At 59.0% G+C, this 47,106-nt stretch carries 51 protein-coding genes; 31 read left to right on the forward strand and 20 right to left on the reverse strand.

Translation table 11 applies throughout. The annotated features are described in order from the left end of the window. From RT582_RS18735 to RT582_RS18750, 4 genes are all read left to right on the forward strand, one after another. A partial coding sequence (locus tag RT582_RS18735) for a hypothetical protein (protein ID WP_313479181.1) occupies positions 1–222 on the forward strand: 222 nt, incomplete at its 5' end. Next, on the forward strand, positions 222–668 hold the full coding sequence (locus RT582_RS18740; RefSeq protein ID WP_313479184.1) for a hypothetical protein: 447 nt from the start codon (positions 222–224) through the stop codon (positions 666–668). The genes RT582_RS18735 and RT582_RS18740, both read left to right, overlap by 1 nt. Before the next feature lie 97 nt (positions 669–765). Beyond that, positions 766–2,436 (forward strand): DNA cytosine methyltransferase, encoded by a 1,671-nt coding sequence (locus RT582_RS18745; RefSeq protein WP_313479188.1) that lies wholly within the window; start codon positions 766–768, stop codon positions 2,434–2,436. A gap of 313 nt (positions 2,437–2,749) precedes the next feature. Next, positions 2,750–3,091, forward strand: coding sequence for a hypothetical protein (locus RT582_RS18750; protein ID WP_313479191.1), 342 nt, complete (start codon positions 2,750–2,752; stop codon positions 3,089–3,091). A gap of 229 nt (positions 3,092–3,320) precedes the next feature. Here RT582_RS18750 and umuC read toward each other — a convergent pair whose 3' ends face one another. The 4 genes from umuC to RT582_RS18770 all read right to left on the reverse strand — a co-directional run bounded on the left by umuC (position 3,321) and on the right by RT582_RS18770 (position 6,247). Further along, a complete protein-coding gene (gene umuC / locus RT582_RS18755; protein ID WP_313479194.1) occupies positions 3,321–4,580 on the reverse strand; it encodes a translesion error-prone DNA polymerase V subunit UmuC in 1,260 nt (419 codons plus the stop codon). After that, positions 4,565–5,017: a LexA family protein gene (locus RT582_RS18760; RefSeq protein WP_313479197.1), complete on the reverse strand. Its 453-nt coding sequence runs from the start codon at positions 5,015–5,017 to the stop codon at positions 4,565–4,567. The genes umuC and RT582_RS18760 overlap by 16 nt, the downstream gene beginning before the upstream one ends. A 228-nt stretch (positions 5,018–5,245) precedes the next feature. After that, the gene (locus RT582_RS18765) at positions 5,246–5,821 is read right to left on the reverse strand and encodes a recombinase family protein (RefSeq protein WP_001173919.1); all 576 of its coding nucleotides are present in this window, start codon (positions 5,819–5,821) and stop codon (positions 5,246–5,248) included. A gap of 126 nt (positions 5,822–5,947) precedes the next feature. After that, positions 5,948–6,247 carry a type II toxin-antitoxin system YafQ family toxin gene (locus tag RT582_RS18770; protein WP_446750907.1) on the reverse strand — a complete coding sequence of 100 codons (300 nt, stop codon included), beginning with the start codon at positions 6,245–6,247 and terminating at the stop codon, positions 5,948–5,950. 85 nt (positions 6,248–6,332) lie between these two features. On the opposite strand from RT582_RS18770, the gene RT582_RS18775 reads away from it, so the two are divergent. The 5 genes from RT582_RS18775 to RT582_RS18795 all read left to right on the forward strand — a co-directional run bounded on the left by RT582_RS18775 (position 6,333) and on the right by RT582_RS18795 (position 10,330). Further along, positions 6,333–6,545: a hypothetical protein gene (locus RT582_RS18775; protein WP_077563839.1), complete on the forward strand. Its 213-nt coding sequence runs from the start codon at positions 6,333–6,335 to the stop codon at positions 6,543–6,545. Beyond that, positions 6,538–7,686, forward strand: coding sequence for a DNA cytosine methyltransferase (locus RT582_RS18780; RefSeq protein ID WP_313479203.1), 1,149 nt, complete (start codon positions 6,538–6,540; stop codon positions 7,684–7,686). The genes RT582_RS18775 and RT582_RS18780 overlap by 8 nt, the downstream gene beginning before the upstream one ends. After that, positions 7,686–8,615, forward strand: coding sequence for a DUF4928 family protein (locus RT582_RS18785; RefSeq protein ID WP_077563843.1), 930 nt, complete (start codon positions 7,686–7,688; stop codon positions 8,613–8,615). Before RT582_RS18780 ends, RT582_RS18785 begins: the two co-directional genes overlap by 1 nt. Positions 8,616–8,758: 143 nt before the next feature. Next, positions 8,759–9,007 carry a hypothetical protein gene (locus RT582_RS18790; protein WP_313479208.1) on the forward strand — a complete coding sequence of 83 codons (249 nt, stop codon included), beginning with the start codon at positions 8,759–8,761 and terminating at the stop codon, positions 9,005–9,007. 270 nt (positions 9,008–9,277) lie between these two features. Next, positions 9,278–10,330: a purine-cytosine permease family protein gene (locus tag RT582_RS18795; RefSeq protein ID WP_313479212.1), complete on the forward strand. Its 1,053-nt coding sequence runs from the start codon at positions 9,278–9,280 to the stop codon at positions 10,328–10,330. A 20-nt stretch (positions 10,331–10,350) separates the two neighbouring features. Here the strand turns inward: RT582_RS18795 and RT582_RS18800 are convergent, their stop codons facing one another. Further along, positions 10,351–11,256 (reverse strand): LysR family transcriptional regulator, encoded by a 906-nt coding sequence (locus RT582_RS18800; RefSeq protein ID WP_102886313.1) that lies wholly within the window; start codon positions 11,254–11,256, stop codon positions 10,351–10,353. A gap of 121 nt (positions 11,257–11,377) precedes the next feature. Between RT582_RS18800 and salA the strand changes: the two genes are divergently transcribed. Further along, the gene (gene salA, locus RT582_RS18805; protein ID WP_102886312.1) at positions 11,378–12,664 is read left to right on the forward strand and encodes a salicylate 1-monooxygenase; all 1,287 of its coding nucleotides are present in this window, start codon (positions 11,378–11,380) and stop codon (positions 12,662–12,664) included. 275 nt (positions 12,665–12,939) lie between these two features. Next, a complete protein-coding gene (locus tag RT582_RS18810) occupies positions 12,940–13,290 on the forward strand; it encodes a cupin domain-containing protein (protein ID WP_102886311.1) in 351 nt (116 codons plus the stop codon). Positions 13,291–13,337: 47 nt separating this feature from the next. Here the strand turns inward: RT582_RS18810 and RT582_RS18815 are convergent, their stop codons facing one another. The 3 genes from RT582_RS18815 to RT582_RS18825 form a co-directional block, all read right to left on the reverse strand. Next, positions 13,338–14,507, reverse strand: coding sequence for a porin (locus RT582_RS18815; protein ID WP_225231717.1), 1,170 nt, complete (start codon positions 14,505–14,507; stop codon positions 13,338–13,340). Between the two features lie 162 nt (positions 14,508–14,669). Beyond that, positions 14,670–16,445 (reverse strand): hydantoinase B/oxoprolinase family protein, encoded by a 1,776-nt coding sequence (locus tag RT582_RS18820; RefSeq protein ID WP_102886310.1) that lies wholly within the window; start codon positions 16,443–16,445, stop codon positions 14,670–14,672. Between the two features lie 16 nt (positions 16,446–16,461). Next, positions 16,462–18,489 carry a hydantoinase/oxoprolinase family protein gene (locus tag RT582_RS18825; protein WP_102886309.1) on the reverse strand — a complete coding sequence of 676 codons (2,028 nt, stop codon included), beginning with the start codon at positions 18,487–18,489 and terminating at the stop codon, positions 16,462–16,464. 361 nt (positions 18,490–18,850) lie between these two features. Between RT582_RS18825 and RT582_RS18830 the strand changes: the two genes are divergently transcribed. After that, positions 18,851–20,257: an NAD(P)/FAD-dependent oxidoreductase gene (locus RT582_RS18830; protein WP_102886308.1), complete on the forward strand. Its 1,407-nt coding sequence runs from the start codon at positions 18,851–18,853 to the stop codon at positions 20,255–20,257. Between the two features lie 31 nt (positions 20,258–20,288). Here the strand turns inward: RT582_RS18830 and RT582_RS18835 are convergent, their stop codons facing one another. Then, positions 20,289–21,782, reverse strand: a complete 1,494-nt coding sequence (locus tag RT582_RS18835; RefSeq protein ID WP_102886357.1) for a PucR family transcriptional regulator — start codon at positions 21,780–21,782, stop codon at positions 20,289–20,291. A gap of 254 nt (positions 21,783–22,036) precedes the next feature. Here RT582_RS18835 and RT582_RS18840 point away from each other — a divergent pair, with 254 nt between their 5' ends. From RT582_RS18840 to RT582_RS18865, 6 genes are read left to right on the forward strand one after another with little or no spacing between them, the layout of a single operon-like run. Continuing rightward, a complete protein-coding gene (locus tag RT582_RS18840) occupies positions 22,037–22,939 on the forward strand; it encodes a TauD/TfdA dioxygenase family protein (protein WP_102886307.1) in 903 nt (300 codons plus the stop codon). Positions 22,940–22,973: 34 nt separating this feature from the next. After that, on the forward strand, positions 22,974–24,086 hold the full coding sequence (locus RT582_RS18845; RefSeq protein WP_102886306.1) for an ABC transporter substrate-binding protein: 1,113 nt from the start codon (positions 22,974–22,976) through the stop codon (positions 24,084–24,086). 4 nt (positions 24,087–24,090) lie between these two features. Then, a complete protein-coding gene (locus tag RT582_RS18850; RefSeq protein ID WP_102886305.1) occupies positions 24,091–24,996 on the forward strand; it encodes an ABC transporter permease in 906 nt (301 codons plus the stop codon). Next, on the forward strand, positions 24,993–25,781 hold the full coding sequence (locus RT582_RS18855; protein WP_102886304.1) for an ABC transporter permease: 789 nt from the start codon (positions 24,993–24,995) through the stop codon (positions 25,779–25,781). Before RT582_RS18850 ends, RT582_RS18855 begins: the two co-directional genes overlap by 4 nt. Positions 25,782–25,805: 24 nt before the next feature. Then, on the forward strand, positions 25,806–26,570 hold the full coding sequence (locus tag RT582_RS18860) for an ABC transporter ATP-binding protein (protein WP_102886303.1): 765 nt from the start codon (positions 25,806–25,808) through the stop codon (positions 26,568–26,570). Between the two features lie 33 nt (positions 26,571–26,603). Further along, the gene (locus RT582_RS18865; RefSeq protein WP_313479241.1) at positions 26,604–27,242 is read left to right on the forward strand and encodes an NtaA/DmoA family FMN-dependent monooxygenase; all 639 of its coding nucleotides are present in this window, start codon (positions 26,604–26,606) and stop codon (positions 27,240–27,242) included. A 151-nt stretch (positions 27,243–27,393) separates the two neighbouring features. Here RT582_RS18865 and RT582_RS18870 read toward each other — a convergent pair whose 3' ends face one another. The 3 genes from RT582_RS18870 to RT582_RS18885 form a co-directional block, all read right to left on the reverse strand. After that, the gene (locus RT582_RS18870; RefSeq protein WP_005730593.1) at positions 27,394–27,660 is read right to left on the reverse strand and encodes a type II toxin-antitoxin system RelE family toxin; all 267 of its coding nucleotides are present in this window, start codon (positions 27,658–27,660) and stop codon (positions 27,394–27,396) included. Next, positions 27,644–27,871, reverse strand: coding sequence for a type II toxin-antitoxin system RelB family antitoxin (gene relB / locus RT582_RS18875; RefSeq protein WP_005730594.1), 228 nt, complete (start codon positions 27,869–27,871; stop codon positions 27,644–27,646). Before relB ends, RT582_RS18870 begins: the two co-directional genes overlap by 17 nt. A gap of 528 nt (positions 27,872–28,399) precedes the next feature. After that, positions 28,400–28,615 carry a hypothetical protein gene (locus RT582_RS18885; protein ID WP_313479249.1) on the reverse strand — a complete coding sequence of 72 codons (216 nt, stop codon included), beginning with the start codon at positions 28,613–28,615 and terminating at the stop codon, positions 28,400–28,402. A 505-nt stretch (positions 28,616–29,120) separates the two neighbouring features. Here RT582_RS18885 and RT582_RS18890 point away from each other — a divergent pair. The 6 genes from RT582_RS18890 (at position 29,121) to RT582_RS18915 (ending at position 32,583) form a co-directional block, all read left to right on the forward strand. Further along, positions 29,121–29,318 (forward strand): hypothetical protein, encoded by a 198-nt coding sequence (locus RT582_RS18890; protein ID WP_313479252.1) that lies wholly within the window; start codon positions 29,121–29,123, stop codon positions 29,316–29,318. A 202-nt stretch (positions 29,319–29,520) separates the two neighbouring features. After that, positions 29,521–30,846 carry a replication initiation protein gene (locus RT582_RS18895; protein WP_376785701.1) on the forward strand — a complete coding sequence of 442 codons (1,326 nt, stop codon included), beginning with the start codon at positions 29,521–29,523 and terminating at the stop codon, positions 30,844–30,846. Further along, positions 30,812–31,126 carry a hypothetical protein gene (locus RT582_RS18900; protein ID WP_313479258.1) on the forward strand — a complete coding sequence of 105 codons (315 nt, stop codon included), beginning with the start codon at positions 30,812–30,814 and terminating at the stop codon, positions 31,124–31,126. The genes RT582_RS18895 and RT582_RS18900 overlap by 35 nt, the downstream gene beginning before the upstream one ends. Before the next feature lie 8 nt (positions 31,127–31,134). Next, complete coding sequence (locus RT582_RS18905; protein WP_313479261.1) at positions 31,135–31,575, forward strand: PH domain-containing protein; 441 nt, start codon at positions 31,135–31,137, stop codon at positions 31,573–31,575. Beyond that, complete coding sequence (locus RT582_RS18910; RefSeq protein WP_313479264.1) at positions 31,575–31,988, forward strand: hypothetical protein; 414 nt, start codon at positions 31,575–31,577, stop codon at positions 31,986–31,988. Before RT582_RS18905 ends, RT582_RS18910 begins: the two co-directional genes overlap by 1 nt. Positions 31,989–32,115: 127 nt before the next feature. Then, positions 32,116–32,583 carry a hypothetical protein gene (locus RT582_RS18915; protein ID WP_313479267.1) on the forward strand — a complete coding sequence of 156 codons (468 nt, stop codon included), beginning with the start codon at positions 32,116–32,118 and terminating at the stop codon, positions 32,581–32,583. 39 nt (positions 32,584–32,622) lie between these two features. On the opposite strand, the gene RT582_RS18920 is transcribed toward RT582_RS18915, so the two are convergent. Next, positions 32,623–33,627: a DNA-binding protein gene (locus RT582_RS18920; protein ID WP_313479268.1), complete on the reverse strand. Its 1,005-nt coding sequence runs from the start codon at positions 33,625–33,627 to the stop codon at positions 32,623–32,625. A 294-nt stretch (positions 33,628–33,921) separates the two neighbouring features. Between RT582_RS18920 and RT582_RS18925 the strand changes: the two genes are divergently transcribed. The 5 genes from RT582_RS18925 (at position 33,922) to RT582_RS18945 (ending at position 36,911) form a co-directional block, all read left to right on the forward strand. After that, the gene (locus tag RT582_RS18925; protein WP_313479271.1) at positions 33,922–34,176 is read left to right on the forward strand and encodes a hypothetical protein; all 255 of its coding nucleotides are present in this window, start codon (positions 33,922–33,924) and stop codon (positions 34,174–34,176) included. 89 nt (positions 34,177–34,265) lie between these two features. Beyond that, positions 34,266–35,357: a hypothetical protein gene (locus RT582_RS18930; protein WP_313479274.1), complete on the forward strand. Its 1,092-nt coding sequence runs from the start codon at positions 34,266–34,268 to the stop codon at positions 35,355–35,357. Between the two features lie 66 nt (positions 35,358–35,423). Further along, complete coding sequence (locus RT582_RS18935) at positions 35,424–35,681, forward strand: hypothetical protein (RefSeq protein ID WP_313479276.1); 258 nt, start codon at positions 35,424–35,426, stop codon at positions 35,679–35,681. Beyond that, positions 35,671–35,850, forward strand: a complete 180-nt coding sequence (locus RT582_RS18940; protein ID WP_313479279.1) for a hypothetical protein — start codon at positions 35,671–35,673, stop codon at positions 35,848–35,850. The genes RT582_RS18935 and RT582_RS18940 overlap by 11 nt, the downstream gene beginning before the upstream one ends. A gap of 701 nt (positions 35,851–36,551) precedes the next feature. Next, positions 36,552–36,911 carry a hypothetical protein gene (locus RT582_RS18945; protein WP_313479280.1) on the forward strand — a complete coding sequence of 120 codons (360 nt, stop codon included), beginning with the start codon at positions 36,552–36,554 and terminating at the stop codon, positions 36,909–36,911. A gap of 16 nt (positions 36,912–36,927) precedes the next feature. Here the strand turns inward: RT582_RS18945 and RT582_RS18950 are convergent, their stop codons facing one another. The 7 genes from RT582_RS18950 to RT582_RS18980 are packed head-to-tail and all read right to left on the reverse strand — an operon-like array spanning position 36,928 to position 44,082. Continuing rightward, entirely contained in the window at positions 36,928–37,359 is a 432-nt protein-coding gene (locus RT582_RS18950) for a hypothetical protein (protein WP_313479283.1), read from the reverse strand. Next, positions 37,356–39,152: a type I DNA topoisomerase gene (topA, locus tag RT582_RS18955; RefSeq protein WP_313479287.1), complete on the reverse strand. Its 1,797-nt coding sequence runs from the start codon at positions 39,150–39,152 to the stop codon at positions 37,356–37,358. The genes RT582_RS18950 and topA overlap by 4 nt, the downstream gene beginning before the upstream one ends. Beyond that, positions 39,149–39,736, reverse strand: coding sequence for a hypothetical protein (locus RT582_RS18960; protein WP_313479290.1), 588 nt, complete (start codon positions 39,734–39,736; stop codon positions 39,149–39,151). Before RT582_RS18960 ends, topA begins: the two co-directional genes overlap by 4 nt. Further along, positions 39,729–40,172: a hypothetical protein gene (locus tag RT582_RS18965; protein WP_313479291.1), complete on the reverse strand. Its 444-nt coding sequence runs from the start codon at positions 40,170–40,172 to the stop codon at positions 39,729–39,731. The genes RT582_RS18960 and RT582_RS18965 overlap by 8 nt, the downstream gene beginning before the upstream one ends. A gap of 8 nt (positions 40,173–40,180) precedes the next feature. Beyond that, the gene (locus RT582_RS18970; protein ID WP_313479293.1) at positions 40,181–41,116 is read right to left on the reverse strand and encodes a ParB/RepB/Spo0J family partition protein; all 936 of its coding nucleotides are present in this window, start codon (positions 41,114–41,116) and stop codon (positions 40,181–40,183) included. Further along, positions 41,113–41,946 (reverse strand): ParA family protein, encoded by an 834-nt coding sequence (locus tag RT582_RS18975; protein ID WP_313479296.1) that lies wholly within the window; start codon positions 41,944–41,946, stop codon positions 41,113–41,115. Before RT582_RS18975 ends, RT582_RS18970 begins: the two co-directional genes overlap by 4 nt. Beyond that, positions 41,947–44,082, reverse strand: a complete 2,136-nt coding sequence (locus tag RT582_RS18980; RefSeq protein WP_313479299.1) for a TraM recognition domain-containing protein — start codon at positions 44,080–44,082, stop codon at positions 41,947–41,949. A gap of 1,174 nt (positions 44,083–45,256) precedes the next feature. Here RT582_RS18980 and RT582_RS18985 point away from each other — a divergent pair. Further along, a complete protein-coding gene (locus RT582_RS18985) occupies positions 45,257–46,012 on the forward strand; it encodes a hypothetical protein (RefSeq protein WP_313479301.1) in 756 nt (251 codons plus the stop codon). Continuing rightward, positions 46,009–47,052 (forward strand): ATPase, T2SS/T4P/T4SS family, encoded by a 1,044-nt coding sequence (locus tag RT582_RS18990; protein WP_313479303.1) that lies wholly within the window; start codon positions 46,009–46,011, stop codon positions 47,050–47,052. Before RT582_RS18985 ends, RT582_RS18990 begins: the two co-directional genes overlap by 4 nt. The last annotated feature ends 54 nt before the right edge of the window (positions 47,053–47,106 follow it).

The following is a 47,106-nucleotide window of genomic DNA, read 5'->3' on the forward strand; positions in this document are numbered from 1 at the left end:
TCGGCACCCTGGAACACGCGGCGGCAACCGCTCCAGGGAAACTGCGAAGGAGATCGGATCATGGCTAGCGAGCAAGCACTTTTTGTCAACTTCTACCGGCATTGCGGGGCCGAATGGCAGGATGCCTGGTCTTGCCAGTGCAACGATGAATGCCCAGTTTGTGGTGCAGAAATTGAGCCCTACCGCTCCGAAGATTTCGAGTCGGCAAAGGAGGGCGCGTGATGCCTTTCTATGAAGTGGTGGCCAGCGGGTTTGGTGATGACGACAGCACTGATGACCGTGTGATCTGGGTTCAGGCTGATGACGAAAGCATGATCGATCCCCAGGTGTTCGGCGTTCAGATCCACTCCTGGAGCCGGCTGGACTGCTTCGATTCCAAGCCGGCCGAATGTATCGACTTTGATCTGGCCGATCCCGAGCAACTGCGCGAGTTCCGCGCCGTGTTGCGCTGGTTTCACAAGAACACGCCGAGCAGGGTGGCGGCACGGAGGGGCGGCCTATCAACCTCATTGATTGGGGCCGTGAATGCCCTGGCGGCGGCGGAGCGCTTTGTGGGTGGCTTCGAGGGGGATGAGCTGCAAGAGGGCATTGATGAGCTTTTGGCTGGAATGCGGCTGGCAATTGCAGATGGTCGGATGAGCTTGAGCGATCGATCCGGCTGCAACTGATTTCAACCGGAACCGTACCGAGGCAATTCTGCCTCGGTGTCCTGGAGTTCACGGCGGCAACCGTGCCAGGACCTCTTTCTGCGAAGGACATAAGAACGTGATTAAGCACGAACTGAAGCATTTTCATTTCTGTTGCGGGTTGGGCGGCGGGGCCAAGGGCTTCAATCAGAACCGCGAGATCGTGGGCAATATGCAGGCTGTGTGGCGCTGCATCGGCGGGGTGGACGTGGATGGTGCGGCGCTGCGCGACTTCCGCGAGCTTGCGGGCGTTGAGGGTACTCAGCTCGATCTATTCACGCGCGAGCAATACATTCGCTTTCACGGGGTGGAGCCTCCGGCCGGCTGGTCGGAAGCTACTCCCGAGGACATTCGCCGGGCGGCCGGCAACGAAGACCCGGACATGGTGTTTATAAGCAGCCCCTGCAAGGGTGCGAGTGGGCTGCTGTCCGAAACCATGAGTCGCACGCCCAAATATCAATCGCTGAATGAGCTGACACTGCGTTGCGTCTGGCTGATGTGCGAAGCCTGGCGGCACAAGCCGGTCCCCTTGATTGCTTTCGAGAACGTGCCGCGCCTGGCGACTCGGGGTCGCCATCTGTTGGACCAAATCGCTCAGCTGCTCGGCCACTACGGGTATGCGGTCGCAGAAACTACGCACGATTGCGGTGAGCTGGGGGGGCTGGCGCAGAGCCGAAAACGCTTCCTGCTGGTAGCGCGCCACGTTGAGACGGTGCCCCCTTTCCTGTACGAGCCGGAAAAGCGTTGTCTGCAGTCAGTTGGGTCCGTTCTCGGCAGGATTCCCCTGCCGGGAGACGTGGAGCGGGCGGGGCCTATGCACCGCGTGCCGGCGCTGCAATGGAAAACTTGGGTGCGGCTGGCTCTCGTTGAAGCCGGTAAAGACTGGAGAAGCCTGGAGCGGTTGGCTGTTGAGGATGGCTACCTGCGGGATTTCGTCATCGTTCCCCAGGCGTACGCGGGCTATCTGGGGGTGAATGACTGGGACGACTCAATTGGCACGGTGGCTGGGAGATCCAGTCCCACCAATGGCGCATTTTCGGTGGCAGATCCGCGAGCGCCCGTAGGGGCGCTGCAGTACCAGCAATACGGGGTGCGCCAATGGGATAAGCCGAGCGGGGCCATTATAGGCGTGAAGTCGCCGGGGCAGGGAACGTTCAGCGTTGCTGATCCGCGTCGGGGCAGGAAGGGGTTCGGGAAATACCTGGTTTCGCCCTGGAGCAAGCCGGCCGGGACCGTGATCGCCGGAAGCACGACCGGCCAGGGTGCGTTTGCGCTGCAAGACCCGCGACCGGGTATGCGGAGGGGCAAGGGTGATGCCTACTTGACCGGGGGTCACTATGGGGTGGTGGAGTGGTCTGGGCAGGCTGGGGCGGTATCGGCAAGCGCGCGGCAGGACAACGGGCGCTGGTCGGTTGCAGATCCGCGTGTCCCGGCTGCAAATGAGCGCCTGACGTGCGTGATTGAGAGCCTGGATGGTACTTGGCACCGACCATTCACGACGTTTGAGCTTGCGGCGCTGCAAAGCCTTGTTGACCCCGAAGAACAGCTTGAGCTTGATGGCCTGAGCGATCAGGCGTGGAGGGAGCGCATCGGAAACGCGGTGCCGCCTGCAGCGGCCGAGGCGATTGCTGGTGTGATGGCGCGGACCCTGCTGCTGGCCAAGCAGGGAGAGACGTTTCTGCTCAGCAATTTGCCAGTGTGGGTGCGGCCGATAGCGGTTGGTCTGACGGCTGCGACGCAGCCGGCGTGACAGTGAGTGGCGCCCTCGCGGGCGCCACTATTGACGCTCATTTAGAATGTAAACGAGTAGCCGCTGCGGATTGGTCTGCCAATCAAGCGTAGAGCTGTCAGGCTGAATGGCGGGGGCCCCGCCGCTTGCGGTGGGTTCCGCGTCCGCAGGACCGGCAAGGCCGCATTCTGCTTGACGGCGCGCAGCGACCCCACAGCCTTAGCGAGGGAGCTTGGGAGGCGCTTCACCTCCCATGCTCCTGATGCATCGCAGGCGAGATCGGGGATGACAAGGGGCAGAGCCCCTTGGTTTATGAGCCGGGCAAAGAGGGTGAATGATGGCTGGAAAATCTAGTGGTGAAGGGCGTGGGGCTTTTTTCCGAGCAGTAGCCTTGCTACTGCTCGGGGTGGGGGGGCTAGGGATCGGCGGAGCGTTGCCGGGTTGGGTCTTGGGGGAGCTGGGGTGGCCGGTGGCCGTCGCGGCGGGCATTGGGGCAGCCGTGGCGGTGATGGGCATTCTGGCTAATGGTATGGCTGGAATGGTGATTTATGCGGCGGGAAACGCGGTGATGGGTGCGGCGTGGTTTGAGGGCGGTATGCCACAGTGGGCGGTGGCGGCGGCGGCGCCGTGCATCATGTTCGGCCTGATGATTCGGATGTTTTATCAGCATGACTAAGTTTTTTCGAGCGTGTAATGCTGTTGAGTGCAGGGCGCCTTTCATTGGCTGGATGATCAGGGCTGGTGGGCTTCTTTCAATCGCTTGGCTGCTCATTGGCCCCTTCATGCGTGACAGCAGCTGGTTGTGGTTTGGGACCGGCTTGGCCTTGCTGGGCGCGCAATTCGCACTCTGGATTGGGATGCGTGATGAGGCAGGAGATTAACGGCATGAGCCGCATCCCCAGGGCTCAGCTCTGGATCGTTAAAAGGTCTGTCCAGGAAGTAGTAAAGCGGGGGCTGAGCTTCTCGCGCTTGATCGAAAAGCCTAACTCCGCTGACAGGCGCGCAGGTCTGATGGTCCCCTTTCCCTGCTTTGCGTTTATCGCATCCACCACAGCCATAAGACGGTCACCGCCTGACCGTGGCGGTGGCGCAAAGAGATCCGGCGTGAAGCGGCCTGGATCTACGAAATCCATAAGAATCACGCCAGCCTTTGCATACGCCGGCCCTGGCCGGTAGATGGCTTGCAGTCCGCCGAGGGCGGCAGCAGCAAGATCGCGCGTGTCTGAGGACGGGTAGGGTAGCGCTACGCAAACAGCGCGACTGTAGGGCGTGCCTTTCTTGTCAAAGGGGCTGGACCGAACGAAAACCTGGATTGCCTGGCACAGCTGCCGCTGCTTGCGCAGCTTTTCGCCGGCCCTGGTGGCGTATCCCACAACTGCCTCCTGCAGCTCCTGCAGGGCGAATTTCCGAGTGCCGAAGGATCGGGTGCAGGCGATCATCTTTTTCGGTTCAGGGCTCTCTTCCAGCTCGAAGCAGCGTTCACCTGAGAGCTCGCGAGCGGTCCGCTCGACGTTCACGCTGAAGATTCTTCGCAATGTTTTCCGGTCGTAGTCGGCAAGATGAAGAGCGGTCGTGACGCCCATCGCGTTAAGGCGCGCGGAAAGCTGCCGGCCAATCCCCCACACCTCGCCAACGTCTGCCAGCGCAAGCAGGCGGCGCTGCCTGGCGGGATCTTGCAGATCCACGACGCCGCCTGTTGCCTTCCATTTTTTTGCTCCCCAGTTGGCGAGTTTGGCCAGCGTCTTTGTTGGCGCTATGCCGACGCCGACTGGAATTCCGACCTCGCGGGCGGCTCTATCGCGCATTGTGCGGCCGAGCGCTTCCAGATCGCCTGGCACCCCTCCCAGCCACAAAAATGACTCGTCAATCGAGTAAATTGACTGGCGAACGGCCATCGTGCCCAGTAGGCGCATGAGGCGGCTGGAGAGGTCGGAGTAGAGGGCGAAATTGCTGCTGCAGCAGACGAGGCCGTTGCGTATCTCCAAGTCGCGCAGCTCGAAATATGGTTGCCCCATCTTCACGCCAAGCGCCTTCGCCTCGGGGCTTCGAGCAATGGCGCAACCATCGTTCGAGCTGAGAACAACAACGGGTATGCCGTGAAGCGAGGGGCGAAACAAGCGCTCACAGCTTACAAAAAAGTTATTTCCGTCTACCAGCGCGTACACGTTGAACCTCGGCCACGAAGGGAGTGGAGGCTGTCAGTGACCACCCCCCAGATTTCCAGTTGCTCACCTTCTTGAATCGTGATGGCTGGATAGGCGGGGTTGGCAGGCTCTAGGGTGGGTCTGTCATGCGCATCAAAACGGAGAATCTTGACGGTGAACTCGCCATTAACGATGGCGATTACTACATCCCCAGCGCGTTCTTTTGCGGCTTTATCCACGATCAATACATCCCCGTCATAGATCCCGATGCCGGTCAGGCTGTCCCCTCCGGCGCGTACCAGGTACACGCTAGGGGCTCTGATGTTCACCAGCTCATCAAGAGAAAGGTACGTCTCGGCATAGTCCTCAGCCGGGCTCGGGAACCCTGCGCTTACACGCGCCTCGATCAGACGGACAAACGCGGTGGAGGGGCGGGCGTGGCCAAGAACTGCAGTCATAGTGGCTGGGTCTTACTGTGTTTATATACAGTATCGCAGCGGGGTTGTCGGGAGGCAATCGCGGGTTGTCGGTAAGAGCGGTCCGCGCTGCGGTGCCCACCGATTTAGCCTGGCAGACTTCGCTAACCAGCCGAAATAGCCGGGTTTTTGGGTATACCCAAGTCGCAACGTGGTGCTTTGTTGTCTTGATGTAGTCATGTCGTTTTCAGAAGGCGACTGCACGAAATATCAGGAGTCGGCTGCACTGCCAGAACTGGCCGCCTGCAAGGCAGCGTAGAGAGCGGTTTTTCCTACCTTGAGGCGTGCGGCGGCCTCGCGGACATTCAAGCCGTTGGCGACAAGCTCCCGCGCTCGTTGCAACTTGTCGGCAGTGACAACCGGCTTGCGTCCGCCTTTGCGCCCGCGTGCGGCGGCAGCGGTCAACCCGGCCTTGGTGCGCTCGCGGATCAGGTCGCGCTCGAACTGGCCCAGCGCACCGAACACATGGAAGATGAGCCGGCCGCCCGGCGTGGTGGTGTCGATGTTTTCAGTCAACGAGCGGAAGCCGACGCCCCGTGCTTCCAGCTTGCCGACCGTCTCAATCAGGTGCGGCAGGGAGCGGCCAAGCCGATCCAGCCGCCAGACGACCAGCACATCGCCATCGCGCAGATAAGCCAGCGCATCGGCCAAGCCGGGCCGGTCTGCCTTGGCCCCGGATGCCGTGTCCTCGAAAACCCGTTCGCAGCCTGCATTGCGCAGCGCATCCGTCTGCAAGGCGGTGTCCTGTTCCGCCGTCGATACCCGCGCATAGCCGATGAGTGCCATTTCCGCCAATTTGTCCGTTATACCGTCCGCCTATCTTATTGTCCGTCATCCCGTTGCGCAAGATGTTTTCGGACAGGCGTCCGGTTTGGCCGCCTAATGATCGTTTGGCGGACAAGGCGACTGGCATCAGCCGAACAGCTCGCTATGGGAGTCAAGCCGCGCCAGTCGCAGGGTGTCGGCGTCGGACTTGCGGTAGATCAGCAGCAGGTCGGGCTTGATGTGGCATTCGCGGTAGCCCGCCCAATCGCCGGAAAGATCGTGGTCGCGGTATCGCACATCCAGGGGCTGATCGGTCGCCAGCGCGACCAGAACCGGCTTGAGGTCATCATTCGTGCAGCGGACTCCTGATACTGTTCGTTCAATAGACGACTGCACAACAGCCTTCAAACCGCGTTGTCTGGTGCAGTCGTCTTCTGAAAATGACATTTAAGGCGTCGCATGAGTCCTAACTTGCGCGACAAAAGTCATTATTAATTGGCTCATGTGCCGCTTTGGCGCCACAATGGCGCCCATGAAAGCCGACCGTAAAAATTCGCGTTCTAATGCGCTAGAGCGCATCAATCTGCGCCTCTCTTCTGAGGTACTGGAAGCCATTGATGCCGAATGCTCGCGCCGGGCCGGCAACGTATCGCGCAACACTTGGATCATCGAAGCGGTGACGGAACGCCTGACGCGCCTCGCTTCGACATCGCGTCCGCAAGATGCAGGGGGAAACAATGGCTAGCTTTTATGAGTTTTTCGCAGGCGGAGGTATGGCCAGGGCTGGCCTTGGCCCAGACTGGCAATGCCTACTTGCTAATGACTTCGATCCAAAAAAAGCAGCAAGCTACGCTGCAAACTGGGGTGCTGATCATCTGCGCGTCGGTGACGTGGCAGCACTGACCACGGCTGACCTTCCGGCCGGCGCTGACCTGGCTTGGGCCTCGTTTCCTTGCCAAGACCTCTCCCTGGCCGGCACCGGCGCGGGCCTCAAAGGTGATCGTTCTGGCACCTTCTGGCCGTTCTGGAAACTCATCAAGGCCCTGGGCGATGAAGATCGCGCCCCGCGCCTGGTCGTGCTGGAAAACGTGTGCGGTGCCCTTAGCTCGCACGATGGCAAAGACTTCGCAGCAATCAGCTCGGCACTATCGAACAACGGCTATCGGTTCGGTGCTGTGGTCATCAACGCCGTTCACTTCCTGCCGCAGTCGCGGCCGCGCCTGTTCATCATTGGTGTGCGCAAGTCCTCGCCGATTCCTCGCGCCCTCGTCACCAATGGCCCCGCAGGGGAATGGCATCCGTCCGCGCTGATCGAGGCTTACGGCAAGCTCTCGAAGCGGGCGCAAAGCTCATGGGAATGGTGGAACCTGCCGGCACCTCCAACGCGAACATCAATTTTTGCTGACCTGGTGGAAGATAAGCCGCACGGTGTTACCTGGCACACTGCCGCCGAAACAAAGAAACTGCTCGGCATGATGAACCCGTTAAACCTGGCGAAAGTCGAAGCCGCCAAGAAAGCCGGCGGCCGCCAGGTTGGTACGATCTACAAGCGTACCCGCGCCGATGGCCCAAACGGTGAGAAGGTGCAGCGTGCTGAAATCCGTTTCGATGATGTGGCGGGTTGCCTGCGCACGCCTACAGGCGGTTCTAGCCGTCAAACCATCATGGTAATTGAAGGAAAGCGCGTTCGCTCGCGCCTACTATCGCCGCGTGAAGCTGCCCGCCTCATGGGACTACCGGACACCTACGCACTACCCAAGAACTACAACGACGCTTATCACCTGGCCGGCGATGGCGTGGCCGTTCCGGTCGTGCGTTTCCTAGCCGAACACATCCTAGAACCGCTGTTAGCGGCGGCCTTAGCGGTCGAGAATAAGGCAGCGTAATGACGGATTTGGTAACGGCCCTGCGGGACTTCAACAAAGATCGGAAATTCAGCCGCAAAGGCCCGCTATGCGTTGCGCTGGTCATCACGCAGCACGCACGGAAGGGGCTGCCGCTCAACCCGGACGAGCTGCTGACCGAAGCCGGTGGCCAGGTTCTCGGCCTGGGCCGTGGCGCGGTGCAAACGGTGCTTGCCCGGCACGGAATAACTCGCGTTTTAGCTGCTGAAGGCGGACGCACCAGTCGCGGCAGCATCAGCAACATGCGCGAATATGTGGCCTTCCTCAATGGCCTTACTGCTGACGGCGTAGTCGATCTTGATGCCGTTGAAGCGTTCTGGATTGAGCGCGTGCATGAATTCTTTTCAGCCAAGCCCTTCAAGATTCGCCTAGACGCCTCGCGCAGCCTGCGAACACTGGTGCGGGACATGATCACCCAAGCCGAAGAACGGCAGCGCAACACCCCAGGAATGCAGTATGCAGGCGCGGTACTGCAACACCTGGTCGGGGCAAAGCTCGATTGCGCCCTAGGTGCAGGCCAGTTCGATCACAACAGCTTTTCAACGTCTGACGCTCAAACCGGCCGTAATGGTGATTTCTTCATTGGCGATGTGGCTATCCACGTCACCACGGCACCCGGCGAAGCGGTCATTGGCCGTTGCCGCGACAACATTGACGACGGCCACCGGCCAATCATCGTCACGACAGCACGCGGGCTGACAGTTGCCGAAGGGCTGGCCGAAAATGCGGGCCTGGGCGAACGCATCGACGTTTTCGAGGTTGAACAGTTCGTAGCCCTGAACCTCTACGAACTGGGCAGGTTTGCAGCTGAGGGTCGCCGCGTAGCTGTGGGAGATGTAGTGACCCGCTACAACGAAATTATTGATGAGTACGAAACTGATCCGAGCTTAAAAATCGAGTTTCGCCAGTGAGCTTTGCAACCAAAGAAGGCGGCCAAATGGCCGCCTTCTTTGTTTCTCATCGTTTAGAGAATAGGTGAGTGCCTTGTCCGTTCACCGGAAGCCACGTCCAGGACGCGCCCAATCGGCACGACCTGGTTAAACGTCTCTTTGCCGTGGCTGACCATTCCCACAGCTCCCCCCCTGGCGTTGAAAACCAGTCCGCCGGAATTACCGCCGATGATCGGCCCGGCGATCTGCATCATGGGCTGAAGAAGCAGCCAGCCAAGGGAGTCGGCAAGGCTCCGGCGAAGAGCAAAGCCGGGAAGCTGACCAAGGAGGAAGTGGGGCGCCTAGCTCGCCCTGGCGAGTCCTGGGAGGCTGCATACGCCCGACTCAACCAGATCCAGCTTGAGCTGTCCTAGGGGTTTGGGGAGCAACGGAACAGAAAGTGCACTTAAGCCCAGCGTCTGCCCGCAAACCCTTGTGCCGGCTGGTGAGTCCGGGGAAACCATCGTTTTTCCGAACCTGGGCAGGCGCGTGACCCTGGTCAGCGAAAGACGGCAGTAGCGGTGCAGAAAACCCGTTCGGCGAATCAAAGTTCTGATAACTGCGCCTGTGAACGGCAGAACCGAACTCTAATCCCGCCTTACGTTGGTTTTTGGTTCCGTTGCTCCCCAAACCCCGTACTGTTCATGGCCGCCAGCGGGGTGTTGATGCGCGACACGCTCAAGACGCTGCTGCCGGTCAGCGACAACCAGGCGATCGTGATGATCGGTGCCGCGACGTTCGTGATCGGCGTCGTCGGCTACGAGCTGATCCACCGCATGGGTGCCTGGATGACGCTGCTGTCGACATTGGTGTTCGGCACCGCGCTGGTACTGATCCTGGTCCGCGCCCACTCGTTGGGCAGCCTGCAGTTCAGCGCCGGCGGCTTTTCGATGCCGGTGTTCAACCTGGTGATCGCCCAGGCGGCGTCGTGGACATTGGGGTACGGGCCATACGTGGCGGATTACTCGCGCTACCTGCCAGCCGACGTGCGCACCCGCGATACGTTCTGGACTACCTACTTCGGCTGTGCCCTGGGGTCGCTGGGTATGATGGCGCTGGGGGCGTTGCTGGCCGCGGTGCTGCCTTCGGCGCTGCACCTGGACCCGGGCGCTGCGATCGCCAGTCTGTTCGGCCCCTGGGCGAAAACCGTGCTGGTGGTGATCGTGCTGGGCGTGGTGCAGTACAACGTGTTGTGCCTGTACAGCGCCTACATGTCGAGCACCACCATCTACAGCGGTTTCGCCACGCTGCGCCAGGTGCGGCCCGCGACCAAGGCGGCGATGATGGCGGTGCTCTCGGTGCTGGCGTGCCTGATTGCCACGCGCACCCAGTATCACTTCGACACGTTCTTCGCCGATATCCTGATCGGGCAGCTATACCTGCTGATTCCCTGGAGCGCGATCAACCTGGTGGACTACTACCTGGTGCAGCGGGGCGCTTACCACATCGCGGATCTTTACGATGCGCGGGGTCGGTATGGACGCTGGAACGGCAAGACGATGCTGGTGTATGCGGTGTCGGTGATCGGCACGGTGCCGTTCATGCAGTTCTCGTTCTTCGAAGGCTACGTTGCACGGCTGATCGGCGCGGATGTTAGTTGGCTCGCGGGGCTGGCCTTGGCGGGAGGGCTGTATTTCATGGTCAAGGCGCCGCCAGCGGTGAGGCGTAGGGCGAACCTGGCCAATGCCGAAGAGTAGGGTGGGTCGGGCCCATCGCCTTACTGATCGGAAAACAGATCGAACATCAACTGCCGCAACCACCGATTGGCCGGATCCCTGTTGAACCGTGCATGCCAGAACAGGTTGATCTCGATGTTCGGCAACTCCACCGGCGGCGCCAGGATGCACAGGCCGAAGGGGGCTTCGTAGCTGGTGGCGAAGCGCTCGGGCACCGTGGCCAGCAGGTCGGTCTGCTGCAGGATATGGCCCACTGCGACGAAGTGCGGCACTTCCAGGCGCACGTTACGCGCCACCCCGGCCTTGGCATAGAAGGTATCGACTTCACCATGGCCGGTGTTGGCTGCTACCACCCGGACATGGCCATAGCTGCAGAACCGCTCCACTGTCAAAGGTTCGCGTGTGGCCGGGTGACCGGCTCGGCACAGGCAGACGTAGCGGTGGTGGAACAGGCGGCGCTGGAAGAACCCCGCCTGCAGGTGCGGCAGCAAGCCGACGGCCAGGTCGATGGTGCCGTTCTGCAAGCCCTCGGCAAGCGTGTCGCTGGTATTGCGCAGCGTGCTGATGGTGCAGCCCGGGGCGCGTTCGGCCAGGGCGTCCATCAGTTTGGGCATGAAGTAGATTTCGCCGATGTCGGTCATCGCCATGGTGAAGCGCCGGGTGCAGGTTGCCGGGTCGAAAGTGTCCTGGCGGGCGAGGGCGTCGCGCAGGGTCTGGATGGCCATCGTCACCGGTTCTGCCAGTTGCAAGGCGTAGGGCGTGGGCTCCATGCCCTGGTAGGTGCGCACGAACAATTCGTCCTGCAGGGCCGTGCGCAAGCGCTTGAGCGCGTTGCTCATGGCCGGCTGGCTCAGCCCCAGGTGCTCGGCGGCGGTGGATACCTTGCGGTCGATCAGCAGTTGGTTGAAGACCAGCAGCAGGTTCAGATCCAGGTCGCGCAGTTCCATGGCAGCTCGGCAATATTCACAATGGTGATGTGATCTATAGGCTACACGATATTTATCAATATCGGCGCAGGGGTAATCATCCGGGCACACCAATAACAATCAGCCCAAAGGGTGCCTTGCCATGCATGAATCTTCTGCTTGTCTGAACGTCTCCATCATTGGTGGTGGGATCGCTGGGGTCGCCCTGGCACTCGACCTGTGCCGCCATGCTCATCTGAACGTGCAACTGTTCGAAGCCGCCGCGGCCTTCGGCGAAGTCGGCGCCGGCGTGTCGTTCGGTGCCAATGCCGTGCGCGCCATTGCCGGCCTCGGTATCGCCGAGCCCTATCGCAACATCGCCGACAGCACCCCGGCGCCCTGGCAAGACATCTGGTTCGAATGGCGCATGGGCGAGGATGCCCAGTACCTGGGCAGCAGCGTGGCCAAGGGGGTCGGGCAATCGTCAGTGCATCGCGCTGATTTTCTCGATGCGCTGGCCCGCCAGCTGCCGGCGGGCGTCGCCGTGTTCGGCAAGCGTGCGCAACGGGTCGAGCAGGCCGGTGAGCAGGTGCAGGTGACCTTCACCGATGGCAGCGAGCACCGCTGCGATCTGCTGATCGGTGCCGATGGCATCAAGTCGTCGATTCGCGATCATGTCTTGCAAGGGTTGCAGCAACCCCTGGCAGCCCCACGCTTCAGTGGTACCTGTGCCTACCGCGGGCTGATCGACAGCCAGCAGTTGCGCCAGGCCTACCGCGACCGTGGCCTGGACGAACACCTGATCGACGTGCCGCAGATGTACCTGGGGCTGGACGGTCATATCCTCACGTTCCCGATCAAGCAGGGCCGGCTGATCAATGTGGTCGCCTTCATCAGCGACCGCAGCCGGCCCGACCCGGTCTGGCCGGGCGATACCCCCTGGGTGCGCCAGGCGACCCAGGCGCAGATGCTCGCGGCCTTCGCTGGCTGGGATGCCGCCGCGCAAGTGTTGCTGGAAAATATTCCCAACCCTTCGCTGTGGGCGCTGCATGACCTGGCCGAGCTGCCAGGCTACGCCCATGGTCGGGTCGGCCTGATCGGTGATGCCGCCCATGCCATGCTGCCGCATCAGGGCGCCGGTGCCGGGCAGGGGCTGGAGGATGCCTGGCTGCTGGCTCGCCTGCTGGCCGACCCGAACGTGATCGGCAAGCGCCCTGAGGCTGTGCTGTTGGCCTATGACGCCGTACGCCGACCCCGCGCTTGCCAGGTGCAGCGGACCTCCTTCGAGGCTGGCGAGCTCTACGAGCTGCGCGACCCGGTAGTGCAGGCCGATAAAAGCTTGCTGGGTAAGGTGCTCGCCGAGCGCTTCGACTGGCTGTGGAATCACGATGTGCACGAGGATCTGGTTCAGGCGCGTGAGTTGCTTGGATTGCAGTTGAGTGCGGCGTGAAGCGGCCGCGAGGAGCGCTATCGTGGACTGCGATAATGACGGTTTCACATCGCAGTGGCCGAACGCAATAATTGCCGAGCCTCTCAAGTTTCTCTGTTGTTGTGTCAGCTATTCAATCGTATGGAGATAACAATCGAAGTAGTGAGTTTGTGCGGTAGTATGAATAGCAGTAGGGAAATGGGTTTTTATTGTTGTTCGGCTATTTTTTGGTTGTGCGCTGTATCTGGGTAAGTTAATAAGTAGTCACTTTAATAAAGACTCGGAGGAATACCGAAATGACGCTTACCCTGATCAGTGCCTGCGAACACCTGGCCTTTGGCGAGCCGGTGATTTTGGAACCAGCAGCCTCGCAGCCGCCAGCGTTAGCGCGGGTTGCGCATAGCCAAGCGCTTGTCGACGGACGTGGCGATGTCGGGGTTTGGGAATGCACGCCAGGCCAGTTCAAGCGCCAAGTGCGCCAAGCCGAATACAGCTACATCGTTTCGGGAGAAGGGTGTTTCACGCCGGACGGCGGTGAGCCGGTATACTTCTCGGCGGGTGATGTGCTGTATTTTACTGCCGACACACTGGGTGTATGGGATATTCGCAGTACGGTGCGCAAGACATATATGATTTTGGCGCAGTAACGCAACATTGGGGCTGCCTGCAGCCCCAATGCTCCCGGCAAGTACAATCAGAAGTAATAGCCCACATTGCTGTAGATTTGATTTTCCCAACGGTCGCTGCCACCACTGCCCAGGCTCTGGGTGAAATCGCTCCCGCCGATGTACGGGTCGTTGCGACCATGCAGCCATTCCAGCGCCACAAAGAGCCGCCCCAGGTTGAATGAACTGCCGAGAATGGCTCGCTGCGAATTGCTGAATTGCCCCTGGTCCTTGTCGAACAGGCTGTAGTTGGCATACACCTTGACCTTCGACAGCCAGCCGAGTCGTTCGGCCAGTTCATAGCTGACGTCCGCCACGTACAGGTTGCCCTTGGCGGCGACATTGAATGTGGCATCGAAGCCACCAAAGCTCACCAAGGTGTCGCTTCCAGGGTTCTTCGGCGTCATGCGTTGGCGTACCGCCATTGCCTGGAAACCGAGCGGGCCTCTTTGGGCTTTGAGGTGCAGTGCCGTGGCCAGGCGCTGTCCATCGCGGTCGGTGTCGTTGTTGTGCAAGTTTGAGGACAGTAGCGACACGCCGACCTCGCCGTGCCAGTCACCTGCGCTGTAGCGACGGGCGACACGCCCGACGAGGATGTCTTGTTCCTCGTTGTCGCTGCCTTGTGCCACATAGCTGTCAGCCGAGGCCACGCTGGTGCCGTAGGTGCGGCCGCCACGGCTGGTGCCATGGCCCTGTTGCGCAGTGACCGGGTAGTAGGCCGCGCTCAGGTCCCAATCGTCGAACTGGCCAAGGTACTTGATGCCGATGTCCTGGGTGTCCTCCAGGCCGACCACGTTGCCGAGGGTCTCGAAGAAGGTATTGCCAAAGTAGCGGCCCAGGCCGAACGGGATGTCGGTCAGGCCAAGCTGAACCTGATGTGCAGGGGAAAACCTGTAGCCCACCCAGGCATGCTCGAAAAAGGCGATATCACCGATGGCATCGGTGTACTGAAAAGGGTAGGCATTGCCGTAGAAGCGATACTGTGCCGAGCCGATCCACTTTTCCGAGTGGTAATCGGCGCGCAGGATGAGCGTGTCGAAATCGAACCTGGAAATGTCCCGGTCCGGATCGATATCGAGCCGGCCGCGTATCGCTCCGCCGATATCCAGGTGCTCGGTCACCGGTAGGGCTGCGGCCTGTTTCGGTTGATCGAGAAGGGCGAGCAACATCAGCGCGCACGCATAGCGTTGAATCTTCATGAATCGCTCCGGAGTTATTGTTTTAAGGGCGACGAAGTGGGGATTGCAGACGTGACCAGGCGATGGCGTCGCGCTAGGCGACACCAGTGCCTCTGTGTATTGGGTTGGCTTGAAGGTCTGCCCCAGGCCGCAAGGCCTGGGGCAGGAGAGGGCTAACGCTACTCAGCCCCTCAGGGCAGAGGTAGCGGCCTCGTCGACCTGCAGCGTGATTGGGTCGATGATCACACCATAGTCACGCTTGGCGGTTTCGATGCTGATGTACTCGTCGAGTACGTCTTCCAGTACTTCGGCCACGGTGCGTTTGCGTGGGTTGCCCCAGCCACCGCCGCCGGTGCTTTCGAACATGAACACATCGCCGGCCTTGAACTTGTGCGAGGCCAGCAGTGGGCTGGTCCACGAGCCGTCGGTGGCGATGCCGCCGATCACCTGCACGTCGCCGTTGGCGTGGATATGGCTGGCACGCTGTACTGCGCTGGGCAGGCCGCCCGAGGCTCCGGGGCTGCCTTCGAGGGTACGCGAGGTTTCCATGCCCAGTTCGCCGCCGCCGAGGAAGCGCACCTTGAAGGTGGCCCCGAGGCCGCCACGGTGGCGGCCAGCCCCCGCTGAGTCGCCGCGCAGCTCGAAGGCCTCGTAGGCGATGGGGAAGAACAACTCGGCGGTTTCGGCCGGCATGTTCATGCAGTTGCCCAGCGGGTCCATGGTCACGCTCATGCCGTCGGCATATGGGGTACCGCCCCAGCCTCCAGCCGGCAGGTCGGAAAACACGTCGGTCTTGCCGTCGGAAGAGGTGCAGCTGGCGACGAACCAGTTGCATTCCGAGCACGTAGAGCCGGTGATCTTCTCGGGAATGGCCTTGGCCAGGGCCTGCCAGATCGCGCTGGTGATCTTCGACGAGGTCAGCGTGGTGCAGCCGATGGTCGGCGCCGGCCACTGTGCGTTCAGCCAGCAGCCTTCGGGCAGCACGACCTCGATCGGGTTGAACATGCCCTGGTTCTGCGGCGCGTCGGGCGCCAGGAAGAACTGCAGCGAATACAGCGCGGCGGAAATGGTGTTGGCTCGTGGCGAGTTGATTGCGCCCTGGCAGATCGGGTCGGTACCGGCGAAATCGACCTTGATCGAGGTATCCTGAATCTCCAGGGTGACCTTGAGTTTTACCCGCTGGTCGCTGATGCCATCGGTGTCTGCGTAGTCCTCGGCTTCGTAGACGCCGTTGGGGATCTTGCGGATCGATTCGCGGATCATGCGTTCGGTGTAGGCCTGGATCTTCTTCATGGCCTTCTTCACCGTCTCGGCGCCATAGCGCTCGCAGGCCCGTTGCAGCTCCTGCTCGGCGCCCAGCAGCGCGCCCAGGTGCGCCTGCAGGTCGCCCTTGATGAAATGCGGGGTGCGCGAGTTGTTGAGGATGATCGCCAGCAGGTCGTCGTTGAGTTTGCCACCCGAGTAGATCTTCAGCGGTGGCAGGCGCAGGCCTTCGGCCGCGATGTGGGTACTGAAAGCCTGGCCGCCGGCACCGCCGCCGCCCAGGTCCATCCAGTGGCCGCGGCTGACGCCGTAGCCGATGAGTTCCTTTTTGTAGAAGATCGGCTTGATGAACGAAATGTCGTTGATGTGGGTGCCGCCACGATAGGGGTCGTTGACCACCATCACGTCACCTTCGTGCACGTTCTCGCGGCCAATGGTCTTCACCGCTTCCTCGGCACTGAACTTCATCGCCGCCAGGTGCACCGGGCAGTTGGCCGCCTGGCTCAGCAGCTGCAGGTCGGCGTCGTAGATGGCGTTGGAGAAGTCCAGCATGTCCGCCAGGATCGGCGAGAACGAAGAACGTTGCAGCACGGTGGCCATGCGGTCGCTGGCGTACTCGAAGATGCTGCGCATCACCTCGAAGGTGATCGGGTCGATGTCGTTGTCGACGTCATGACCAACGGTTTGCTTGCTCATAGTGGGCTCCTTCTTGTTATTTTTCGATGTCGATGACCAGGGCGCCCATCGCATTGACATGCGCATGGGTGTTCGGCGGCATCACGGTACAGGCGTGCTCGTACTCGATAATCGCCGGCCCCTGGATGCGGTGTTGGGTGCCCAGCACTTCGCCGTCGTAGACCTTGCATTGCGTCCACTGGCCATCGAAGTACACGTCGCGCACGGTCTTCACCGCATCGCCTTCGGTAGCGTTGACCAGGTCGACCGGAGGCGGTGAGTCCATGCGGCCGATGGCGGTGACGCCGAAGGACACGAATGCGGGGGCGAAATCGTCGGAGCTGACGCCGAACTCCTGTTTGTGCGCGGCATGGAACGCCTGCTCGATGCCTGGCAGGCATGCCGAAGTCAGTTCGCCAGCGGGGATCGGCGTATCCACTTCATAGGACTGGCCGACATAGCGCATCTGCGCGGTGCGGATCAGTTCGATGTCGTTGTCGTCGTCGATGCCCTGTTCGCGCAGCACGGCCTTGGCCTTGCTTTCCAGCTCAGCGATCATTTCGTTGATCTTGCCGAGGTCGGCATCCTTGACAGGCGAGTAGTAGAACCGCTCGAGGTCCTGGCGCAGGTTCATCGCGGTGGCGCCGAAGGCCGAGGCGACACCGGCATAGGGTGGCACGATGACCTTGGGGATGTTCATCGACTTGGCCACGATGCAAGCGTGCAACGCACCGGCGCCGCCGAAGCTGGCGAAGACGAAGTCGCGTGGGTCACGGCCCCGGGCGACGAGGATCTTCTTCACGGCCTGGGCCATGTATTCGCAGCCGATGCGGATCATGCCTTCGGCGGTCTCCAGTGGCGACAGGCCGATTTGCTTGGCCAGGTTGGTCATGGCCTTGTCGGCGGCCTCGATGTCGAGGTCGAACTTGCCACCCAGGGTCGGCTCCAGGCGCCCCAGCAGCAGGTTGGCATCGGTGATGGTCGGCTGTGTGCCGCCACGCCCGTAGCACACGGGGCCAGGCTCGGAACCGGCGCTTTTCGGGCCGACGCGCAGCGAGCCGCCCTGGTCCACCCAGCCAATCGAGCCGCCGCCGGAGCCGACGCTATGGATGTCGAGCATCGGCACCACGATCGGTACTTCCCATTCCAGCTCATGGTCACGGGTGATCAGGCCCTTGCCATGCTCGACGATTGACACGTCGAAGCTGGTCCCGCCGACGTCGGTGTGCAGAATCTTGTCGAAGCCGCTGAGCTCGCAGAGGTAGGCCGCATAGGCGACACCGCCTGCCGGGCCGGACTCGAGCATGTCTTCCGGGTGCAGCCGCGCCAGCTCGGCGGACATCACGCCGCCGCTGCTCTTGAGGATCAGCAGCTTGCCGGTGAACTGGTGCTGGCGCAGGCGCGCCTCGAGGTCGTCCATGTACTTGACCATCACCGGCATGCACGCCGCGCGTACCGCCGTGGTGGTGAAGCGCCCGTGCTCGCGGAATACCGGGCGGGTCTCTCCGGACAGCACCACATGTACGTCGGGGCAATGCGCGAGGAGGATGTCGCGCATCTGTTCTTCATGTCGGGTGCTGGCATAGGAGTTGATGAAACCAATGCCGACCGACTTGATGCCCGAGTCCTTGATCTTCTGCGCGACCTGCTGGGCCGCGTCGATGTCCAGTGCGCGCTCGGTCTCGCCGCGCACGTTGGTACGCTCCGGGACGGTGTAGCGGAAGCGCCGCTTGATGATGGGTTTTGGCTTGGTCTGGTACGGATCGTACAAATGCTCACGGTGCTGCCGACCGATCTCCAGGGTGTCGCGGAACCCTTCGGTGGTGATGAAGGCCGCATCGGGGTAGCTGCGTTCGATCAGGGCGTTGGTCGCCGTGGTCGTGCCGTGCATGAGGTGCGAGATATCGGCAATGTCGATGCCTGCTTTTTCGATCGCTTCCAATACCGCGATCGAGCGATCCTGTTTGGTGGTCAGCACCTTGGCCGTCACCTGCTTGCCCGATTTGTCTTCCCAGGCGAACAAGTCGGTAAATGTGCCACCTACGTCAACGCCAACTCGCCACATACGATGTTCCTCCAGCTTTCGATTTTTTGTTTTTGCGTGAAGCCTGCCCCCCTAAATTAGTATGTTCGGCCTGCTGGCTCAATCAGACGGAACCAACAATTGGGGGAGGAGGCTCATACATTCGTACTAGCTCGGGCTGCTGTGGTGGCCTCTTCGCGGGTAAACCCGCTCCTACAGAACCTGCACCGGTCCTGTGGGAGCGGGTTTACCCGCGAAGAGGCCGGCCCAGGCAAAACGGCTTTCATGGCTTCATACGATCGCATGAGCCCCCTCGCCATTTTCCTACCACCGCTCAATTGCTCACCCCTCGCGACCTTCGGAAACTGGCCCGTATCCGTTTCGATCACCTGGGGCTATGACAATGAAACTAATACCCACCCCGCCGTTGAAGCGCAGCTTCTGGATGGAATCCACCGACTTCGATGCTGCCATTTCTCCGACACTGCGAGGTAATCATGACGTCGATGTACTGATCATCGGCGGCGGCTTCGTCGGCCTCTGGACGGCCTTGACCGTCAAGCAATGGGAGCCCGATGCGCGGGTCATGGTACTGGAACAGGACGTCTGTGGCGGCGGCGCGTCCGGCCGCAACGGCGGCTTCGTGATGTCGTGGTGGCCAAAGATCGGTACGCTGCGCAGCTTCTGCGATGAGCAGCAGACGCGGTTTCTGGGGCAAAGCGCGGAGCGGGCGATCCATGAGCTGGGCGAGTTCTGCGAGGAGCATCGGATTGATGCCCACTTCCAGCAGAACGGCTGGCTGTGGACCGCCACCAGCGAGCAGCATATCGACACCTGGAACGGCACCCTGGCAGCCTGCGAGCGCCTCGGCGTGCAGCCGTTCGAGCGCCTGGACGCCGCCGAAGTCGCCCGCCGTACCGGCTCCTCGGTGCATCTGGCCGGGGTGTTCGAGCGCAGCAACGCCACGGTGCAGCCGGCCCTGCTGGCGCGGGGCATGCGCCGTGTGGCGTTGGCCCAAGGAGTAGAGGTCCATGAACGTTCCGCCGTGACCCGCATCGAGCCGGGTCAACCCACCACGGTGCACACCGCCCATGGCGTGGTGCGGGCGCGTGACCTGGTGTTGGCCACCAACGCCTGGGCCGCGCAACTGCCCGAGCTGGCGCAACTGATCGTGCCGGTGAACAGCTCCATCGTGGTAACCGAAGCGATGCCCGCGCGGCTGGCCAGTGCCGGTTGGGCGGGGGGCGAGTCGATCACCGACTCGCAGCTGATGGTCGATTACTACCGCACCACCCGCGATGGCCGCATCGCCTTTGGCAAGGGCACCGGGGCGATTGCCTATGGCTCGCGAATCGGCCCGCTATTCAGCGACGACCGCGCCAGTCTGGAATTGACCAAGGCCGATCTGCGCCGCACCTATCCCGATTTCGAGGATGTCGGCCTGGCCCATGGCTGGTCCGGGCCGATCGACCGCACTTATGACAGCCTGCCGGTGTTTGGCAGCCTGGGCGGGCAGCGCAACATCCACTACGGCATTGGCTGGAGTGGCAATGGGGTCGGGCCGAGCCGTCTGGGTGGGCGCATCCTTGCCAGCATGGCGCTCGGCCGTGACGACGAGTGGAGCCGCTGCCCGCTGGTGGAGCGCCGCTGCCGGCGCTTCCCGCCCGAGCCGCTGCGCTACCTGGGAGGCTCGCTGGTGCGTAACGCCGTGCTGCGCAAGGAGCGCGCGGAGATGGGCGGTGGCGTGGTATCGGGCGTCGACCGCTTCCTCGCAGGTTTCGCCCCCGCTGGGCTCGAAGACAAGGCGTGAACCTGCCGTGACGCTGTGCGCTGGCGAGTCGTCACTCGCCAGCGCCGGCAATATCCCCAGCCCTCAGGGCGATCCACAGCACCGCAACGTCCTCGGTATTGTCCAAGGAGCGGCCGGTGATCTCCTCGATCCGACGCACCCGATACACCAGTGTCTGCTTGTGCACGTTCAGCTGCTGCGCGGTTTTCTGCCAGGAGCGGTTGTGTTCGAGGAACGCCCGCAAGGTGGTGTTGAGCTGGGTGTTCTGCTGCTGGTCGTAATCGAGCAGGGCACCGAGCACGTCCCGTTGCAGGCGCTGCGCTTCATCCAGGCTGTTGGGCAACCAAGGGGCGCGGGTGTACGAGCTGCCGTAGGTCACCACTGGACGTTGGGCACTGGCGTGGGCCAGGGCCAGCCGTGCCTCGCGCAGGGTTTCCACCAGGCGTCCTGGGTGGCCCAGGGCATTGCTCACTCCCAGCGGGCAGCTCAAGGCCTGTTGGACAATAGCTGCCGCGTCGGCACAGGCAAGCAGGAAGATCGACTCGTCGCCCTGACAGCGCAGCAGAAACGCCTGTCCCCAGCGCAGCAGTTGCTGTTGCCAGTCGGCGGGCAGTACGGCGCTGGGGCGGGCCACTGCCACTACCGAAGTTTCCACCGGGCCGAGCATGCGTTGCAGGCGCTCCAGCCCGGCACGCTCGACCAGGCGCTGCTGCAGCAAGTCATCGAGCAGCTCCGAGCCCAGACGTAGTTGGCGTTCCTGTTCGGCCTGCAAGCGTTCGAGTTCGATACCCAGGACGGCGGCCACATGGTGTAGCAACCCGTAGTCGAGCAGCGCACTGCTGGTGGCCAGGATCGAGCAGGACGGCTGCGTCGGCAGGGCCATGACCATGGCCTCCTCTTCGCTGTCGACACGAATGCAGCGCAGCATCGCCGGCTGGGCACCGCGCAGTTCCTGGCGGCGGGTGGCGATGGCGGTTTTCCAGGCATCCGGCAGTGGCACCAGGTCGCCCAGCCATGGTTGCAGGGCGTGGCTGTCGAACAGGTACAGGCTGGCGCGCACGTCTTTTTCCAGGCGCGGCAGCAGGCTGCCGACGCCAATGCCACGCAAGCCCATGCGCGCGCTTTCGTAGACCCGGCTGATGGCGGTCTGACGTTCGAATTCCTGTTGTCGGTCGGCATCGAGGATGGCCCGGGTCACAGCCGAGAAGGGGATGGAATAATGCGTCATCAGGACCGGGAAACCATGCTCGCCAGCTGCTTGGCACAGGGCGCCGAGGTCTGCGGGGGCCTGCATGTTCTCGCCGATCATCAGGCCGGAGACTTTGGCATGGGCCAGGCGTTCCAGATACTCGCGCTGTGCATCGGCTTCGGCTGGGATGCCGATGCCGGTGGTCATCAACAGGTCGCCTTCACCTAGCCATTCGGTGGGGTCTGCCAGCTCGCAGACATGCGCCCAGCGCACGGGTTGGTTGATGCCTTCCTCGCCCTGCAATACACGGGTACGCAACGCACTGTTGTTGATGATGTCGCTGATGGTCAACTTCATGGAAATTTCGGCCTCACGCGGCATCGATATTGTTGTTATAGGGCGAGCGTATCCTAAAGCAAAGGCTGAGGAGCATGAAGGTCCGGCACGCTCATGGCACTGCGCCCCCTGCCTGAACCGGTTATGAGCTAATAGCGATTCACCGTAGAACGAAAGACCCTGTCTTCTATCTTTATGACGATTGGTGATTGGTCACGGCTGATTTTATGTCTTTATGATCTGATGCAACATGACCAGAGACAGGGATCAGCTCGATGACTATTCAAATAAAACCGGTGGCGGGGCGTATTGGTGCGGAACTGTCCGGCGTAAAGTTGGGCGGCAACGTCAGTGAGGAAAACTTCTCCGTCATTCATCAGGCACTGTTGAAATATAAAGTCCTGTTTTTCCGCGACCAGCATCTGGACGACGCCGAACACGAGGCCTTCTCGCAGCGCTTCGGTGAGCAGGTGCCCCATCCGACGCTACGCTCCGAGGCCAACAGCACGGCCATCCTGAACCTCGACGCCAAGGAAACCCGGGCCAATTCCTGGCACACCGACGTGACCTTCGTGGCCAACTATCCGAAGATTTCCATCCTCCGTGGCGTGGTCATTCCACCCTATGGTGGCGATACGGTGTGGGCCAATACCGCTGCAGCTTATGCCGACTTGCCAGCACCGTTGAACCGGTTGGCGGATAATCTGCGCGCCCTGCATACCAATCTTTATGATTATGCCGCGCCCCATGCCTCGGCATTGAAGCGCTATCGCGAGCAGTTCACCGCCGATGTTTACGAAACCGAACATCCGCTGGTTCGTGTTCATCCAGAATCGGGTGAAAGAAGTTTGCTTCTTGGGCACTTCGTCAAACACATACAGGGTGTCAGCCAGAACGACTCCAAACAATTGCTGCGATTGTTCCATGATCGCATTACCCACCTCGACAACACCGTGCGCTGGCGTTGGCAGGCTGGCGATGTAGTGATCTGGGACAACCGCGCCACCCAGCATGTCGCCATCAACGACTATGGCGATGCCCAGCGCATCGTGCGCCGCACCACCATCGACGGCGATGTACCGGTGGGCGTGGACGGCCGCCCGAGCACGGCGCTCAAGCCCAGCCCCGACTCCCGCTCGCCAAAGACCGAAGCCGACAAGAAACACCTCGCAGCCTGACCCCGCCAATCGTACCGACACAAGGATGGCTCACATGAAGCTCAATGGCATTCGCCTGTTCAAGAAAGGCAGCATCGCCGCGACGCTGGCCGCGCTCCTGGCAATTCCCGTGGCCGAGGCCGATGTGCTGCGAATTGGCGTCGCCACGGCTGGCGGTGGCGACCCGGTAACCTTCAGTGGCTCGCCGCTGGGCATCGTGCGCAACCAGCAATTGCTGGAAAAGGCCTTTGCCGGTAGCGGCACCGAAGTGCAGTGGTTCTTCTTCAAGGGGGCGGGGCCGGCGGTCAACGAAGCGCTGTCCAACCAGCAACTGGACTTCGCCTACCAGGGCGACCTGCCGGCGGTGGTCGGGCGCTCCAATGGCCTGGACACCAAGCTGCTGGCGGCAGTGGGCGTGCGTGCCAACCTGTACCTGGCGGTCCCCAAGGGCTCGCCGATCAAGCGCATCGAAGACCTCAAAGGCAAGAAGGTGGCGATCTTCCGGGGCACCAATGGCCATCTGGTGATGATCAACCTGCTGGCCGAGCATGGGCTGACCGAACGCGATATCAAGGCGATCAACCTCGATACCGGTAGCTCCCAGGCGGCGTTGATCTCCAACGGCGTGGATGCCGCGTTCGGTGGCCGCGAGCTGTTCAAGCTGCGCGACAAGGGCCTGATCGACATCGTCTACGACAACCCCGAGCAGAACGTGCGCTACACCCGGCAAACCGCCCTGGTGGTGCGCGCGGCCTACGAAAAGGAACACCCGGACAACGTGCAGAAGGTCGTCGATACCCTGGTGGACGCGGCCAAGTGGACGTCCGAGGACAGCCACCGTGACGCCGTCTTCACCGAGTGGGCCAAGAGCAACGAGCCGGCCGAGTCGCTGCGCGCCGACTTTACCGGTGTGCCACTGCGCGACCGGGCTTCGCCGCTGGTCGATGAGTTCCTGGTCGGTCGTTACCAGGCGGTGGCCGAACAGGCCAAGCAAGAGAAGCTCATCCGCCGCCCGGTGAGCATCGACGGCTGGTTCGACACTCGCTACCTGAACAAGGCGCTGGAGGCCAAGGGCCTGGAGCATTTCTGGACACCCTATGCCCCGGATGGCAAGCAACCGGCACGTGATGCGGTAGCGGCCACCGGCACCGCCAAGCAGGGAGGCTAGACCCATGGCCAGGGCACAGAGCGCTCGCGTCGAGCACTATCCCGCGCCGGCCTTACCGCGCGATAACGTCAAACGCCTGCCTCCGGCAGCGGCTCGCTCGGTGCGCAAGGTCGCGGTGGCCAAGCCGTCGCCCTGGTCGTTCAGGCCCGCTGACAAGGCCTTGCCCTGGCTCTTGCCGCTGCTGTTGCTGGGCCTTTGGTACCTGGGCGTGGAACGCGGATGGCTGTCGGAGCAGGTACTGCCACCGCCTGCGTACGTCTACGAGTCGTTCGCCGACCTGGTCAGCAGTGGCGACCTGTGGTTGAACGCCTCGGCCAGCCTGCAGCGGGTGGTGGTCGGTTTTGCCCTTGGCAGCTTGCTGGGCCTGGCCCTGGGCGTGGCCATGGGCTTGTCACGCACCCTCGAGGATTACCTGCTCCCGACCTTCAACGCGCTGGTGCAGATTCCGGTGCTGGGCTGGCTGCCGTTCGCCTTGCTGTTGTTCGGCATCGGCGAGACGCTCAAGTACGTGCTGATCGCCAAGGCCGCTTTGGTGCCGATCACGCTGTGCACGTTGCAGGCGTTCCGCCAGGCACCGAGGAACCTGCTGGAAGTCGGCCAGGTGTATGGCTTCAGCCGTTGGCAGAGCATCACCGCGATCGTGCTGCCGGCAGCGATCCCGACCCTCTTCACCGGCTTTCGGCTGGGCTTCACCAAGGCCTGGTTGTCACTGGTGGTGGTGGAACTGGTGGCCTCCAGCGAGGGGTTGGGCTACCTGATCGTCTATGGCCGGCAACTGTTCCAGCTGGATCTGGTGATGGCTGCGGTGGTGGTGGTCGGCGCACTGGGACTGCTGTTCGACCGTGCCTTCGACTATGCCGAGAAACGCCTCGACCGGGGCCGGCCACGCCTGGGAGGGCAGGGCGCATGAGTACGACGCTTGTTGCGCAGCAACCTGCGCATCGCCGCTATCGCGGTTGGGTCCTGCCAGTGGCGGCGATCGCCCTCTGGTGGCTGGCATCGCACCAGGGCTGGAGCCAGTCGGGGCTGTTCGTGTCGCCGGAAAAGGTGGTGGCCACGGCCTGGGAGCAGATCGCTTCGGGCAAGTTCTGGCGGGCGATCTCGGCGAGCCTTGCGCGCAACCTCAGCGGCTTCGTCATTGGCACCTCGCTGGGGCTGGTACTGGGTTGCCTGCTGGGTCTGTCGCGCTATTTCGAGCGCCTGGTCGGCCCGAGCTTCAACACCTTCAAGCAGATTTCGCTGTTCGCCTGGATCCCGCTGATATCGGTGTGGTTCGGCCTGGGTGACGTCGCCAAGGTGGTGTTCCTGTCGCTGGCGGCGCTGGTGCCGGTGGTGGTCAATACCTGCGACGGCCTGCGCAACGTGCCGCCGAGCCTGCTCGAGGTCGCGCGGGTGTATGGCTTCAGCCGCTGGCAGACGATCGTCTCGGTGATGTTGCCGGCAGCCTTGCCGTCGATCTTCACCGGCCTGTACCTGGCGCTGGTGTATTCCTGGCTGGCGACCATCGGCGCGGAATACCTGCTGGTATCGGGGGAGGGCATCGGTAACACGCTGATCGATGGCAGCGAGCATTTCATGATGGACCTGGTGCTGTTCGGCATGCTGGTCATCGGCCTGGTGGGCTGGGCGCTGAACGCGCTGGCCCGGACTCTCGAACGACGGATGCAGCGCCTGTACGGCATCACGCCACGCTGATCGGCATTTCACAAGGATCGCAGCATGCACAACAACGGCCTCACCCTGGAGCACATCAGCAAGCGCTTTGCCTCCCGACCGGGCAGCGCCACGCATTTTCAGGTGCTCGACAACGTCCACCTCGACATCGCCCCCGGCGAGTTCATCAGCATCGTCGGTGCCAGCGGCTGCGGCAAGTCCACCTTGCTGCGGCTGATCCTGGGCCTGGACGAGGAATACGACGGGCGCATCCTGCTCGATGGCAAGCCCATCCAGGGCACGGGCCTGGAGCGTGGCATCGTGTTCCAGGACCATCGCCTGTTCCCCTGGCTGAACGTCGAGCAGAACGTCGCCGTGGGCTTGAAGAACTCTGCGCTGAGCGCCGCGCAGAAGCGCGAGACGGTACGCGAGCATATCGAGCTGGTGGGCTTGCAGGACTTCATCGACGCCTACCCGCACCAGATTTCCGGTGGCATGGCGCAGCGCGTGGCGATCGCCCGCGGCCTGGTCAACCGCCCACGGGTGCTGTTGCTGGACGAGCCGCTGGGCGCGCTCGACGCCTTGACCCGCGCGCGTCTGCAGGGCGAACTGCAGCACATCTGGGAGCGGGAAAAGATCACCATGATCCTGGTCACCCACGATGTCGACGAGGCGGTGTTCCTTGGTGACCGGGTGGTGGTCATGCAGCCCAACCCGGGGCGTATCCGGCGCGTGCTGGACATCGACCTGCCACGCCCGCGCAACCGCAGCGACAGCCGCTTCATCGCCTTGCGCGACGATGTGCTCGGCGACTTCGCCGAGCTGCACTGAGGTCCGTCAATTCACATTTTTCAGGGAACGGAAATGTCCGAACGCAAGCTCAGCCTCAACCTGTTCATCTATCCCAACGGGCACCATGAAGCCGCCTGGCGGCACCCGCAGTCGGTGCCGGAAGCGTCCATGGACATCGGCTTCTATCAACAACTGGCATTGCGCGCCGAGCGCGAGAAGCTCGATGCGATCTTCTTCGCCGACTCGCCGTCGCTGGCCGAGAACGACCGCGAAGGCCTGCGCATCCGCTTCGAGCCGATCACCTGGCTGGCCGCCATCGCTGCGGTCACCCAGCGCATCGGCCTGATCGCCACGGCCAGCACCACCTACAGCGAGCCCTACAACCTGGCGCGTTCGTTCAGCGCCCTCGACCACCTGAGCAAGGGCCGCGCCGGCTGGAACATCGTGACCACGTCGCTGGCGGCCGCCGCTGCCAACTTCGGCCTGGACCAGCACCCATCCGCCCATGACCGATACGCCCGCGCCGAGGAGTTCGTGCAGGTGGTGGGCGATCTGTGGGACAGCTGGGAGGACGATGCACTGGTGCTGGACAAGGCCGGCGGCGTGTTCGCCAATGGCGACAAGGTGCACCCGATCAACCATGTGGGCACGCATTACCGGGTCAAGGGCCCGTTGGGGACGGTAGAGAAAACGGACAAAATCGTACGCTAAGCATGCGGCCTGTCAGGTTGAGGCCATAGAGTTTGACGTTTAGGCGTCAGATAATGCAGAAAGCGGCCCTAGTCTGACGCGATGCCAGTGAGCCGACTGACGCCCAGTTGAGGTGTACTTCAACTGGACGCGACAGCGGGTTACGTTGGTTTCAGCGGTAAACTTCTCGACGGTTGCCAAGCTGTACAACCAGTATCCGTAAGGCGCCGTCCTGTATCTCGCAGATTACCCTGAAGTCTCCTACGCGATACCGCCACAGGCCACCCAATGGGCCTGTTAGCGCCTTGCCAGTAGTTCTCGGATCATCCCTGCTGGACACCCGCTCATCCATAAAGTCAAGAATGCGCTTCGCTGACTGCTTGTCGAGCTTCCGCAACTGTGTTTTGGCCGTGTCGGTGTAATCAATCGTCCAGGCCAAGGTCTTTCCTTACGTCCGCAGCAGAGTGAACGACCTCTGTATTTTTACGGACTCGCTCCAGGACTTCAGCCGCGAGGTAGTAATCCTCAAGGTCAGTCAGGCCATGATCGATGATTTCGCGCAGATAATACGCCTTGGTACGCCCGGTGCTTGTCGCCAAAAAGTCTAGGCGCTGCTCGGTTTCGGGTGCCAAGCGAATGGAAGTGGCCATGTTTAAGGCTCCTATGTGATACGTGTATTCACATTATCACAAATCTACGCGAATGGCTTAGCGTACGATTTTTTCCGCATTCTGCTGGCTCCCCTTTCTGGAGTTCATGGCGGCATTTTCGCGCAAGGATTACGAGACGAGGCGAGAGCGTCAGGCGCAGGGCATCCGAAAAGCGAAGGGGGCTGGGTTGTACAAGGGGCGCCGGCCTGACCTGGAATTGCAACGGAAGATATATCAGTGCCTGGATAGCGATATGTCTGTTCGTAAAACAGCCGATCTTTTGGGCTGCTCAACAAGCACCGTGAGTCGGCACAAACGCGAGCGAGACAGGGAGGCCAACGAGAAAGAGGTGAGGGAGGCTGAATTTATGGCCCAAGAGCGAAGAGCACAGCTGGGGCTAGAGCTGCCGGATTCCCCTTCTATTCGACGGACAGAGAGAAAGAGCCTGGCCCTGTCGACCGTTAGTGTTCATCAAGGTGGTGAGCCTCAAAAAAAAGGACCTATTAGATAGGTCCTTTTCGGTGCGTGCTAGAAGCAGATTTCACCGTTTTCATCGATATCCGGTGGTGATGGATCGATGCGCGGGGCTGGCGGAAATGCCTTGATCGTGGATTGGATCGGGATGCCAGTGCAGCCAAGGCTAGCAAGCTTCGCCTCGATGATGTATCTGTCATGCGAGGAGTGCTGAACCCCGTACTCGCCATCACGCGGATCTATAAACCAGAAAACTTCTGTGTGTCCCATAAAAGTCTCCAATAACGTTCTGAGCATTTCATCCGGGCGTGGTGCTCTTCAACCGGCACAGACCACTTTACGGGGTGATGGATCATGCCACCAGCATGGGGTGATCAGTGGCTTCAGTCGAGCCGGGCAGGGCTGGCGGGATCTTAGGCGAGCTGGTGGTCAACGGGGGAACAGCGCTTTTCTGGTCCGCCGTTGACCACCAGCCACCAAGCCGAAGGCGCGGTAGAGCAACGGGTAGAGGCATTATCGCATCCTGTTAACAGATTGCTGATCGATCGCGGATCGAGCTGCAACTGCAGCCCGACGCCGGCGGCGAATTTGTTAGCACCTACTGTTAACAATTTTTGCCCGGGTTGGCTGGAGGTTGAGCGGCTAACAACCCGGAGCGTCAAAAAGTTGTTAGCAATCGTCTTATTTATCTCATTCTGACAGTCAGGTCCGTTGACCTTCAGTGTGCGCACAGCTACTCTCTGGCCCGTATCACCGTATTACTCAAGGTGACGTTATGAACGCCGACTTCAAGTCATACACCTACCGGTGTGATGAAGGGCTCAAGGCTGATTTCGATGTAGCGCTGAGAAAGATGCGTCGAAAGACGGCTTCCGAAGAGATTCGGATGGCCATCGCGCGCTTTGTGCAGGCGGTGAAGGATGGCAACCACGATGCACAGCTGGAGATCCCCTTAGAGGGTAAAGACGAATAGCGGAAACCAAAAAGCCCGGCGCTGAAACCGGGCTTTTTGGAAATCTTGAACAGGCTTCGTTCTTGGCGGGACCGGCCTGTTCACTCGACAAGTGAGCAGATTATGGCTAGGTATGCGCCTGCGCGCAAGAAAAAACCACAGCCTTTGACTGCTCGCCCGTTACCGTTTGGGCGATAACGTGGCAGAGCACTCAAAGCGAAGCGTGACCGCGACCCCACCTACGGCGGCTGAAAGCCCGGCGCTTGCTCGCGTCTTGAGTGAGGCGCCCTACCTGTCGCGGTGCAGCACTGACAAAACGGCTGCTCGCATCCGCCCCCGCGAGTACGCGGTCCGTTACCCATACATGCAGATCAACCGAAGCGATATGGTCTCTTGGTTGATCTTCGACCTCGATCATCCGAACGCGCTCGCTTGGGATGACGAGGGGCTACCGCCGCCAAACCTAATTGTCCGTAACCGAATAAACGGGCATTCCCACCTTTTCTACGCGGTGCATCCAATATGCACGTCAGAGCGCGCGCGCTCTGCGCCGATTCAGTACATGAAGGCAATCTACGTGGCCTATGCCGAGAGACTCGGTGCGGACCTGGAGTATGCGAGCGGGCCGGTGGCCAAGACACCAGGGCACCCTTGGTGGAATACCGAGGATCTGCATGGTCATGTTTACCATCTGGCAGAGCTGGCGAACGAAGTGGAACTCGCGGGCGAGCAGCGGTGGCGCAAGGGGCCGCGGGTGGGGCAGGTGGGCCACTCAAGGCATTGTCTACTGTTCGAGAACCTGCGTTACCACGCTTACCGAATTGTTCAGGATGAAAGGGATCGGGGCGGGTTTGAGAGTTTCACGCGGCGCTTGGAGCTCTACGCAAAAAATCAGAACAACTTCGTGAGCCAGGGGTTCGCGGAGAATCTTCAGCATTCGTCCCTGAAAGCAACAGTCAAGTCGGTTGCGCGATGGACGTGGGATCGCTACCAGGGGGGCAGCGCGTGTCGGCGGGGCGTTATGCGACTGTCGCCTGAGCTGCCGCTTTCCGAGCGTCAGCGGCTTGCAGCGCAGCGAACCCACGGGCAGCGCGCAGTGCAGACCGAAGATAAAGTTCGACGCGCTTGCCAGGCACTCCGTGCGAGCAGATTACCTCTGACATACACGGCAATCGCCGCAGCGGCCCGCCTTACCAGGCAGACCGTTGCCAAATACAAACACATCCTCGATGAGCCCGCTGCAGAGCAGCAAGCCAGGGCGGTAATCGTCCCCATCACGAGCGTTAAACATGCTGTACATCAGGTATCTGGCCCCTGCCCCGGCGTGGGTGAGGGGTCTAAGGGCGGTGAGGGATGCACGAACAAGAGCAAGAGTGATCAGAACGATGGCAAGGGTGTTAACAGATTCGACCGACCTCACGGTGTTCCTTACCGTGCCGCCCGTCGGGCTACGCCACTTTTGTTAGCAGCTGGGAACAAATGGCGTATACTTGGCACACAGGGAGGAGATCCAAATGCCGACGATCATGGTTCGCCACGCCACTGCTGAACAGCTAGAGCGGGTTTGTCTGTTTACGAATGAGAAAACAGCGTCTCAGGCATTGGTGAAGGGGTCCCTGCAAGCCATTGAACTGGCCGCAGCTCTCGATGAACAGCGGCGTTGCTCTGCTGAGAGGATCGAGGCGCTTGAGGCGTCTCTAGCGGAGCAGGCGAGGGTGATCGAGCGGTTGGTTGCAGAGCGGGCCGAGCAGGAGTTGCAGTTGGCGAATTTCACTGAGTTGGCGCGCCAGGTTATCCGCTTGCAGGAAGAGCGGAATTCAGGCGAGTAGAGGTGCTTATGGGGTATGTCGATGAGTCGTTGATTCCGGGCGAATCTGTGCTGTACCGAGGGCGGCTGAGCTGGTGGGCACTTGCTCCGTGGTTGGCTCTATCGCTTCTTGTGGGCGCGCTTGGATTATTTCAGGGTGCGGCGTTGCTTGTCATAGCGCTTGTTCTGATTGCGCCGCCGTTGCTTCGGTACTACTCCACCGAATTGGCTTTCACGAATAAGCGAGTGTTTTCCAAGACGGGCGTTATAGGACGAAGAACGATCGAACTTAGTATCAATAGGGTTGAATCAGTTCAGGTTCATCAAGGAGTGCTGGGCCGGATCTTTAATTTTGGGACGCTGATCGTTTCTGGAGCTGGGAATCCGCAGGCGCCGTTAAGGGGTATTGCAGATCCGATGGGCTTTCGGAGCGCTTTCATAAATGCCCAAGACAACAAAGAGGTGCGGTGATGAAAATGTTCAAGCTGGTGGGGGGTGTCTTGAGTTTGATGGTCGCGGTGAGCGTGCAGGCAGACGAGTTGATCCCGCGAGACGTTAGCAAAGTGCTCGACCAGGCATCCAAGATACTTGGTGGGGGGGCATCGAGATCGAGCCGGAGTACAGCTGTTTACCTGGAGCCGGGAACGGTAGTTGAGGTTCCGGCGATGGGGCGTGCCTCGCTTTATGGTAACGACTGCGCGCGCACCAGGACTGGTTCTGATGGGTGCAGCTACATCAAAGTTGATAACAGTGAGCGGCGCGTCACTGTGGTAGCGGCTGGGAGTGCGAGTGCGCTAGAGGAGCGCTGGAAGTTCAAGCAGATATCCCCGAATCGGATTATGGCGATTCGGCCGGACGGTGGGGTCGTTTATATCGTGCGATGAGGGGTGGGGTGAGGCTCGCCACCCGGCAAGGTGACGAACCTCGGTGCTCTGCGAAGGAGCAGGGCTTTTTCAGTATAAGCCATTCAAGGTGCGGCGGTAAGTGCCATAGGCAGCGTGGGGATTGAGCATGGTTGAGCGAACTGATCTTCAGGATATTCAAGATGGGGTGGTGGGAATCATTCGCGGGCTTAAAGCCGTGTTGATTCAGGTGTTAGTAGTGGGGCCGTTTTTAGCGGCGGCGGCGGTCTTTCTGCTTGTGAGCTTCGCGCTGCCTGGTAGTCGCGGAGTGGGGGAGATCCCGTACCAGGTGATGATCGGGATTGAGAGCGCGGTGCCTGGCGAGCTTGGCGTGAAGCAGTGCCTGGACGAGCCGGCGTCGACATTTCCGCCTGCAGCTGCAGCCCCGTGTGTGTCGACCGCTGTCGAGCAAGTGCCAATCGATGCTCACGCTGATGCTGTAGGGCGATTCATTGGATTGTTGTATCTGCTGGGGATATTGGTTGGCGCTGCACTTTGGGCGGTGTGGAGGGGTTTTGTCTGGTCCCTGAGTTTCATGCTGCCGTGGCATGCTCGCAATCCGCGACATAGTGCCTGACGTGCTGGCCACGCTACCTCGCGCGGCCAGCCGGATTGCTTACTTTTTCGTGGTTGGTTTGGTTGGCAGGCGCTCCAGTAGAGCGGCGTTCTGCTGCTGGAGAGCTTCGAGCTGACCAGTGAGGCGAGCCGCTGTTTCCCGAGCGCTCGCCACTCCCAGTTGTGCCTGATCCCGCTCGGCCTGCATCTTCTCTGCTCTCTTCGATTCACGTTCCGCGCTTTTAGCCAGCTCAAGGCTTTCGGCACGCGCTATCTGTAGATCGCTCTTGTACTGCAGAAGCTGGAGCTGCGCTTGCTCCAGTTGCTGCGTCAGACTCTCCTGGATCGCTTCAGCTTTGCCTTTGAAGGTGGCAAGGGCGGATCGAGCCCCCTCAATTTGTTCGGCTGCAACTTTGTTCAGCTGTTCGACTTCGCTCACATGGCTCGCACGAGCTTCGGTGAGCTCTTGCCGGACTGACCGGGTTTCCTCGTGGGCTCGCATTGCTTCGCTCTTCAGGTCATCAGCGCGGATCTCGATTTCGCGGATGCGCGCTTCGGCCTGGTCTGCTCGGCTTTGCTGCTGGGCAAGCCGGTCAGCTAGATCGGTTGAGCGTAGCTCGGCGCCTTCGCGCGCCTGTACGGCGGCAGCCAGGGCTGTTTGTGTTTCCTCAAGCTCGCGGGCTTGAGCTTCAAATAGTTGAGCAAGCTCTTGCCGCATTGATTCCATTTCATCACGTTCAACCGACCAGGACGCCTGGGCGCTGCGAAGGCTAGCGTTCGCTAGGTCTTGGGCTGTTGACCACACAACGGCAAGTTGCTCAATCCCCGCTTGTTGCACCGGCTCTGGGACCGCCACTGCAACTGGCTCGGGTTTGGCGGTCTGCTGACGCTTCCATTCGCGCATTACCGCACTGGTTGCGTTCATGTCCGTCTTGGCTAGGCGCCGCACGTCGGCCACCGCAGGAAACCGGGCGCCGCCTGACTCTTCAAAGAGCTGATTTGCGGCCTCGATGATGCGGGTACGAATGTCGGCAGGAATCAACGAGGCGGTGGATAGAGGTTCCATACAGGCTCCGAATGGGCATTATGATAATAAGAAGAATAATATTATTATAATTATTATGCTACCGTTATTACTGAGTATTGGGCGTTGTTGCTGAGGCTCGGCGTGGGTGCCCTACTCCACGGCTTTGAGGTTCAAAAACCGACAGGCGGTAAAATTATAGTAAAAAAATGATTTACCAAGAATTGACGCCGGGGCAGGTATGCGAGACAATAACCACGTCGAAGCAATACCGCCTCGGCACCCTGGAACACGCGGCGGCAACCGCTCCAGGGAAACTGCGAAGGAGATCGGATCATGGCTAGCTCAGAGTTTGTGGTGATTGGTGAGGGCACATTCCAAGCCTTGCTCCGCAGGTTTGAAAACGTTTCTGTAACGCCTGACCCGGAGGCGCGTCACGGCGATTGCACGTCTGATGTTCATGGGGTTTACCAAGGACGGCGCATCTATCTGGGAATGATCGAATCCCACGTTTTTTCGTCCGATATCTACCACATGCGCAGTGTGGTCCTGCAGGAACTGGCAGGTCAGATCCCGGCGTCCTCGATGTAACCACTCCGGCCGGGCGCAAGCCTGGCCGGATCTTTCGCTCTGGAGTTCACGGCGGCAACCGTGCCAGGGCTCTGCGAAGGGTTTGTGCAATGACCTCTCTTGCGTTTGCGGCCAGGGCCGCTCAGTCGCTACCCATTCTGACGCCCGAGCAGGCTGATGCCCTGCGGGGTGCGCTGCTCGGGCGGCCTATATCTGTGTGCTTTGGTGCCGGCGTCGACTCCACCGCGATGCTTGTTGCTTTGCGAGCAGCCGACATTCGTCCCGATGTGATCAGCTTTGCCGACACGGGAGCTGAAAAGCCTGAAACGCACGCACACGTCGCGGCCATGAATAAGGTGCTGGAGGGGTGGGGTTGGCCTGCGGTGGATGTGTGCAAGAAGACAACGCTGCAGTCGACCGGCTACTCGGACCTATATGGCAACTGCATTTCTAATGAGACGTTGCCGTCACTCGCTTTCGGGATGAAGTCCTGCAGCATCAAATGGAAGCAAGACCCTCAAGACAAGCTCCTGAAGGGAGCCAAATCAGGTCCAGACAAGCGCCCTCCTCACCCGCTATGGCTGGCTTCTAAGGCGTCGGGCCAGCGAATCGTAAAGCTCATCGGCTATGACTGCGGTAAGGCAGACTTGCGGCGAAGCAAGAACCTCAAGGACACCGATGGAGAGTTTGATTTCTGCTATCCGTTGCAGGTTGTGGGGTGGGCTCGGCGTGAATGTGTTCAAGCCATAACCAGAATGCTTGGTGCGGATCTCGTCCCGATCAAATCGGCCTGTTTCTTCTGTCCAGCCTCGAAGCACTGGGAGCTGTATTGGCTGGCGGCTTATCACCCAGACCTCATGGAGCGGGCGTTGTTGCTTGAGCGCAACGCTTTGACGGGAAAGCACAGTCGATTTGACGCTGTTGAGTTTGGGGCGAGCTGGGAGGAGTTGGTTCGAAGTCCTGGTGGATTTCCCAACACAAAAACCAGTGTTGGCCTAGGGCGAGGATTCGCTTGGAATCAATGGGCCTTTGCTAATCGCGTTGTTGACGAAAGTTTTCGGGTATTTCGGGATGCGGCCAGCAAGCGGCGGTTCGTTCAAGCATCTGAAGCAATGAGGGGGAGCGATAACGCACTTGATGTGCGTAGCAACAGAATCCCGGCGAAAACCATTGAGGCCGAGCAGCTAAAGCTCGCCTTTTAAATATGTAACCACGACCTGGAACACGCGGCGGCAACCGCTCCAGGGAAACTGCGAAGGAGATCCATCATGTTGATTCGAGACTTGACCCCCACAAAGGCAGAGCGATCCAGTGTAGCGCTGCGCGTTGCGGCGGAGCGGGCAGAGCAGGAGCGCAAGTGGCTTTCGGCAGCGGAGCTTTATGAGGCGGCTGGAGAGGTGTGGCCGGTTGGCGCAAGAGCGCTCAGCGGGGGCGATATCTCGAAGATGCTGCGCAAGGCTGAGCAGTGCCGCCAAATGTTCGACTTGGCGGGGTGGGAGCAAGGAGAAGGCGATCTTGAATGCTAACAAAACTGACGCTGCCGGCGAGCTGCAGCAGCAGCTCGATCCGCGAACGATCGGTAATCTGTTAGCGATTGAGTGGCTGGAAGCAAGCCATTGGGGCGTCCAGTGCCGCCTCCCCGGCTCGGCGGGGCTTGCCCCGTCGAACGGAGAGCCGGGCAGCGCGAACACTTGACGCAGTACGCATTCGCAACCCTACGCGAGGGGCAGTGGGCTGCTCTCCCCCACTGGCCGCTCGCCACAGGGGCGAACCCCTGCCGCCGGAGGCATACAAATATATTAAGCAAATTAATGCTTATAAAATAATTCAAGGCTGCAACGTTGTTACGCGGGTGGACGTTGAGTGCATTCTTGTAAGTAGTGCGAGGATGGCTTGAGGTCTGAAAGTGTTTAAGCTAGTTTAATAAAACACACATAGAGGGTTGATATATGGCAAAACCATTTGTTGTTTCAGTCGTAAACGAGTTGCCGGAGCGCGAAGGCGAAGAGAAGCGTAACTATTGGACGCGGGTTGGGGTCGCCTTCCCGCATCGGCAAGGGGGTGGCTTCAATGTTGAGATAACCCCAGGTCTGTCGGTTTCGGGGAAGCTAGTAATCATGCCTCCAAAGGAAGATGAGCCACAGCAGTAGATTAGTCGAGCTATTGCCCTCTTCGGAGGGCGTAGTTAGTCAGGTCATATGTTTTATTAAGCATCTTTGATGTTAAGGGTGCTTACTAAAGCAATAGTTAAAACTCTTCTCTACCCCTCCCCACCCCTCCCCTGCTCTCTCCGTGCCTAACTAGACAAAATTTCGTCGATCATCTATTATACAGGGGCCAGATTCGGACTCTATGACTGGTTGAAAAGTCCATAACGTTAAACTAAGGGTGCTACTATGCATATCCAGTTAAAGCAACATGATTTTGACGAAAGATTAATCGACGGTTTATCGGTCGGTTTGTTTGCTTCTGCTACTGATATCGCTGAACCGATATCTTGGGAAGACGTCATTCAATTTAGACAAACCAATTGTTTGCGTTTGATGACTTACGTAGATATTGGTGGTCCGCTTGGTGTTGAACGAGTTTCGTTCCTCACTGGGCCTACTGATACTCTCTATATAATTCGCCTGCACGTTAACCGGCAATTATCTAGAATCTATGCGTATACTTACGGGACTAAGCCGTTCCTTTTCAAGGATGCGGCGAAGTTAGTTGAGTATCATCGTAACGTTTACACGCTTAACTTGGTGTAAACACGGGAGAGATAGCTTAGGCTATCTCTCTTTTTTTTGCGTATTGTTCATAGATTGGAGTGGGGGTGCGTTGCTTTAGATAGAATAACTCAAGGAACGCCCTTTTCATCTTGCGTTTACCTGATTCCCACCGATACCAGGTCTTATCTTTCATATAGATGACTTGCCCCGCTAAATCTGGCTCCTCGATGCCATACTTCAGGCGAGCTGACTTTATCTCCGCTGGGGTGGGCTCGGTATTTACTTCAACTAGATAGGTGGCTATCACGTCCTTCGGGGCGCTGCATTTGAACCGCAAGAGTTCCATGAAAGCTGTGTGCATGCGAGAGCCCTCTTGTTCCCATCGTTGATAGGTTCTGAAGGGCGTCTTAAGAAGGTTTGCCGCCATCTGTTGGTTGATACCGACCTGGTTACGCAACGCAACCAGGTCGCGGGAATAATCCCTCATTTTTGCGCAGCCAGGAGAGGGGTGCCCTCTTTGTCGGGCAGCGCCACGTCGCATGATCCGTCCATAAACCCACTGCAGCTCCAGAATGAGCCTTTGGCACTTTTGGTATGCATCAGTCCATTTCCGCACTTGGGACAAGGGTGAATGGGTTTGACGTGACTCTTAAAATCGTCAATCTCTCGACTCAGGTCGCTGTAAACTTCGCTTAGTACGGCCTTGTATTTGGAGGTGCCCGACTGAATGCCGTCTAGCTTTGATTCCAGTTCATTTGTGTAATCGACATTCATAAATGAGAATCGGCCTTCAAGTGCTTTGTATACCTTCAGGCCGCGCTCAGTCGGCTCCAGGAACTGTGTCTTCCCTTTGTTTCGGACGTAGCCGCGCTCCTTGGTAATGGTCTCCATGATTCCAGCATAGGACGACGGTCGGCCGACGCCCAGTCTCTCAAGCTGCTTAATCAAAGATGCTTCAGTGAAGCGCTTTTGTGCTTTCGTCTTTTGTGTCTTAACGCGGGCCTGCTTGGCTGTGATGGCGGAACCAGCTGCCATCATGGGTAGTGCAGCGTTGGGTGCGCCGCCCTCCTCCGCCTCCTCAGTATCGTCGCGCTGCATGAGTTGCTTATAGCCAGGCTTGGTTAGTTCCTGGTATGTGGCGCAAAACACATAAGGTTGCTCTGTGTTCTTGCTTTCAAGCGTAATCTTGTGGTTTTTAAATTCCGCGTCCGCGAGTTGACAAGCTACTGTTCGAAGCCAAATGAGACGATACAGGTCTTTTTCTTTGTCCGTCTCGCCGGCTTCTAGTCGAGACAGATCCGTAGGCATGATCGCTTTGTGAGCTTCCTGTGCGCCTTCTGGCGCTTTCCAGGATCGAGGCTCAGGCGGAAGAGCTAGTCCATGGTCCGTCGCGTATAGACGAACTGCCTGGATCATTTCATCTGTCAGGTTCGGATTGTCCGTTCTCATATAGGTGATAAGCCCCTGCTGATAGAGGCTCTGCGCTGTTTCCATGCAGATCTTCGGGCGCATCTTTAATGCGTTGCTGGCGGCTTGCTGCAGGGTTGATGTTATGAACGGTGAGAACGGTGCCGAGGTTGAGTGGGTTGTCTCATAATCGAGCACAGTGAAGTTTTTGGCTTTAGCCACCAGCTCGGCCAGGTGCTTGTCTGTGAAATGTTTCTCACCACTTTGCCACTGCGCAGACCAGCCGCCGTCGAATTCAGCCTCTACTGTGTAATACGACAATGCCTGGTGTTGCTCAATTTTGTGTTCCAGCTCAACAACAATCTTCAGAGCTACCGACTGAACGCGGCCGGCTGACAGGTCCCAGCTTCCCAGGGCGCGCTGTAAGGTGGGGCTCACCTGGTAGCCAACCAGGCGGTCAGTAATTCGGCGGGCCTCCTGTGACGCCACACGATGAACATCGATCTTCCGCCACTCAGAGATAGCTTTGGTGATCGACGATTTTGTAACCTCACCAAATGCAATCCGACGCGGCTCTTTAAGCCCTAAAATCTGCTGCAAATGCCAGGCAATTGCCTCTCCCTCCCGATCATCGTCCGATCCAAGGTAAACGTGCTCACAGCGCGACGCAACGCGAGAAAGGCGCTCGCATATCTCTTTGCCGTTGCCTGTGAAAACATATTCAGGTCGGAAATCTGGGGGGCTAACGCCGATAGATTTATCTGGTAAATCTCGAACATGCCCAACGCTTGCGTGGACTTCCCACTCTGGACCGAGGTAGCCGGCTATCGTCTTGGCTTTTTTGGGCGACTCAACAATGAGAAGGTTTGTCATTCAGTCTCCTTAATATTGCTGATGGCCTTGCGTTGGAGGTGGTAACCCTTGATCGCCTCCTCAAGGCGGGTCATGGTTTGCCACATTGGTTTGGCCAGCTTCTTTTCACGGCGCTTGTAGGTTGAGAAGTCAATAGCGCCGAGACTGTGAATGCGTTTCAGGGTGCTGGTGATCATGTCTACCAGGACGAACGAGCGGACAAAGAGATTTACAAGCGGCCAAGCTCCGCGCTGTTCGACAGTGATCTCATAGGTTTGCGTTGGCGCTTCGGCCAGCTCGATGCTGGCATAGAGCGGGTCTTGCTGTAGATCCTGTAGATCCTTTTCAACCTCTTTGAGATTGTCGCGGAGAACCTTCTCGTTCTGCATGATCTCGTCACGCAGGAACGGAACAATTCTTTCTGCAAGTAGCCGGGCTACCTGGTGTTCCGGCTTCTTGTTTGAACTGAAGGATTCGACAGAGAACAGGCCAAGGGCTACTCGCTTGCCGCAGATGCGCTGCGACCCCGAGTCCCACATAGCGAGTAGGTATTTGTCGCGCACTAGAATCTTGGTTTTTGCTTCGGCTTGGGTTCTTTTATCCATTGCGGTTCCAGCTCGCTCTGATCTTTAGTTGAGTCAGGTAGTTGCTAACGAGGGCCGGGAGACGATCATTCAAAAACGAGGCGGCGGTTCTGTAAGCAAGAGATTCCTGACTCTCCCATGTGGGTCGGACGGGCAGGCCGATAGGCTTGCCCGTCTCGACTGAGTCGATAATCTCCCTTGCAAAGGCGATGGCTTCTGGAGAGTCAGAAGCGAGCGCCCACTGAAGGCCGCGCAGGAATACATCTGTTGGATCTGTTTCACCGTCGAGGCCCATAGCTTTGGCCTGATAGGCGTTGTAATCGCGCGCTCCCTGGTGGGGGTCGCTGCAGGGGTTGCCAGGGCAAAACGATGTTTCCCACGGCAGCCTGTACATGACTTTCCCTGCCAGGTCGAACGGCTCGTAATCTGACGCGGAAGCGACGCGGTAAAGGGGCATAGGTACTCCTACGCGAGACTTGTGATCGAGGCGAGGATTTTTGCCTCAAGCGCGGGGTGGGGGAGGTTGGCGGCATCCTCGACGCCCAGAAGGTCCGCGAGCGCCACAGCTGCAGCTAAATCAATGCCTCGAAGGGTTATTTTCTCACTAGGTTCCGAATCGGAACCTTTGCTGCTCGGGGGGCTCGGTTGGCCGGTAGCGCTCTCTGGCTCACCGCTGGTGTTGTTCGGCGCTTCCTTTGCTTTTTTCCGATTAGTAATCGCTTTCAGTGCTTGCTGGAAGCTGTCGCCCTTAGCCATGAGTTTTTCAAGCTTTTTCAACTCCGATGGGTCTAGATCGCGCAACTCATAGATAAGATTGACGTCTTTAAATGACCCGTCCTTGGCGAACTTCTGTGCCTCGGGGGAGAGCTTGAGTACCGCCAAGTGCTTGCTTACAGCCTTAGCGCCCCGTAGGCCGTGAATAGCTGCAATATCCTCGTTCGATAGGCCAAACTCTTCCTTGTCTCGCTGAATAGCGCGAGCTGTCTGGTAGAGGGTCAAGTCCTTGCGTGCGCCGTTTGAAGTAGCATGATCCATGCGCAGCTCAAGCGGATCGCCGGCCCGCACCAGGCATGGCAGGTACTGCAGCTCTTCTTCGACGCCCTCGGAGGCCCGCCAGCGGCACTCGCCATCGATAAGCGGGACTTTGCCTTCTTCATTTGGCTGACCGACCAGCAGGGGGAGGCGAATGCCGAAGAACTGCCCGCTGGGTAGCTTCTTCGTCATCAGCTTTCTGATACCTTCTATATGTGCGCGGGTCGCGGGGTCGTCCCAGTCATCACGATTTTGGTTCGGGTCTGGCAGTATCAGAGATCGGTGAATCCGCTGGATCTGGTCGCCCGGCTTTATCTGAATGCCAGCGTCTTCAGCGGCATTTAGAAGGTCAGAAATCGAATCGCTCATGCTTTAGTCTCCAGCAGGTTTTCACAAAAGGTGCTTACTTCGCGGATTGCATCCAGGCTTGATTGGTCGCGGCCGGCTATCCATTGGCCTGACGTAACGGCTCTTTGAATTGCGTTGCGATTACAAATCACGCCCAGCACCACGTCGGTGTACTTGGATGTAATGTCGGTGTAGATCTTGCGGTGATTAAGGGCTTCTGGGAGCCGGGCGCCTAGTACTGGGACCAGCTTGGCGACTCGGTTTATTAACAAGCCTTTCCAGGCGAGTTTTGGATTCATGCGGCGCTTTATGGGCTTCAGAACTCGCGTCAATTCGTCAATCGCGCTGATAGAGTTTGTGTCAAGGTCAATTGGGCTATATATGTAGTCCGAGCAAATTAACGCCGATAGAACGGAGTTGCCTACACCAGCCGGTGTGTCAATTAGGATGTAGTCATATGTACTAATGTCAGGTATGCGTTGATGTAAGTTATCCTCCAGCAAACTTATTAGCTCGATGCTATTCTTGCTGTTAATCTCGTGAATCTTGCTGTCGCCTTGTATTAGATGAATATTGGGGCGAACAACGCTTACTTTAAGCATGTCTTTGCCGTCTGGGTCTACATATAGATCGGTGACATTACTTAGTTCAGGGTGCCTAACTTTGTCGCCCTGAAAGTTGTTGGTAAGAGTTGCTATATTATCAAGGTCTAGCAGAAGCACTTTCTGATTACGAACTTCTGAAATATATAGGGCTAATGCGCTTAGGCTGGTGGACTTGCCCACTCCACCCTTTGGGCTCATAACCGAATATATCTTGGGAAACGTGACGGTGCTTGTTGGTGTTGTCATTTAGATACCCTCAATATCGTTAAGCTGTGACAGATCCGGCTTTGATGGCTGGGTGGGGGTGGTGGCTTTTGTTTTTGGTTTTGCTTTGGATTTCGTTGCAGTAAGTTGCGCTCCGGCCGCTTCAATGGCAGCAATCTGAGCCTCGCTTAATTTTGGAGTGTCGCTGTTTAGTGAGCTTTCTTGGTCATCAGAATCGGCAGGGTACAGAGACGCGTCAAAGTCTGTCTCTTCAGATTCTGGTGCGGCGGAGCTTGTTTCAGTGTAGGCAGGCGGGGGGGCTGAGGGACTGTTCGATAATGAATCCTGGTCATCGGCGTCAGCGAAAGGATCTTCGCCTTGAAGTTCAACATCAGGCTCTTGGCTCTGAGGCACCATAGCTACGGCGGGGGCTTCCGGAGTCGTTGGGGGCGGTGATTCTGGGGCGGGGTTGTCGGCGGGTCGGCTCGACAATCCTTTCATTTCCTTCACGGGAACCCAGCAGGTATAGAGCAATGTGGCCATTATGCCAGGGCGTATAAGTACACCAACACGAGGGGGCATGGCGAAGAGCTGGTTGGTATGAATCAGGTTCTCGGCTTGCTGGCCTACTGTGCGCTCACCATCCCATTCCTCGGCGCCTCCTGCGTTGCGAGTTACTTTCTCCATTTTTGTGATGGTTTTTTGCGTTTCGCCCGTCAAATCTGAAAGCCATTCTGCAGTTTCATTGTCGTTTGGGCGATATCCCAGAGTGTTCTGGGTATTGGTTTCAATGCCGTTCTTAATCGACTTCGCGTTTAGCGTCTTGTCGGTCAGGTTGAGCGGGTCTTCTACAGACTGATAAGCAAGAGTCAATATTAGTTTCTTGGATAGAACAGTCGCTAGTGAGTCTGCGAGGGTTTCGGTCATCGAGAATCGAGCTTCGTCAATAACGCCCAGCACATAGTTAGGCATCCGAATATTCCGAACTACCTGGATCATTTCATCAAGCAGACAGGTTTCGGCTTTGCGTACTACGGTGTCCTGTATGTCGGATCTAATGTAGATCACTCGGGACGACATGAAGGCTTCTTCAACTTTAAAGCCATCCCCTTTTGGCTCCAGGGTGCCGAGGCCAATCAGTTCGTTAAGGGGCGACTTGATATTTCCGCCGAACATAAGAATAAGCTGGCGCTGCCTGTCGGTCAGGGAAGACGGGGGGGATTCCACAAGATCTTTTAGGTGAGAAAGGGTGCCCGTTGTCCAATACGGCATTAGTAGATCTAGGGCTTCGCGCGCGTTCTGTTTGTAATGATCGGCGTTAGTTCCTGTGTCTCGCATACCCAGAGCCTTAACAACCCGCTCGCGGCGCTCCCGTGCGGAGCCGTACTTAAATGGGTGATATCCACCAGGCAGTTTGCCGGTCAGATCTAAAACAAGCAGATCACCGCGCCCGTTGAGTGCAACGGACTCACGCATAATATCGGGAATAAAGTCGTCCGGTTTTTTATCAACAAAGAACGCCCCCCAGCCTTTGCTTATTGCCTGGTCAAGCAGAACGCCAAGCATGACGCCTTTACCAGTCTGTGATGGGCCGATTGATTTCGTGTGCGTTTTAGTGAACTCATCTTCCGGGGTATATACGGGTGAGCCCGACTGGTCTAAGCCCCAAAATATCTTCCCGCTTGCATAGTAGTCGCGGGGGTTGAAAGTTCTAGCTTTGATGCGATTAAACTCGACTCGAATGTCTGAAGCGGCATCACCAGATTGAAGAACTCCCCAGCGCCTCCACTGGGAAGATATAAGCGGCTTTACCCAGCGCCATATAGCGAACTTAATGAAGAGTGGCAGGAATACGAGGGGGAGGGCGCGCCAGGACACGTCTACAACCGACCCCCATAGAAGCGATACCCATTCATGGATATAGCGACCTGCAAATTCTTTTCCGTAGAGCCTCCATGCAAGGGCATAAAGAGAAAAGCCGAAGATAGGAAGCCAAGAAACCAAGAGAATAATTAAGGCCCGCTTGACCCAAATTAGGGTCATTTCTAGCGCGGTCGATTCGTCGTCGTGAGTGATCGCGCCACTTACCATCAGCACCAAGAGGACGCCGAAGAGCAGCGAAACAATCGTTACGCCGAACGTCTCGGTATTGTCTAAAACGAACTTTAAGAACTCCATTCCGGGCGCGCCTCGCTGTTAAAACATGCGGAGACCTTACGCCATTTGTTCCTGTGGTGCAATTGCTTTAGGGCTGGAAAATTGCACATTTTCAGCAAAGCCGATGAACGGGTTCCGAATCGGAACCCAAGAGGCATACAGCGGGCGCCCTGGTGCGCCTGGCTTGGGTTCCGAATCGGAACCCGCCGCAACCCCTGCCAAGGTTCCGAATCGGAACCTTTGCCTGGCAGGGGATACGAGCCCAAGAAGCCAAGGTTCCGATTCGGAACCTTACGGCGCCGCCTGTCGCCGCTCTATGCTCTTCCTATGCATCAGTATAGGATTGCTGATAGGATGTAAGCATAGAGAAAGCATAGAGCGAAGAGCCAATGCAAAGAGCTGAAAGCCGCCCTTGCGTGGCAAGGTCGTGGCAGCCCAGGGGGCTGCCATACTTCGCCGGAGGAGCGCTCCGGCTGCGTTTAGGGCTCTGTCGAGTATACTCGACGCCGCCCTCTTCGGCAGGAACGCCCCTGGACGGGGCAACCCTTGCCGAATTCACCCGCGCGCCCGTCCGTCTACGACGGACCCCCCACCTTCGGCGCGGCGGAACACTCCCTAAAGCCGTGAACGCTTCGCGTCCCCAGCTTTACGGTCGTAGCACGTTCCTTGCCCTACGGGGCGATTCCTGCGTTCCTCGGAACCGCCCCTTCGGGTTGGTAGGGCCTCCTGGACGTCGGCAGCCTACCAACGCCTCACGCGGGGGGTCCGGCGCTGCCGGACGGGCGCGCGGCGCCTGCAAGATAGATGCTTCGCACTCCCTCTTCGGCCTGGACGGCCTACGCGGGAGCAGACCGGCCTGGGGGCCTATCCCTACGCTAGGTCGCTTCGGGATTCTGTCTATCTGCTTTTATGCAGCGGCCTTCGCGCGTTGCGCTTCGGTCGCTCCTTTGCAGGACCAGCTTTTGGCTGTTCCTGGTGGAGCGGCTTTTGGCCGTTCCACAGAAGCGGGAGCGGTGCCCGCTCCAGGAACGAGCTTTCAGCCGTTCCCAAAGCAAAGCGCAGGACCAGCTTTTGGCTGTTCCTGGTGGAGCGGCTTTTGGCCGTTCCACAGAAGCGGGAGCGGTGCCCGCTCCAGGAACGAGCTTTCAGCCGTTCCCAAAGCAAACGCGATTAATTGGTGGCGTAGGAGGTGGTGGTGGGTGAGCGTTTGAGCGATGGTTGGACGGGCGCGCGTGGACGTAGCCGGAACCAGGAAAAGGTCAAAGAGATAATCAAATGGTTGGCCATGTTTGATTACTCAGATAGGAACACTCTAGCGCGAATGTTCGGAGCTGTTGCGCGAGGGCAAGGGGCTTTCTTTAAGTCTCTTGAAGACAGTCGGTTGGTGATCACGACGAAAGCGCCGGGGCTAGGAATCACTGTTTATGGTCTTAGTGAATCAGGGTTCAATCTGGCGAAGCTGTATCTGCCGCACAAGTCACTGACTTGGCGGCGAACCCCTTCTTGGAATTTGCTTGTTCATACGCTAACGGTGCAGAAGGTGCTTCTGGATCGGCGGGATGCGGTCGAGTCTTTCTCGCCTGAGCGTGATCTGGATCTGAAGGCGGCACGGGCCAATCACTTGCCAGATGCGCTCCTTCACTATGCGGGTGGGCGGCGTGTCGCGCTGGAGGTCGAGCTAAGCCGTAAATCGACCCCGCGGCTGTACAACATCCTGCTGTCGCATCTGAAGAACATACAGCGGGAGATTTACCATGAAGTGCTTTATGTCTTCCCAAATGAAGAGCTTATGAATCTCTACAGGCAGAAATACGACGAGCCAGTATGGCCGATCTATACGAAAAACGAGCGGGGGCGCTTGGAGCTAAAGGGGTTGGATGGGTTTTCAGCCTTGAACGTCCATGACTCGGGCTATTTCAAGTTTTGCGTTGAGGAGGTCATTCGCTTATGAGCACAATCGAAACGCCAATTGGAAATGTTGCAGCGTCATCAATCGATGACTGGGAAAGCGTGCTTCACTACATGCAACCCATCATGGATCTGTACACCCAGGAGGGTGTCACCGATATTCTGATTCATGCCTACAACGACATTAAGGTTGTTAAGGGTAGTCAGCTGATTCGGGTCAGCAATGCATTCGCATCCGAGATTGATCTTGTCACCTTCATAGGCCAGGTGGCGAACGCGCTTGGTCAGAATGTGGGTGACGATCACCCGATCCTCGAAGCGCGCTTTCCAGATACCTCGCGGCTGCAGTGCACGCTTAGCAAGGTTTCTCCTAGGGGCGCTACTGTCACAATCCGTCTGCCGCCCAAGGAGGTGCTTTCTTTCGGGAAGCTGATTGAGTACGGGGCGCTTACTGTCGATATGGTCGATTTCATCCGTGAGCACATCGAACAGGAAGACAATTTCTTGGTGAGTGGCAATACGGGGTCGGGCAAAACGTCTTTTCTGCGTGCCTGTGCCGAGTTCGTGAACCCCGACGCCGTGCTTATCACGGCCGAGGACACGCAGGAGCTTTATCTGCGCCAGATGCTCCCTAACTCGGTTGCATTAGAGTCTCCTCGGCGGCGCGTGAAGGATGGCGTGAAGGCAATTGAGTTGGTCGATCTGATTCATGCGATGCTTCGAATGAACCCCGACTACTGTTGGGTTGGAGAGATACGAGAGGCCAAGGCTGCGTCTGCATGGGTTCAGATTGGCAACACTGGGCATACGCTGACAGCTTCGACGCTGCATTCCAATGGGCCTCACGACACTGTAAAGCGCTTGCAGTATCTGCTATCAAGTTCGGGCATGCTTAGTTATGACCTGGCGGGATTTCAGGTGCTCGGTAATACCAAGATGTTTATTCATGCTGCCCGAAATCTTCGCAAGTATGGCCGTAAGATTACAGATATATGTTTGTCTAACGGTGCAGAGCTTGAGCCGGTGTTTGTCTATAACGAATCTCTTGGCCGGCACGAGTATGTAGGTCGGAAGTTTTTTTAATTTGTATGCCTCCGGCGGCAGGGGTTCGCCCCTGTGGCGAGCGGCCAGTGGGGG

Source organism: Stutzerimonas kunmingensis, assembly GCF_032106285.1.
GTDB lineage: Bacteria > Pseudomonadota > Gammaproteobacteria > Pseudomonadales > Pseudomonadaceae > Stutzerimonas > Stutzerimonas kunmingensis_B.

Excerpts from the sequence above, each read along its gene's own strand:
- RT582_RS18740 (WP_313479184.1), top strand. The coding sequence starts at position 222 with ATGCCTTTCTATGAAGTGGTGGCCAGCGGGTTTGGTGATGACGACAGC.
- RT582_RS18750 (WP_313479191.1), top strand. The coding sequence starts at position 2,750 with ATGATGGCTGGAAAATCTAGTGGTGAAGGGCGTGGGGCTTTTTTCCGA.
- RT582_RS18760 (WP_313479197.1), bottom strand. The coding sequence starts at position 5,017 with ATGACTGCAGTTCTTGGCCACGCCCGCCCCTCCACCGCGTTTGTCCGT.
- RT582_RS18765 (WP_001173919.1), bottom strand. The coding sequence starts at position 5,821 with ATGGCACTCATCGGCTATGCGCGGGTATCGACGGCGGAACAGGACACC.
- RT582_RS18770 (WP_446750907.1), bottom strand. The coding sequence starts at position 6,247 with ATGTCATTTTCAGAAGACGACTGCACCAGACAACGCGGTTTGAAGGCT.
- RT582_RS18775 (WP_077563839.1), top strand. The coding sequence starts at position 6,333 with ATGAAAGCCGACCGTAAAAATTCGCGTTCTAATGCGCTAGAGCGCATC.
- RT582_RS18780 (WP_313479203.1), top strand. The coding sequence starts at position 6,538 with ATGGCTAGCTTTTATGAGTTTTTCGCAGGCGGAGGTATGGCCAGGGCT.
- RT582_RS18785 (WP_077563843.1), top strand. The coding sequence starts at position 7,686 with ATGACGGATTTGGTAACGGCCCTGCGGGACTTCAACAAAGATCGGAAA.
- RT582_RS18795 (WP_313479212.1), top strand. The coding sequence starts at position 9,278 with ATGGCCGCCAGCGGGGTGTTGATGCGCGACACGCTCAAGACGCTGCTG.
- RT582_RS18800 (WP_102886313.1), bottom strand. The coding sequence starts at position 11,256 with ATGGAACTGCGCGACCTGGATCTGAACCTGCTGCTGGTCTTCAACCAA.
- salA (WP_102886312.1), top strand. The coding sequence starts at position 11,378 with ATGCATGAATCTTCTGCTTGTCTGAACGTCTCCATCATTGGTGGTGGG.
- RT582_RS18810 (WP_102886311.1), top strand. The coding sequence starts at position 12,940 with ATGACGCTTACCCTGATCAGTGCCTGCGAACACCTGGCCTTTGGCGAG.
- RT582_RS18815 (WP_225231717.1), bottom strand. The coding sequence starts at position 14,507 with ATGAAGATTCAACGCTATGCGTGCGCGCTGATGTTGCTCGCCCTTCTC.
- RT582_RS18820 (WP_102886310.1), bottom strand. The coding sequence starts at position 16,445 with ATGAGCAAGCAAACCGTTGGTCATGACGTCGACAACGACATCGACCCG.
- RT582_RS18825 (WP_102886309.1), bottom strand. The coding sequence starts at position 18,489 with ATGTGGCGAGTTGGCGTTGACGTAGGTGGCACATTTACCGACTTGTTC.
- RT582_RS18830 (WP_102886308.1), top strand. The coding sequence starts at position 18,851 with ATGAAACTAATACCCACCCCGCCGTTGAAGCGCAGCTTCTGGATGGAA.
- RT582_RS18835 (WP_102886357.1), bottom strand. The coding sequence starts at position 21,782 with ATGAAGTTGACCATCAGCGACATCATCAACAACAGTGCGTTGCGTACC.
- RT582_RS18840 (WP_102886307.1), top strand. The coding sequence starts at position 22,037 with ATGACTATTCAAATAAAACCGGTGGCGGGGCGTATTGGTGCGGAACTG.
- RT582_RS18845 (WP_102886306.1), top strand. The coding sequence starts at position 22,974 with ATGAAGCTCAATGGCATTCGCCTGTTCAAGAAAGGCAGCATCGCCGCG.
- RT582_RS18850 (WP_102886305.1), top strand. The coding sequence starts at position 24,091 with ATGGCCAGGGCACAGAGCGCTCGCGTCGAGCACTATCCCGCGCCGGCC.
- RT582_RS18855 (WP_102886304.1), top strand. The coding sequence starts at position 24,993 with ATGAGTACGACGCTTGTTGCGCAGCAACCTGCGCATCGCCGCTATCGC.
- RT582_RS18860 (WP_102886303.1), top strand. The coding sequence starts at position 25,806 with ATGCACAACAACGGCCTCACCCTGGAGCACATCAGCAAGCGCTTTGCC.
- RT582_RS18865 (WP_313479241.1), top strand. The coding sequence starts at position 26,604 with ATGTCCGAACGCAAGCTCAGCCTCAACCTGTTCATCTATCCCAACGGG.
- relB (WP_005730594.1), bottom strand. The coding sequence starts at position 27,871 with ATGGCCACTTCCATTCGCTTGGCACCCGAAACCGAGCAGCGCCTAGAC.
- RT582_RS18885 (WP_313479249.1), bottom strand. The coding sequence starts at position 28,615 with ATGGGACACACAGAAGTTTTCTGGTTTATAGATCCGCGTGATGGCGAG.
- RT582_RS18890 (WP_313479252.1), top strand. The coding sequence starts at position 29,121 with ATGAACGCCGACTTCAAGTCATACACCTACCGGTGTGATGAAGGGCTC.
- RT582_RS18900 (WP_313479258.1), top strand. The coding sequence starts at position 30,812 with ATGCCGACGATCATGGTTCGCCACGCCACTGCTGAACAGCTAGAGCGG.
- RT582_RS18905 (WP_313479261.1), top strand. The coding sequence starts at position 31,135 with ATGGGGTATGTCGATGAGTCGTTGATTCCGGGCGAATCTGTGCTGTAC.
- RT582_RS18910 (WP_313479264.1), top strand. The coding sequence starts at position 31,575 with ATGAAAATGTTCAAGCTGGTGGGGGGTGTCTTGAGTTTGATGGTCGCG.
- RT582_RS18915 (WP_313479267.1), top strand. The coding sequence starts at position 32,116 with ATGGTTGAGCGAACTGATCTTCAGGATATTCAAGATGGGGTGGTGGGA.
- RT582_RS18920 (WP_313479268.1), bottom strand. The coding sequence starts at position 33,627 with ATGGAACCTCTATCCACCGCCTCGTTGATTCCTGCCGACATTCGTACC.
- RT582_RS18925 (WP_313479271.1), top strand. The coding sequence starts at position 33,922 with ATGGCTAGCTCAGAGTTTGTGGTGATTGGTGAGGGCACATTCCAAGCC.
- RT582_RS18930 (WP_313479274.1), top strand. The coding sequence starts at position 34,266 with ATGACCTCTCTTGCGTTTGCGGCCAGGGCCGCTCAGTCGCTACCCATT.
- RT582_RS18935 (WP_313479276.1), top strand. The coding sequence starts at position 35,424 with ATGTTGATTCGAGACTTGACCCCCACAAAGGCAGAGCGATCCAGTGTA.
- RT582_RS18945 (WP_313479280.1), top strand. The coding sequence starts at position 36,552 with ATGCATATCCAGTTAAAGCAACATGATTTTGACGAAAGATTAATCGAC.
- RT582_RS18950 (WP_313479283.1), bottom strand. The coding sequence starts at position 37,359 with ATGAGGGATTATTCCCGCGACCTGGTTGCGTTGCGTAACCAGGTCGGT.
- topA (WP_313479287.1), bottom strand. The coding sequence starts at position 39,152 with ATGACAAACCTTCTCATTGTTGAGTCGCCCAAAAAAGCCAAGACGATA.
- RT582_RS18960 (WP_313479290.1), bottom strand. The coding sequence starts at position 39,736 with ATGGATAAAAGAACCCAAGCCGAAGCAAAAACCAAGATTCTAGTGCGC.
- RT582_RS18965 (WP_313479291.1), bottom strand. The coding sequence starts at position 40,172 with ATGCCCCTTTACCGCGTCGCTTCCGCGTCAGATTACGAGCCGTTCGAC.
- RT582_RS18970 (WP_313479293.1), bottom strand. The coding sequence starts at position 41,116 with ATGAGCGATTCGATTTCTGACCTTCTAAATGCCGCTGAAGACGCTGGC.
- RT582_RS18975 (WP_313479296.1), bottom strand. The coding sequence starts at position 41,946 with ATGACAACACCAACAAGCACCGTCACGTTTCCCAAGATATATTCGGTT.
- RT582_RS18980 (WP_313479299.1), bottom strand. The coding sequence starts at position 44,082 with ATGGAGTTCTTAAAGTTCGTTTTAGACAATACCGAGACGTTCGGCGTA.
- RT582_RS18990 (WP_313479303.1), top strand. The coding sequence starts at position 46,009 with ATGAGCACAATCGAAACGCCAATTGGAAATGTTGCAGCGTCATCAATC.